Genomic DNA, 56,587 nt, shown 5'->3' on the forward strand with positions numbered 1-56,587 from the left:
TCGGCTTCGACTTCCGTCGTATTGGTCTCTGACTGGGCAAAGGCCGGCAGCGCCATGGACGTGCCGAAAGCCGCGGCGGTTCCAAGCACCGCGCGGCGGGTCATCTTACTGGTCGGATCGAAGCTCATCCTCATTTACCTTCGTATTGGCGCAAGCGCGCGCGAACCGGAATCGTCCCGACAATAAGCCGCTTCTTTGGCATTCTCAATTCACGCTCGTGTCACGAGGTGGTCCATGCGTTGCGTCGGCGTAACAGCGCCGGAAGCTGACAAGTTGGCGTTTGAACAGCGACGCCAGAGCCTGTAAAGGACGGCACTGCACCATTCTTGGGGTATGCCAGTCATGATACGTCTTTCCGGGTTCCTGTTCGCCGCCGCACTGACCCTTGCGGGTTGTGTTTCCCAATCGCCTCAGCTCGGGCCCGACGGGCGTCCGCTGCCGAAGGCTTACAAGATCAGTGCGTCGGATGAGGGTCGCGTCACCTATGCCATGGTCGATGGCATCAACGCCCTGCGCGCAGCCAAAGGCGTTCCGCCAATGACGCTCAACGCGCAACTGACCGCCGCCGCCGCAACGCATTCGCGTGACATGGCCGTTCAGAACCGGCCCTGGCATTTCGGCTCGGACGGGTCCTCGCCGATCCTGCGCGCACAGCGCACAGGCTATGCCGGCCGGATGCTGGGCGAAAACATCTCGGAGACCTATGAGACCGAGGTTGAAACCCTTTCGGCCTGGATGGAACTGCCCGATACGCGGGCCGTCATTCTTGATCCCACCGCGCGGGATGCCGGATTTTCCTGGTATCAGGAACCCAATGGCAAGATCTGGTGGACGCTGGTCACCGGCGGCTAACCTACTGATCTGAATAGAATTCAGGCGGCCATTGGCCGCCCTTTTTCATGGGTAGATGTAGATCGGCGTGCCGACCCGGACCATCGAATAGATCTCTTCCATTTCGCGGTCCTTCACGGCGATGCAGCCCGCCGTCCAGTCCTTACCGCGCCCCTTGTTCTTCTTCGCCCGCCCGTGGATGAAGATATCGCCGCCGGGCCGTTTGCCCTGCTCTTCGGCAAAGGCGACGTCGCGCCGATTGGGATAGGAAATCCCGATCGACAGATGATAGGCGCTTTTGGGGTTCTGCCGGTCGATCAGGTAGGCCCCTTCGGGCGTCTTCTGATCGCCCTCGAACTGCTTCGGCCCGACGGGATTGCCGCCAAGGCCGATCTTGTAGGTTTTGAGCGCCTTGGTGCCGTTCACCAGATGCATCTTGCGCTCACCCTTGAAGATGACGATGCGGGTGACTTCCGGCCCCCGATAGGTCCTGAATTTTGACCCGCCACAGCCAGCAAGCCCTGCAAGGGCGGCCAATGCCACGAAAGTTCTGCGGTTGAACATGCCTGCCGTCCCTGCCCGTTTCATCGGTTTTCCCCCTTCTACACCGAAGGCGGACGCACCGGAAGTAGGCAGATTTCCGCTCACATGAAGGTGAGTCAGCGGCTGAAGCGGGCCACCAGCTCCACATGCGGCGACCAGCGGAACTGGTCGACGACCTGCACCCAATCGATGCGATACCCGGAAGCGGTCAGAATGCGGGCGTCGCGGGCAAAGGTGACCGGATTGCAGGACACGGCGGCAATTACCGGAACCTGCCCCTCCGCCAGTTCCTGCGCCTGCGCCTCGGCCCCGGCGCGCGGCGGGTCAATGACGACGGCGTCAAACTTCTTCAGCTCATCCGGCATAAACGGGCGGCGGAAGAGGTCGCGCGCCTCGGTGGTCACCTTGTGCAGGCCCTGGCTCTGCCGCCACCCGGCATCAAGCGCGGCAAGCATTGCCGCCTCTCCCTCAACCGCCAGAACCTCGGCCCGTTCCGCCAATGGCAGCGTGAAGGTACCAGAACCCGCGAACAGATCGGCGATCCGGCGGGCATCACCAACCACCTCTCGGACGGCGGCGACAAGGGCCGCCTCGCCCTCTGCAGTTGCCTGAAGAAACGCCCCGGCGGGTGGAACGACAACGGCATGTCCGAACCTTTGCGCCGCCGGATTGCGGTTCGCGACCGGTTCGCCATCCCAGGTCAGGCGGGCGAGGTTCATGAGGTCCGCCAATTGCGCGAGATCAGAAAACAGGCTCTGCTCCAGCGGTTTTCCACCCGAAACGGCCAGATCTATGCCGCCCTCGGTCCGCGTCGCCGCCAATGCCAGCTCTCCCTTGCGAGATGATCCGATCATCGTGACCTCGGCCAAAGACGGCAGGACCGCCATCAAATCGGGATGCAGAAGCTGGCAGCCCGCCACTTCGACAATCGTGCCCGAGGCACGGCCGTGAAAGCCCACCAATGCGCCCTTCTTCGTCCGCCGACTGGCGAGCGTGGCGCGGCGGCGCGACTGCGGGCCAGAGGTGATCACCGGGCGGAACGAAGCCTCCAGCCCTTGCGCGGCAAGCGCGGTGCGTACCACATCGGCCTTCCATTCCGCAACGAACCCGTCCGAGGCATGCATCAGAGCGCAACCACCACAGGCCCGGTAATGCGGACAGGCGGGCTTAACCCGGTCGGGTGAGGGTTCGGCAATCTTCGGGCTGGCCATGCGGCCCTCGGCAACCTCGCCTTCCACCACCTCACCCGGCAGCGCCATCGGTACGAAGACCGGTCCGGGCGCGATGCCGTCGCCAAGATGGCCAAGTCGTTCGATGGTCAGTTTCACTCGGCCGCCTCATCCACGCAGATGAAACCACCCGATTGCCGGTCCCAGTAGCGCGCGTAAAGCCCGCCTTTGGACAGCAGTTCGGCATGGCTGCCTTCCTCGACGATCCGACCCTGATCGAGGACGATGATCCGGTCCATCTCGGCAATCGTCGACAATCGGTGGGCGATGGCCAGCACAGTCTTGCCCTCCATCACCCGATGTAACGCCGCCTGCACCTGGGCCTCAACCTCGCTATCCAATGCCGAAGTCGCCTCATCCAGCACCAGAATCGGCGCGTCTTTCAGGAAGGCGCGGGCCAGCGCGATCCGCTGACGCTGACCTCCCGAGAGTTTCACCCCGCGTTCGCCCAGATAAGCGTCGTAACCCTTGCGTTGCTTGTGATCCTGAAGTCCGTGAATGAATTCATCCGCCTCGGCGGCCTTGGCCGCCGCAACCATCTCATCCTCACTGGCATCGGGACGACCATAAAGGATGTTGTCGCGCGCGGTTCGGTTGAACATGGCGGTTTCCTGCGTGACCATGGCGACCTGACGGCGCAGGGATTCCTGCGTCACCGCGCGAACGTCGTGACCATCGACAAGAATGCGCCCCTCTTCGGCGTCGTAAAGCCTGAGAAGCAGCGCCACGAGTGTCGACTTGCCCGCACCCGAGGCCCCGACAATGCCGATCTTTTCGCCGGCACGAATGGTCAGGTCGACACCATCCAGCCCGCCCTTCTTGCGGCCATAGGCAAAGCTGACTTTGTCGAACCGCACCTCGCCCGCGATCCGCGTCAGACTGCCCGCATCCGGGGCGTCAGACAGCGTATGCGGCGGAGTCAGGGTGCGGATGCCGTCCTCCACCTCGCCGATCGAGGCATAGATCGACATGAGGGTAAAGCTGACCCAGCCGGTCATCTGCGCGATACGGATCGAGACGGACCCGGCGGCAGCAATATCGCCCGCCGAAGCCACGCCCAGCGACCAGAGCCAAAGCGTGCCGCCGATCAGCACCACCGGCAGAAGCCCGGCGATGGTCATGAGTGCTAACCGGAACCAGGCCGAAAGAATGCCGAAGTCCAAAGCGGTGTCGCGAAAACCCGACATGGCGCGGAGCGCCGCCTTATCCTCATGATCGGCATGGGCGAAAAGCTTGACCGTCTTGATATTGGTGATCGTGTCGACGACCTGCCCCGTCACCATCGCCCGCGCTCCGGCGCGCGCGGCGGATTTGCCGCGAACACGGGGCAAAAAAGCGCGGATCAGGGCAAGATAGACTATGATCCAGACGCCCAGCGCGCCTGCGATGCGGACATCTATGGTCAGAAGGAACAACACAGATCCGACCATTGATGCCAGCGCGAAACAAAGCGTGTTGATCGTCTCGCTGGCCACATCAGTGACCGCGCGGGCCGCCTGCATCTGCTTTTGCGCGATCCGCCCGGCAAAGTCGTTGTCAAAGAAGGTGACCGCCTGACCCAGCGTCCAGCGATGCAGCCGCGACAGCACTAAGGGCAGTACGTTCGGCTGCACAACGACCGAGTTCGACGCCGCCGTGAGCCCAAAGGCAATTGGCCGCGCGACGATGAGGAAAAGGACAAACCCCAGAAGCATCGGCCAGTGGTCAGCAAAGACCGTCGCGGGCGCGGCAGAGGTCGCCAGATCGACGACCGCCCCCAGATACCAGGCCGTCACCACCTCCATTGTTCCGGCCACGGCCGAGATGATCGCGGCGATGACCAGCGGTCCCCAGGCACCCGACAGGCACCACAAAAGAAACCGCCCGAGTGTCCTTGGCGGCGGGCCTTCGGCGGGGCGGAAGGCGTCGATCATGTCGCCCAGCTTCATTCCGCCGCCTCCTGCTCTTCTTCAGTCCCGATGAAGCCGCCAGATTGCCTGTCCCAGAAGCGGGCGTAAAGGCCACCTTTTTCCAGAAGTTCACTGTGGCTGCCCTCTTCGGCGATCTTGCCGTCATCCAGCACCACGATCCGGTCCATCCGGGCAATGGTCGACAGGCGGTGGGCGATGGCAATCACCGTCTTGCCCTCCATCACGCCGTAAAGCGTTTCCTGAATCGCCGCCTCAACCTCACTGTCGAGGGCCGATGTCGCCTCATCCAGCACCAGCACTGGCGCGTTCTTCAGGATCACCCGGGCAAGGGCCACCCGTTGCCGCTGTCCGCCCGAGAGCTTCACCCCGCGTTCGCCGACCTGCGCGTCATATCCCTTGCGACCCTCGGGGTCTGTCAGGTCCATGATAAAATCATGCGCCTCGGCCCGCTGCGCGGCCTCGATCATCTCGGCCTCGCTCGCATCAGGACGGCCATAAAGGATGTTGTCGCGCACCGATCTGTGCAGCAGCGACGTGTCCTGCTGCACCATGCCGATCTGCCGCCGAAGGCTGTCCTGCATGACGCGGGCGATGTCCTGACCGTCGATCAGGATGCGCCCGCCTTCGGCATCGTAAAAGCGCAGCATCAGCTTGACGAGCGTCGTCTTGCCCGAACCGGAGCGGCCCACGAGCCCGATCTTTTCGCCGGGGCGAACGGTCAGATCAACATGAGCCAGACCACCCGACCCACGTCCATAATGGTGGGACAGAGACTGAATTTCGATCTTGCCCGCATGGAACGCCAGCGGCTTCGCACCGCTGCTGTCCACCAGCGCAATCGGCTGGGCGATGGTTTCCATCCCCTCGCGCACAACCCCCAAAGCCTGCACCAGATTGGACGTCGCCCACATCACCCAATAGGTCATGTTGTTCAGCCGAAGCACCAAGGCCGTCGTCGCCGCAACCAGTCCGACCGTCGCCTGCCCATTGGACCAGAGCCAAAGCGCGATCCCGGTGACCGAGACGATCAGAAAGCCGTTCAGAACGGTCAGCGCGAAGTCCATCTTGGTGATGAGCCGCATCTCATGCTGAAACGTCTTTCGCGCCGTTTCGATCGCCTCGCCGGCATAGGACAGTTCCTGATCGTGATGGGCGAACATCTTGACCGAATGGATATTGGTATAGCTGTCCACGACCCGGCCCGTGACAGCCGACCGCGCATCAGATGCAGCCGTGGAAGCGGGACCAACCCGCCTGATCGTCCAGCGCAACAGACCGGCATAAAGCACGATCCAGATCACGAGCGGCAACGTCAGCCTCGGGTCGGCATTGGTCAGCAATGCGACCGAACCGATCAGGGTGGTGATCGCGAACGCAATCGCATCAAAGGTCTGAAAGACCGCATCGCCCGCAGCCGGTGGGGTCTGCATGATACGGTTGGCAATACGGCCGGCAAAGTCGTTTTCAAACCACCCCACAGGCTGGCGCAGAACATGCCGGTGCGACCGCCAGCGGATCAGCGTGCCAAAGTTCGGCAGGATGGTATTGTGCAATAGCGCGACGTCGATACCGGCAACGACGGGGCGTATCACCACCACGAACACTGCGGCGAGCAACAGCTCAAGACCGTATGACCGGATCACCTCGGCCGGGGCGCCCTCTGCCAGCAGATCGACAAGCCGTCCGACATACCAGATCAGGCCGATCTCGAACATCGCCACGATGGTGGTGAGCACGGCCGTGACTGCGAAAACCGTATGGAACGGCTTTGCGTATTCCATCAGGAAGGGCAACAACCGCTGCGGCGGCGTGTCCTTTTCTTCATAGGTCACATAGGGGTCGACGAGGTTTTCGAAGAAACGAAACATGGGAGGGTGTCCATCAGATGGCAATATGGGAAAGGGCGGTGCGTCGCGGGACCGCCACTACGGGGTTCGGTCCGGCTCAGCCGAGCTGTACGAAAATCCCGTATCTCATAGTGCACCCTCCATCTGGAACATCCCGGAAATAGCGCAAACGGCGCTGCTTGTCATCCCCGGGATTGTACCGGTCGCGACGTACCGCTGATCCATACAATTCAGTGGCGCAGGATTTCCACGATCGACAGCACGATCAGCCCGGCCATGATCAGGTTGAAAATCCTAAGCCGTTTCGCCGAGGTCAACCAGCGGGCGATGGCCTGCCCGGCATATGTCCAGGTCGCGGCCGAGCCAAGACCGAGCGTCAGGAACGTCGCCGTAACGACGATGGCAGTGGTGAAGGGGGCTGAGGGCAGAATGAACTGCGAGGTCGCCGCGACCGCCATCGACCAGGCCTTGGGATTGATCCACTGAAAGCCAACCGCCTCGACGAAGTGCATCGGCCTTGCATCGGCAGATTTCGACCCTATTCCGCCTGAATTTGCGATTTTCCAGGCGATCCACAACAACAGCAGCGCGCCACCCCAGCGCAGGGTTTCGCGCAGGATCGCGCTGGTCTGAAAAAGGCCGCCCAGCACCAATCCGACGATCAGCAACATCAGCGGAAATCCCGCCGCCACACCCAGAAGATGTGGGATGGTGCGGCGAAAACCGAAATTCGCGCCGGATGCGGCCAGCATGGCGTTGTTGGGGCCGGGCGTGAACAAAGTCGCGATGGCAAGTGCGGTGAGTGCCGGAAGGGTTTCCAGAGGCATTTTTCAGGTCCTGTGCGGATGACGGCCCATCCTGCCTTGCCGATGGGCCGGACTTCAAGCCAGCAATTGTTCCCGGGACAATTTGAACCCTGAGGCGATCCAGCGTGCCTCCAATTCTTTCATCCGCGTGCCCAAGGCCGGGCCGGAAAGATCCGGCATCAGGTCGGCTGCACGCAAAGGGAACGTAGCCCCGGCGCCCAGCGCAATCGCATCTTCCCATCCGGGCACCAGCGGCGTCTCAAAGATCGCGCCCCGCAGAAAGGTGATGTCACGGGCAAGGTCGGCCCCATGACGGTAGGCCAGTTCTGCCGCCCCGGCCGCATTGCCGATCCCGTCGCGCAGGATATCGAACCGCCGCGCCTCATCCCGCGACAGCCTCAGCGCTTCGGCGTAATCCTGTCCGCCGAGTGCCGCAAGGCGGCGCAGCCAGTCCGGCGCGTAGGGCGCCTCCAGATGCACAAGCGGCGCCAAAGGTTTGGCGTCGGCCCCGGGCAGGATGCGCGCAAGAACCCCGGTTGCCTGCATCGCAGCGACGGCGGGGGCCGGGTCGGGCGCGGCGAGAAGGCGGCGCATCTCATGGCCGATCCGTTCACGGGAAAGCGTCTCTATTCCAGAGGAATTCGTGGCTGATGCGGCCAATGCATCTGCGTCCATCCCCTCTGCCGCATTGCCGTACCAGGCGTGAAACCGGAAGAACCGCAGGATGCGCAGGTAATCCTCGCGGATACGGGCATCGGCATCGCCGACAAACCGCACGCGGCGGGCCTGAAGATCGGGCAGGCCGTTCAGCGGGTCAACGATCCGACCATCCGCATCGGCGTAAAGCGCGTTCATGGTGAAGTCGCGGCGGCCTGCATCCTCCTCGATCCCGTTGGCAAAGGCCACGGTCGCCCAGCGTCCGTCGGTCGAGACGTCGCGGCGAAAGGTCGTGACCTCATGCGGTTCACCATTCATGACAATGGTGACGGTGCCGTGGTCTATGCCCGTGGGCACCACCTTCAGGCCTACGGCTTTCGCCAGCCCCATCACCTGTTCCGGTCGCGCATCGGTGGCGATGTCGATATCGGCGACGGGCGCGCCGATCAGCGCGTTGCGGACGCAGCCCCCGACCAGCAGCCCCTGATGCCCGGCATCGGTCAGAAGGTGCAGGACGGTCTGCACCCCTTCTTCCCTGATCCAGTCATCGGTGATCTTCATTCCGCCATCCGGTTTGCCAATGCCCGCAGGATACGCGCGGTTGCGCCCCAGATGTAATAGGGTCCGTAGGGCACGACGTAGTAGCGCCGCCGCACCCCGCGCCACATCCGCCCCTCGACGCTGAATCGGGCGGGATCGGTGACGTGTGACAGGGGAACGGAAAAGACCTCATCCACCTCACCCGCTTCGGGGATTGGGATAAAATCGTCTCTGACTATGCCAAAAACTGGTGTAACCATAAAACCGGTCACGGTTTCATGCGCCGACCATGTGCCGAGGATATCGACGCTTTGGCGCGGCAATCCGATCTCTTCCTCGGCCTCACGCAGGGCTGCGTCCACTGGGCCGGCATCGGTGTCGTCGATCTTGCCGCCGGCAAAAGCGATCTGGCCCGGATGGTGCTTCAGGCGCGACGACCGTTTGGTGAGAATCACGGCGGGGCCGTCAGCCGTTTCGGTCAGCGCCACCAGAACCGCCGCCGGTTTCAGGATGCGGCCCTCGGTCAGGACGGTGCCGGGATTCAGGTCATAATCCGAGGTCTCGACCCCCGGTCGGGTCAGGGCGCGCCGGATCAAGTCGAAAGCATCAGCCTTCATCATCCGGCGCTTTCGTTGCCTCAAATCCCAAAGTCGCGGGATCGAATTCGTAATGCGCGCCGCAGAACTGGCAGTCGGCGGTGACGATACCCTCATCGGTCGTCATATGGCCGATATCCTTGGCCGAGTAGATCGACAGGCTGTCACGCACCTTGTCGGGCGAACAGGAACAGCCGAACTTTACCGCCTGTGCTTCGAAGACTCGTGGGGTTTCCTCATGGAACAGCCGCACCAGCAAATCGGTCGGCGCAACCGAGGGGCCGATCAGTTCCATTTCTTCAACTGTCGACAGAAGATGGTTGGCACGCGACCAATTTTCGCCCTCTTCCCCCTCAAGAATGTCTTCGGCGGCCAGAAGCCCGCCCTCTCCGCTGCCGCCTTCGGAGGTAGTCGGCACCGACGCTTTCGGCATCGCCTGCAGCATGACACCCCCCGCCCGCCAGCGTTCGGAAGTCCCCGGCAGGGTCGAACGGCCAAAGGACAGCGCGAAACTGGTCGGCAATTGTTCGGACTGGGCAAAATACGTCTCTGCACAGGCCGAAAGTGCGCCACCCGATAGGGGTGTGATGCCCTGATAGGGGACGTTTCCGGCCCCCTGATCCAGCAGGATCGCGAAGTAGCCCTGACCGATCTGCTCAAACCCTGAGCCATTCTGGTCCAACCGCTCTGCATCGTATGAGGCCCAGGCACGGATCTGCGCGGCGGCCCCTTCTTCAGCCGGGGCGTAATAGTCGGTCGCGATGATCCGCACCGGGCCGTCGCCGCGGATCTGCAACGACAGCTTCCAGCGCAGTTTGATCGTCTGACCGATGAGCGCGGTCAACAGGGCCGCCTCGGCCACCAGTGCCTCAATCACGGCCGGGTAGGTGTGCTGCGTCAGAATGCGGTCAAGCACCCCATCCAACCGCGCCACCCGGCCACGGATATCGGAACGGTCAAGCTGGAACGGCAGAACCGTATCGTCCCAGGCAATCTGCGAAAGGCTGGTCATTCATCATTCCTTCAAGGCTTGCGTCCTGCCATACCGCCTGAATATGGGGACGACAACCACATGGCAAAGGGGGCAGGCATGATCCGGCGATTCGGCGAGGCACCAATACGCGGCCAGCGATACGGCATCCGGCATGGAGTCTATGCGGTGCTGTTACGTGGGGCCGACGTTCTGGTCACCCATCAGGCAGAGCCTGAGCCAGAGTTTCAGCTGCCCGGCGGCGGAATCGATCCGGGCGAATCACCTTTGCACGCGCTTTACCGTGAGGTGCGCGAAGAAACCGGCTGGTCCATCGCCGCGCCCCGGCGTCTGGGTGCGTTCCGGCGGTTCGTCTACATGCCGGAATATGACAAATGGGCCGAAAAGCTTTGTGCTATCTACCTTGCTTTGCCGGTCCGTCGATTGGACGAACCAAGCGAACCGGGACATGAGGCTGTCTGGATGCCCGCAGGGGATGCGGTTCCGCTTCTAGGTAATGACGGCGACCGGCATTTTCTGGAACAGGTGCTGCTGCGCTTTTAGCCGTTGTTTTCCTTCGATCCGTGGAATTCGAAAAACACACCCGAAACATCGTCACCGAATTCCGCCCCGGCATAGTCACTGAGATGCCAGACGAGGGATTCGAGAAAGGCCGCGCCGGAAAGATCGCGGCATGTGGTCATCAATCGCGTCAGCCCCTCTTCGCCAAGCTGGGCACCATCGGCATCCTCCGCCTCGGTTATTCCGTCGGACATCAGAAACAGCCGGTCGCCGGGCTCCAACTGTGCCTCGAACGATTCCCATGAGGCGGGCTCAACCAGACCGATCGGCAGGCCACCGCAACCGAGATATTCCACCCTTCCGTCGGCGCGCTGAATGGCCGGATGCGGGTGGCCCGCCTGCACCATCACCACCCGGCCCGAGATCAGATCGACATCGGCATAGGCCATGGTGAAATAGCTTTCCGTCTGCATTTCCTGCACGACGACACGGTTGAATTGTTCGGCCAGTTCTTCGGGCGGGCGGGCGTCATAGATGCCGAATTCCGTCAGCTCCAGCGCGATGTTCTGTTCCGGCGAGTTGCCCGACAGATACCCGGCAAGGCGGGCAGTCATCAGCGCCGATGTGATGCCGTGGCCCGACACATCGATGGAAAAGAACCCAACCCGCCTGGCATTGATCGGGAAAAACCCGACCAGATCGCCGCCGACATGGCCCGAGGGACGCAGCAGAAGGCTGACCTCGGCCTTGCCGAAGTCGCGGTGGCGTTCGCGCACAAGGCTTTGCTGAAGCTTCTTGGCCTCCATCAGATCACGGTCGACCGAATCGTAAAGCGTCTGCAATTCTCCCAGAGTGGAAGACAGCAGACGGTTCTTGTCGGTCAGTTCCCGCTCCATCCCCAGAATGCGTTCTCCGGCGGCGATCCGAGCGCGCAATTCATCGCCGCTGACCGGCTTGGTCAGAAAGTCGTCAGCGCCGCCATCGAGACCCCGCGCGATTTCGGCGGATTCGGTCTTTGAGGTCAGCAGGATGAAATAGACATAGTTTTCCTTCACCAGCGCGCGCAGGGCCTGACAGAACTCAATCCCGGACATGCCGGGCATCATCCAGTCCGAGATGACCAGATCGGGCGGATCGGCTTCTGCAAGCACAAGCGCCTCTTCCGCGCTGCCGGCCTCGGTCACAGAATATCCCGCACGGGCAAGCTGGGAGCTGAGGATCTTGCGCTGCATGCGGCTGTCATCGACCACCATGACACGCTGCATCACCGCAGTGGTTTCCCCCAAAGCGGCGCCATCCTGAACTATGGAAGTGGCAACTTGCACAACGATACCCTCGCCCGGTCCGATCCGGGTTCGCGCTACAGCTAACGGGTGGCCGGTTAAGATGCGCTGAAGAGCGATGCAAAGGCCGGGCGCGTTTAACCGTGCGGAAATGATTCAGGACTAGGGTTCATTTGAAGGCAAGCAAGGGGCCGCTACTGAGATGATCGACTGGGGGCGCATCGACGAATTGCAACAGGAAATCGGCTTGGATGGATTTGCTGAGGTTGTGGAGCTGTTTCTGGACGAAGTTGAAAGCGTCGTGATGCGCCTCAAGACCGCCCCGGACCCCGCAACCTATGAATCCGACCTGCATTTTCTGAAAGGTGGTGCCTGGAACCTCGGGTTCAAGGAGTTTGGTGGGCTGTGCCAGGATGGTGAGCGACGGGCAGCGACGGGCAAGACGGCAGAAATCGATATTGGCCGTGTCATTGACAGCTACTTTGCCTCAAAGGATGTGTTTCTGGACGGTCTTGCCGAAAGGGCCGAATCCGCCGCCTGATACCACTCAGATCAGAAACTCGGCCAAAGCCTCGTCTTCGGTGATGTCACGAAAGGCGAAGGCCGCGTCATCAAGTTTCCGCGTCAGGACCGCGAAATTCTCTGCATCTTTCGTTTCGATCCCGATCAGGACCGACCCGAAATTGCGGGCGGATTTTTTGAGGTATTCGAACCGCGCGATGTCGTCATCAGGGCCAAGCATCGACAGGAATTCGCGCAGGGCACCCGGCCGCTGCGGCATCCGCAGGATGAAATACTTCTTCAGACCGGCAAAGCGCTGTGCGCGTTCCTTGACCTCGGGCAGGCGTTCGAAATCGAAATTGCCGCCAGAGGTAACACAGACCACGGTTTTTCCGCGAATCTCATCAACAAGGCCCGGCAGTGCGTCGACCGAGAGGGCACCTGCGGGTTCCAGAACGATGCCTTCGACATTCAGCATCTCAAGCATGGTGATACAGATGCGGTCCTCAGGCGCCGCCAGTACGTGATCGGCGACGACGCCTTTCAACCGCGCGAATGGCTCCGCCCCGATCCGTGCGACGGCCGCGCCATCAACAAAGCTGTTCAGTTTTTTCAGGGTCACCGGTTCTCCGGCCGCGATCGCCGCAGTGAGGCTGGTGCCACCGGCCGGTTCGACATAGCGGAACCGGGTTTCGGGTGCGGCCTCGGCGAGGTAGGTCGTCACGCCCGAAGCAAGACCCCCGCCACCGACCGGCAATACGACCAGATCGGGCGCGCATTCAAGCTGTTCGAGGATCTCGACACCAACACTCGCCTGACCCTCGATCACATCGGGATCGTCGAAAGGCGATAGAAAATGCGCGCCCGCCTCGGCACAGAAACCTTGTGCTGCGGCCAGAGTCTGATCGAAGTAGTCCCCGGTCAGGCGGATTTCGATCGTGTCACCGCCAAAGATGCGCGTTTTGTCGATCTTCTGCTGAGGCGTCGTCACCGGCATGAAGACCGTGCCCCGCACCCCGAAATGCCGGCAGGCATAGGCCACGCCTTGCGCGTGATTGCCAGCACTGGCGCAAACGAATTGGCTCTGCTCCGGGTCGGCGGCCAGAACCTTGCGCATCGCGGTGAAGGCACCGCGCAGCTTGTAGCTGCGCACCGGCGTCAGATCCTCACGCTTCAGCCAGATATCAGCGCCATAACGTGCCGAAAGATGGTCATTGCGCTGCAAAGGCGTCGGCGGAAAAAGATCCCGCAGGGCCTGCGTGGTCTCAAGGACCTGTCTGGAAAACCTGCTCATATCCGGTTCCTTGCGCGGGATCTATTCGATTGTTCGGCCTTCGATGCAAATACCGTAGATCGTGGTCAATATGGACAGGCCCAGCATTGTGCTGATCCACTGGGCAATCCCGTTGATCACGCCGCCAAGCACCAATGAGACCCCGAAAAGCGGTAGTGCCGCCTGTCCGACAAGGGCGCTGAACAGTGCGAACATGAGCGCGACGGCCAGAATCGTCCCCGAAATGGGACGCGTGGCCTCCCAAGATTGCCGCAAGGACTTGCCTTCGTTTATCGCACTTGCAGGTAGCACCAGCGATAGACGCTGTATGAACCACAAAAGCACCCCGAACCACCCAAACCAGAGAAGCCCGGCAAGTGCCGCAGACTGGGTGATTGCGGCAAGCCCGCCGATGATCGTGCCAGCCACGAGAGAGACAAGGATGGCGACAAGCATGATCAGGATCGACCAGCCGAAATAGCCGAGAATGCGATCAAGGTGAAATGCCGGAACTATGGCGCCGGGATATTCCTCGCGCAGACAATAGCGGTGCCAGGCGACCGCAACCCAGAGCGTTGCCACCAGATAGGCCAGCAACCACATCAGAAGCGGTCCGGTAAAGAAATTCGAAAACTGTTCAGCCGGCGTTCCCGTACTGGACGTCTCATCAGGCATCAGGATGAAAGCGCCGAGAAGACTCATGACAATCATCGGTGTGCTGATCCTGAGAGCCGCGCCGAAGTTTCCGAACACCATCCGGAACGCATGAATGAAGATACGGAATGCCATGTTGTCCTCTGCCCGTCTTGGTTGTCCCGTCGTTATCCCAACCAGGGGGGGTGGTCAAAGGGGATCGCCCGTCGCCTTGCCCTACGCCCGAAAACCCGCTATCGCGCGCGGGCTTGCCTCTCGTGAAGGAATGCCCATGTCCGCGCCCAAGAAAGTCGTCCTCGCCTATTCCGGCGGTCTCGATACCTCGATCATCCTGAAATGGCTGCAAACCGAATATGGCTGTGAGGTTGTGACCTTCACCGCCGATCTCGGTCAGGGCGAGGAACTGGACCCGGCGCGCAAGAAGGCTGAACTTCTCGGGATCAAACCCGAGAACATCTATATTGAGGATTTGCGCGAGGAATTCGTGCGCGACTTCGTCTTCCCGATGTTCCGGGCAAATGCGCTCTACGAAGGGCTCTACCTTCTTGGCACCTCCATCGCCCGGCCACTGATTTCCAAGCGTCTGGTCGAAATCGCGGCAGAGACCGGGGCCGATGCCGTTGCCCATGGCGCGACCGGCAAGGGCAACGATCAGGTGCGGTTCGAACTTTCCGCCTATGCGCTCAACCCCCATATCAAGGTGATCGCGCCCTGGCGGGAATGGGACCTGTCCAGCCGCACCCGCCTGCTGGAATTCGCCGAACAGAACCAGATCCCGATCGCCAAGGACAAACGCGGCGAGGCACCGTTCTCGGTCGATGCGAACCTTCTGCACACCTCGTCCGAGGGCAAGGTGCTGGAAAACCCCGGCGATGAGGCGCCCGACTATGTCTATCAGCGCACCGTCAACCCCGAGGATGCGCCCGATACGCCGGAGATGGTCGAGATCACATTTGAAAAGGGTGACGCCGTCGCGATCAATGGCGAGGCGATGAGCCCGGCAACGATCCTGACCAAGCTGAACGAACTGGGCGGCAAGCATGGCGTGGGCCGCCTCGACCTGGTCGAAAACCGCTTCGTCGGGATGAAATCCCGCGGCGTCTATGAAACGCCGGGCGGCACGGTCCTTCTGGAGGCGCATCGGGGGATCGAACAGATCACACTCGACAGCGGCGCGGGGCATCTGAAGGATTCGATCATGCCGCGTTACGCGGAACTGATCTATAACGGCTTCTGGTTCAGCCCCGAACGCGAGATGTTGCAGGCGCTGATCGACAAGTCACAGGACCATGTCTCGGGCACCGTTCGGCTGAAGCTCTACAAGGGTTCGGTCCGCACCGTCGCCCGCTGGTCGGATCATTCGCTTTATTCAGAAAAGCACGTCACCTTTGAAGAAGACGCCGGCGCCTACGATCAGAAGGATGCCGAAGGCTTCATCCGCCTGAACGCCCTGCGCCTGAAGCTAATCGCCACGCGGAACGCGCGGGTAAAGTAGGCTCCACGCATTAACTGGCCGTCAAACGCAGCCGATCACATCGGTCGCAATGCCGTGCGATACAGCTTCGTTGGCTGACAGCAGACGGTGCCCGAGCTTCATTTGACGGACCTCGTCCTTGGTCAGCTTGGTGCGGCTGGAAAGAATGCTGACCGAACGTTCTTCGGTCTTTTCCCAACGTTGGGGGAAGCTGTCGAGTTCAGTGCGATCATTCGAACTGGCCACCACCCGAAGCGTCACCGGATGGATCAGCACCGTACTGCTGCAACTGATCTTGCGCGTCGCACCTGCAAGGAACACGTAAACAGCCGCTGAATGGCTGTTGCCAAAGACCGTCGTGGTCAACCGGTTGCCGGTATCGGCAAGACGAAGCGCCTCATAGATGCCATGGGCCGTTGTCGGGCTGCCGCCGGGCGAATTGATGATGATTTCCTGCGGATACCCGGCCTCCAGACAGGGAATGACCGTGTCGAAGATATCGCCGGTAAGTCCCCAGTCGATCTTGTTATCAAGAATGAAACGTCGGTTCTTCCCGGTGCATTTGAGCTTTTCGCCATCCTCTTCAGGGATCGCTTCCACGGCCACCGCGGCCATGGCCACTTTCCCCTCGGTCGAGTTTCCGAAAAGCCAGGTTGTGGCAAACAGTGCAGCAAGCACCAATGCAGGCGCAATGACAAAAGTTTTCATCTCTTTCCCCTCGGATCCGGACAGATGCTTACAAACTGCAGTCAGAGGGCGCGGTCGAGGTAAGTCTTCCGGCTCAGCTAATTTTTTACGGTGATTCCAGAATACCAAAGAAAGCTAACAAAATATGGCTGAGAATGCGGCCATATTGCGGTTCGGGCGATTGTGACGGGCGGGATCATGGTTTTGCCGTGAGGTCACATGGGCGAACAGTCCGGATTTGCTTGCAGCCAGCAATGACCCCCGGCTATGGCGAAATCTCCATATGCGACAGGAGGGACCATGCCGCTTGACACCATCGCTGCCGATATCAGCAAGACGCTTGAGACAAAAAGCTTCACCGGCTCGCTCAAGTTCGATTGCGGTGAGGCGGGGGTGATCGTGTTGGCGGATGGTACCGTTTCGACCGCTGATCGCGATACGGACTGCACGCTGAAGATCAGCGAAGAGAACCTCGTGAAGCTTCTGACCGGCAAGCTCAATCCGATGACCGGCGTGATGATGGGCAAGCTCAAGGTCTCGGGCGATCTGACCGTCGCGATGGGGCTTGCGAAGCTGCTCGGCTGACATATTGCCCACGATCGCGTGACCTCACGGGAAGATGAGTTGCCCTGTAGGGCGCATCACCGTTTGCTCCGTCAAAACGGAGTGAAATGATGTTGCGATTGATCCTTGCCTTCTTCCTGCTGACCGGCCCCGCACTGGCCGCGACCGAAACCGCCATCGTGGCGGGCGGGTGCTTCTGGTGCGTCGAGAGCGATTTCGAAAGTGTACCGGGAGTGAAATCCGTGGTGTCGGGCTATACCGGCGGCACGACAAAGAACCCGACCTATAAACAGGTGACAAAGGGCGGCACCGGCCATTACGAGGCGGTGGAGATCAAATTCGATCCCGCGAAGATCAGCTATTCGAAAATCATCGACCTCTTCTTCCGCTCGGTCGACCCGACCGATGCGGGCGGTCAGTTCTGTGACCGGGGCGACAGCTACCGCACCGCGATCTTCGCGAAAGACGCTGCCCAGCGCGCGGCGGCGGAAGAGGCAAAGGCAGCAGCAGGGGCAGCGCTTGGCAAGAAAATCGCGACGCCCGTCGTCGATGCCGGGCCGTTTTACAAGGCCGAGGATTATCATCAGGACTATTACAAGGGTACGGACCTTGTCCTGACCCGACGTGGTCCGAAGAAGCAGTCAGAGGCCTACAAATTCTACCGCAATGCCTGTGGCCGCGACAAACGGGTCAAGCAGCTTTGGGGCAATGCTGCGGCCTTCACGCATTGACGACGTGACCCTGTCCCGGGCCTGACCCGGGACCTCTGCCTCACTGCCCCAGCCTACAGGCGGCAATCACCGCCATGTTGAGGATGTCGTTCACGGTCGAGCCCATCGAACAGATCTGAATCGGCTTGTCGACGCCGGTCAGGATCGGGCCGATCACGGTAGCACCCGCCATTTCCTGCAAGAGTTTCACCGAGATCGAGGCCGAATGCCGGGCGGGCACCACGAGCACGTTGGCCGGACCCGTCAGGCGGCAGAACGGATAATGCGCCATCTGCTCCATATTCAGCGCCACATCGACCGTCATTTCGCCTTCGTATTCGAAATCGACCCGCCGCGCGTCCAGCACTTTCGGCGCCTGATGCATCTTGGTCGCGCGTTCACTGACCGGGTAGCCGAAGGTCGAGAAGGACAGAAACGCCACGCGCGGTTCGATCCCCAGACCGCGGGCCACCGCCGCGCCACGTTCGGCGATATCGGCCAGATCGTTCTCATCGGGCCATTCATGCACCAGCGTATCGCCGATAAAGATGATCCGGCCACGATGCAGAACAGCGGTGATGCCGACCGCCCCATCCTCGGCCCGCACATCGAAGGCGTGGTTGATAAGGCCCAGAACATGCGCCGATTTCCGTGTCGCCCCCGTCACCAGACCGTCACCATGGCCGTGGGCCAGCATCAGCGCCGAAAACACATGCCGATCCCGTGCAGCAAGCCGGTGCACATCATGCCGGTCAAAGCCTTTCCGTTGCAGCCGGTCGTAAAGGAAATCCCGGTAGGTATTGAGGTGTTCGGTATTCGCCGCATTCACCACTTCCAGCTCCGACACCGCATCGGCCAGACCCTCTGCCGTCAGCTTTTCCTTCACATCGGCCTCGCGCCCGACGACCAGCGCCTTGCCAAGCCCGGCGCGCTGATATGAGACGGCGGCATGCAGAACCCGCGGATCGTCGCCTTCGGCAAAGATCATCCGCGCCTGCGCCTGACGCGCGCGGGCATGGATGCCTTGCAGGATCGACGCGGTGGGGTCCATCCGCGTCTTGAGGTTCAGCTCATAGGCCTCCATGTCGATGATCGGGCGGCGGGCCACGCCGGTATCCATCCCGGCCTTGGCCACGGCGGGCGGGATGACATGGATCAGGCGCGGGTCAAAGGGCGTCGGGATGATGTAGTCGCGCCCGAAGGTCAGCTTGCGGCCATAGGCCATCGCCACCTCTTCCGGGACCGGTTGACGGGCGAGGCTCGCCAGGGCCTCGGCGCAGGCGATCTTCATTTCGTCATTGATCGCGCGGGCGTGGATGTCCAGGGCGCCGCGGAAGAGGTAGGGAAAGCCGAGGACGTTGTTTACCTGATTGGGATAATCCGAGCGACCGGTGGCGACGATGGCGTCCTCGCGCACCGCATGCGCCTCTTCCGGCGTGATCTCCGGGTCCGGATTGGCCATGGCGAAGATGACCGGGTTCGGCGCCATGCTTTCGACCATCTCGGGCGTCACCGCCCCTTTGGCCGAAACGCCCAGGAACACGTCCGCCCCCTTCATCGCGTCATCCAGCGTTCGCGCTTCGGTTTTCACCGCATGCGCCGATTTCCACTGGTTCATGCCTTCCTGGCGGCCCTGATAAATGACCCCCTTGGTGTCGCACATGATGCAATTGTCATGCTTGGCACCCATCGCCTTGATCAGTTCCAGACAGGCGATGCCCGCCGCCCCGGCCCCGTTCAGCACGATCTTGCAATCGGCAAGGCTCTTGCCCGAAATCTCAAGCGCGTTGATCAGCCCCGCCGCACAGATCACCGCCGTTCCATGCTGGTCATCATGGAAGACCGGGATATCCATGATTTCCTTAAGCCGACTTTCGATGATGAAACATTCCGGTGCCTTGATGTCTTCAAGGTTGATACCGCCAAAGGTCGGGCCCATCAGCTTGACGGCCTGAATGATTTCGTCCGGGTCCTCGGTATCGAGTTCGATATCGATGGCATTCACATCGGCGAAACGCTTGAAGAGAACCGCCTTGCCCTCCATCACCGGCTTGGAGGCCAACGCGCCGAGATTGCCAAGGCCGAGGATTGCCGTGCCGTTTGACACAACGGCAACCATGTTGCCCTTGACCGTATAGTCATAGGCCGTGCCCGGATCGGCGGCGATGGCCTCCACCGGGACCGCGACGCCCGGCGAATAGGCCAGCGACAGATCACGCTGCGTCGCCATGGGTTTTGACGCATTAATCTCATACTTCCCGGGCGTCGGGTTCAGGTGATAGGCAAGCGCCTCTTCCGGGGTGACGCGGTTCTTCGGGGCCATTTGCGACGGTTCCTTCAGCGTTTCCGCCGTCATAACGTCCCCGCCGCATGGCCACAATGCAAAGGATTTGCCGCTTTTCCCCGGGGGCGCGGTTTTGTAGGGTCGCGCGGAAGTGCGAGGGGGGCAACGTGAACGCTCAGGACGGCAATGTGACGCCGATGATGGCGCAGTATCTGGAGATCAAGGGGCGTTACTCCGACGCGCTCCTGTTCTACCGGATGGGCGACTTTTACGAGATGTTCTTTGAGGATGCCGAAGCGGCAGCTGCGGCCCTGGACATCGCACTGACAAAGCGCGGCCAGCATCTGGGCAAGGACATTCCGATGTGCGGCGTGCCCGTCCATTCCGCCGAGGGTTATCTTCTGGCGCTGATCCGCAAAGGGTTCCGCGTTGCCATTGCCGAACAGATGGAGGACCCAGCCGAGGCGAAAAAGCGTGGGTCGAAGTCTGTCGTGGCGCGGGATGTGGTGCGGCTGGTCACCCCCGGCACTCTGACCGAGGAAAGCCTGCTTGAGGCCCGGCGGCACAACTTCCTTGCCGCCTGGGCTGAGGTCCGGGATGCGGCGGCTTTGGCTTGGGTCGATATCTCTACCGGTGAGTTCCGGGTCATCCCCTGCCCCCTGTCGCGGCTTTCGCCCGAGCTTGCCCGCCTTGCCCCGCGCGAAGTGGTCGTAAGCGAGACTAAAGAGGCAGATCTGGACGGAATAGTCTCTGATTCCGGGGCGGCGATGACGCCCCTGTCGCGCGGGTCTTTCGACAGTACGGGCGCAGAGAAGCGGCTTTGCGACCTTTATGACGTCGCCACTCTGGATGCGTTCGGCAATTTCGACCGGGCCGAAACCTCGGCAATGGGGGCCATCGTCGAATATCTCGACCTGACCCAGCGCGGCAAGCTGCCGCTGTTGCGCCCACCGGTAAAGGAAGCGCCGGGCGGATCGGTACAGATCGACGCGGCGACCCGGCGCAATCTGGAAATCACGCAAGCGCTGTCGGGCGGGCGCGACGGGTCACTGATCGCCGCTATCGACCGGACGGTGACGGCAGGTGGCGCGCGTCTGCTGGAGCGGCGGCTGTCGGCACCGTCACGCGAACTTGGGGAAATTCACACTCGGCTTGAAGCGGTGCGGTGTTTTGTGAGCGAGGCGCGGCTGGCCGAAAGCCTGCGCGCCGATCTGCGCAAGGCACCCGACATGGACCGGGCGCTGTCTCGCCTCGCGCTCGACCGGGGTGGCCCGCGCGATCTGACAGCGATCCGATCGGGGCTGGCCGAAGCCGGGCGGATTGCCGGGCGGTTGACTGGCGATATCCCTGCAAGGCTGACCGATGAAGCAAAAAACCTCGTCGGGTTCGATGACCTCGTTCGCTTTCTCGACTCAGCCCTTGTTGCCGAACCTCCGCTTCTGACCCGTGACGGCGGCTTCATCGCGGCTGGCCACAATGCCGAGCTGGACGAAGCCCGCCAATTGCGCGACGAAGGCCGCGGCGTCATTGCAAAGATGCAAGCGGACTATGCGACGCAGACCGGCATCCAGAGCCTGAAGATCAAACATAACAATGTGCTGGGCTACTTCATCGAGACGACGGCGACCCATGCCGAAAAGATGCTCTCGGCGCCGCTCAATGAAACCTTCATCCACCGCCAGACGACCGCCAATCAGGTCCGCTTCACAACTGTGCCGCTCTCTGAGATGGAGACCAAGATCCTCAATGCCGGAAATTTGGCGCTTGAGATCGAAAAACGGCTCTATGACGGCCTGAAAGCGATGGTTTTGGACGCGTCCGCCCTGATCTCACAGGCCGCGCGGGCACTGGCCGAGATCGACCTGACCGCAGCTTTCGCCGACCTCGCGCGGGGCGAGGATTGGTGCGAACCTCAGATGGACGAGAGCCGGGCCTTTGAAATCGAAGGTGGCCGCCATCCGGTTGTGGAACGCGCCCTGAAACGATCGGGCGAGCCTTTCATCGCCAATGATTGCCTGCTGACCGGCGACAACACCCCGGCAATCTGGCTGTTGACCGGTCCGAACATGGCCGGTAAGTCGACCTTCCTGCGCCAGAACGCCCTGATTGCCCTGCTGGCGCAGGCGGGCAGCTTCGTACCTGCGCGGCGCGCGCATATCGGCCTTGTCAGCCAGTTGTTCAGCCGGGTCGGGGCCGCCGATGATCTGGCGCGTGGCCGATCCACCTTCATGGTCGAAATGGTCGAAACCGCCGCGATCCTCAATCAGGCCGATGACCGGGCGCTGGTGATCCTTGACGAAATCGGACGCGGCACCGCGACCTATGACGGGCTGTCGATCGCCTGGGCGACGCTGGAACATCTGCATGACGCCAACAAAGCCCGCGCGCTTTTCGCGACGCATTATCATGAGATGACGGCCCTTGCCGCGAAACTCGACGGGGTGGAAAACGCCACGGTCGCAGTCAAGGAATGGGAAGGTGAGGTGATCTTCCTGCACGAAGTCCGCAAAGGTGCCGCCGACCGCAGCTATGGCGTTCAGGTCGCGCGCCTCGCTGGGTTGCCGTCGGCGGTGGTTGAACGGGCAAAGGTTGTGCTGGAGGCGCTGGAAAAAGGCGAGCGTGAGGGCGGCACCCGCAAACACACGCTGATCGACGATCTGCCGCTCTTCAGCGCCGCACCCGTCGTGCCACCCCGCCCTGCCAAAGGTCCATCGGAACTGGAGGAACGACTTGCTGCGCTGCATCCTGACGAGATGACGCCGCTGAACGCATTGTCAGCCTTGTACGAATTGAGGGGGTTTTTGGAAAAGTAAGGTGGGTTCAAACCCACCTTAACGGAGGAAATTCACGACTTCGGCGTCGAAGAAACACCCACCTGAGCAGGGCGCAGAAGGCGATCGTGCAGCATGAATCCTTCGGTCATCACCTGAATGATATCGCCCGCCTGGGTGCCCGGAACGGGTGCTTCGAACATCGCCTGATGCAGCAGCGGGTCGAAACGGTCGCCGACCTCGGGCACGACGGGTTCCACCCCATGCTTGCCCAGAACCGAGATGAGTTCCTTCATCGTCAGCTCAATGCCTTCGATCAGGCCCTTGGCGACTTCGCGCGTTTCGTCACCGGCCGCGTCCAAGGCACGCTTGAGGTTGTCGAAAACCGGCAGCAAATCACGGGCAAGTTTCGATCCGCCATATTGCTCGGCCTCGCGCCGGTCGCGTTCGCCGCGTTTGCGGATATTTTCGGCGTCGGCCAGCGCCCGCATGAACCGGTCGCGCATATCGTCGCGTTCGGCGCGCAACGCTTCCATCTCATCGACCATCACTTCGGCCTCAAGCCCTTCATCACCCATCAGCGCCTGATCCTCGGCAATCTCGTCTTTCTTCATCTCACTCATGGTCTATCCCTTTCGCTCGCCGGACAGGAGCCGCCCGACAAGCTGCGCCGTGTAGTCGACAATCGGAACGATGCGCCCGTAATTGAGCCGCGTCGGACCGATCACGCCCACGGCGCCGATGATCTTACGGTCAGCGTTCATATAGGGAGACACCACCAGAGAGGAACCCGAAAGTGAGAATAACTTGTTCTCAGAACCGATAAAAATGCGCACACCGTCGCCGGTATCTGTCAGTTCAAGGAATTCGGCGATGTCTCGCTTGCGCTCGAGGTCGTCAAAGAGGGTGCGAATACGCTCCAGATCCGCCTCATCGGCCTGATCGATCAGGTTTGCACGGCCGCGAACGATCAGCCGTTCATGGGATTCGCCGGGATTTTCCCAGACAGCAAGACCGCTTTCGACCAAGGCGCGGGCGGCGGTGTCGAGTTCCTGCCTGCGACGGGAAATCTCGCTTGTCATATGGGCGCGAAGTTCCGACAGGGTTCGGCCCTCAGCCAGAGCGTTCAGGAAATTCGCCGCTTCGCGCATTGAAGACGGGGTTTGACCGGGCGGCGGCGCGAAAACGCGGTTTTCGACATGACCGTCGGCGAAGACCAGCACCACCAGCGCCCGGTCGTGGCCAAGGCTGACGAATTCAATATGGCGGATCGGCGCTTCGTGTTTCGGGGTCAGAACCAGGCTTGCGCCATGGGTGATGCCCGAAAGCGCCTGCCCGACCCGGTCCAGCAGAGAGGCGACACCAGGTTCGTTACCGCCTGTCGTCGCATCGATCGCCTCGCGATCTTGCAGCGACAGGGTCGAGACCTCCATCAGCCCGTCAACGAACATGCGCAAGCCAAGCTGGGTCGGGATGCGGCCCGCTGACGTATGCGGACTGTCCAAGAGGCCGAGAAATTCGAGATCCTGCATCACATTACGGATTGTCGCGGCCGAGACCTTTTCGCTCATCGTCCGCGTCAGGGTACGCGATCCGACCGGATCGCCGCTGTCCAGATATCCCTCGACCACGCGGCGAAACACTTCGCGCGAGCGGTCGTTCATCTCGGACAGGATTTTCGCTTTGTCGTCCATCACATCATATATAGGCCAGCCGACAGTTAATGAGCCAGAGCCGCTGCCGTCAATCGGGCTTGCATCGCTGGGTGCCGCGCCTGTAACTGACGCCAACAGCGACGAAAGGACATGCGATGCGACCTTCAGGACGGAAACTCGATGATATGCGCAGCGTCTCCATCGAGACGGGCGTGACGAAACATGCCGAAGGGTCGTGCCTGATAAAATGCGGCGACACGCATGTTCTGTGCACTGCAACGATCGAGGATAAGGCGCCGTCCTTCCTAAAGGGCACCGGGCTCGGTTGGGTCACGGCGGAATACGGAATGCTGCCGAGGGCCACGAATACGCGCAACCGGCGCGAGGCGGCGGCAGGCAAACAATCCGGGCGGACACAGGAAATTCAACGGCTTATCGGGCGCTCGCTGCGCGCCGGTGTTGACCGGGTGGCCTTGGGCGAACGCCAGATTGTCGTTGATTGCGATGTGATCCAGGCAGATGGCGGTACCCGCTGTGCGTCGATCACTGGCGGCTGGGTTGCCTTGCGGCTTGCGATGAACAAGCTGATCAAGGCCGGCGCTGTCACCAGCGACCCGGTTGTCGATCACGTCGCCGCGGTATCTTGTGGCATCTATGCCGGCCAGCCGGTGCTGGACCTTGATTATGCCGAGGACAGCGAGGCCGGAACGGACGGTAATTTCATCCTGACCGGGCGCGGGCGGCTGATCGAGGTGCAGATGTCGGCCGAGGGCGCGACCTTTTCCCGCGATGAAATGTCAAAACTGCTCGATCACGCCGAAGCGGGCATCGCAGCCTTGGTCGAGGCGCAAAAGGCAGCAATCTGATGCGCAAATTCTCGGGCAAACAGCTATTGGTGGCGACCCACAACAAGGGCAAGCTGGAGGAAATCGCGGCCCTGCTGACACCCTTTGGCATCGCCTACGTCAGTGCGGGAGAAATGGGTTTGCCGGAGCCTGAGGAAACCGAAACGACCTTTATCGGCAATGCAAGGATCAAGGCCCATGCGGCGACAAGCGCCACCGGCCTGCCCGCTTTGGCCGATGACAGCGGCATAGAGGTCGATGGTCTGAACGGTGCGCCCGGCGTTTACACCGCCGACTGGGCGGAAACCCCGAATGGGCGCGATTTCGTCAAGGCGATGACCCGGACCTGGGATGAACTTGAGGCCGTGAACGCCCCCCACCCGCGCAACGCGCGTTTTCGGGCGACCATGGTTCTGGCCTGGCCCGACGGGCATGATGAGGTGTTCGAGGGCAAAGTCGAGGGTCAGCTGGTCTGGCCGATGCGTGGCGCTCAGGGACATGGCTATGATCCGATGTTCCAACCAGATGGGTATCATATTACCTTTGCCGAAATGGACCCGGCTGAGAAAAACCGGATCAGCCACCGGGCGGACGCGTTCGGCAAACTGGTCGCCTGCTTTGAGGGGATTAAAGCATGAAACGCATTTCCACTGGCTCTCCGTTCGAAAAAACAATGGGTTACAGTCGGGCTGTTGTAAAAGGCGGTTGGTGCTTTGTCTCGGGCGTTACCGGCTATGACTATGCGACGATGACCATGCCCGACGGTATCGCTGATCAGGCACGAAATTGTTTTACCACGATCCGGGGCGTTCTGGCTGAAGCCGGTTTCACGATGGAGGATGTCGTACGGGTTCAGTACACGGTGACCGATACCGGGCTGGTCGACGCTCTGATCCCTGCCCTCGGAGAAGCGTTCGGTGAGATCCGCCCCGCCGCGACGATGGTGATCGCGGGACTGATCAAACCAGAGATGCTGGTAGAGATTGAAGTCACGGCCTTTAAGGGCTGAGTGGTGGAAGACTGGCGGCAAGGTGGGTTCGGACTATATCTGCACTGGCCCTTCTGTGCCTCCAAATGCCCCTATTGCGATTTCAACTCTCATGTCGCGGCCGAGATTGATCAGGACCGCTGGGCGCGTGCCTATCTGAGCGAGATAGAAAGGGTCAGCGCCGAAACCTCGGGTCGGGTGTTGAACACGGTCTTTTTCGGCGGTGGCACTCCGTCGCTTATGAACCCGACGCTTGTCGCGGCGATCCTCGACAAGATCCGGACGAGTTGGCCCACAGCCAATGATATGGAGATCACGCTGGAGGCCAATCCCGGTTCGGTCGAGGCAACGCGGTTCCGCGCCTACGCAGACGCCGGGGTCAATCGGGTGTCGATGGGGATACAAGCGCTGAACGATGCCGATCTGAAGCGCCTGGGGCGGCTGCATTCTGTGGCCGAGGCCCGGGCGGCTTTCGATGTGGCACGGAATGCCTTTGCCCGGGTCAGCTTCGATCTGATTTACGCACGGCAGGATCAGGATCTGGCGGGCTGGCGGCGGGAATTGAAGGAAGCGGCCGCGATGGCCGTTGATCATATCTCGCTCTATCAGCTGACCATCGAAGATGGCACCGCTTTCGGCGCACGCCATGCCGCGGGCGGGTTACGAGGCCTGCCGGACGACGATCTGTCTGCCGATATGTATCTGGAAACACAGGATATTCTTTCTGATCTCGGCATGCCTGCCTATGAGGTGTCGAACCATGCACGGGAGGGCTGTGAAAGCCGTCACAACATGATCTACTGGCGCTATGGTGATTATGCCGGGATCGGTCCGGGCGCGCATGGGCGGTTGACCTTGGGCGGGCAGAGATGGGCAACGGAAACACCACTCTCCCCTGCCCGCTGGCTGGATCAGGTTGAGCAGTCCGGTCACGGGGAAGTGCCGAGGCAGGTGGTGCCGCTGGCCGATCAGGCCGGTGAATACCTGATGATGTCACTGCGACTGGCCGAGGGTACGGATACCGCCAGGTTCGCGGCACTTGCAGGACAAAAGATTGACGCTGCCACCCTTGTCAGACTGGCTGATCTTGGGATGATCGAACAGTCGGGGCATCGCATCCGGGCCACACCAGCGGGCCGCGCCGTTCTGAATTCTGTAATCAGAGAGCTTCTGCCATGATCCGGTCGTTCTGGCTGATCGGGGGCGGGCTTGCCCTGGCGTTCGGTGCGATAGGAATATTCCTGCCGCTGCTGCCGACGGTTCCCTTCCTCCTGCTCGCCGCGTTCTGTTTCGCGCGCGGGTCGGAACGACTTCACGATTGGCTGTTGTCACATCCGGTATTCGGACCGCCCATTGAAAACTGGCGCGACCGTGGGGCAATCGGGCGGAGGGCGAAATGGGCGGCGACGATTTCGATTCTGGCGGCCTTTATGTTGGCGGCTCTGTTCGGCGCGCCCCTGCCCGCCCTGATCATTCAGGTTATCGTTCTGGGCTGCGTCAGCATTTTCATCTGGACCCGTCCGGATGGCTAAACTTGGGCACTAGCGAGTCGTGCTCAGTACCTGACAAAGCTCATCAAGTTCATCCAGGGTTTTGTAGGTAATGACAAGGTGACCGCCATCATGGCCCTTGTGGTCTATGACAACCTTCATCTTCAAATGGGCTGACAGGTCCTGCTCCAGCACGCGGGTATCAGCGTCCTTTTCCGGACGGGTCGTGCGAGGCGCGGGTTTTTTCGCGGGGGCTTTTGTCAGCCGCTCGGTTTCGCGAACCGACAACCCCTTGGCGATGACTTGCCGCGCCAGTTCCACCGGGTTTTCGGTTGTCACCAGAGCCCGGGCGTGACCCGCAGTCAGCTTACCTTCACGCAGCCAGCTTTGCACCTCGGCGGGCAGAGTCAAAAGACGCAATAGGTTGGCGATATGGCTGCGGCTTTTCGACAGGCCCTCGGCGATCTTTTCCTGCGTATGGCCAAAACGATCCATCAACTGACGGTAACCCAGCGCCTCTTCGATAGCATTGAGATCAGCGCGCTGGATGTTTTCGATGATCGCGACTTCAAGAACCTCTGTATCGCTGAATTCGCGGATCAGGACGGGGACGTCGTGAAGCTGTGCCATCTGCGCTGCACGCCAGCGGCGTTCGCCCGCGACAATCTCATAACTATTTGATTTTCTTGGGTTAATTCTGACAATCAGTGGCTGGATAATACCCTTGGCCTTGATCGAGGCGGCCAATTCCTCCAGCGCTTCCGGGGCAAAATCGCGGCGCGGCTGGTCCGGGTTCGGTTCCAGCTTTTCAACCGGCACACGCGTATCTGCGCGGCGCGTAGCTGCATCGCCGCGCTCTTCCGCCTGATCCAGATGAACATCTGCCATCAAGGCCGACAGGCCGCGCCCAAGACCCCGACGTTCCGATTTCTTGTCAGCCATTTCTGCCCCCTGTCAGGTCTTTTTTCCGTGTTGCTCAAGCATTTCCAGCGCCAATGCCCGGTACGCCATGCTGCCCTTGGACATCGTATCATAGGTCAGAACCGGAACCGCGTAGGACGGCGCTTCGCTCAAACGGACATTGCGCGGCACAACCGTCTTATAGACCAGATCGCCCAGATTGGCCCTGGCATCCGCCTCAACCTGAGTCGAAAGGTTGTTGCGACTGTCATACATGGTCAGCAGAACGCCTTCGATCCGCAGATCGCGGTTCGCCGATTGCCGGACCTGACGTATTGTCAGCATCAACTGCGACAACCCTTCCAGCGCATAGAATTCCGCCTGAAGCGGCACCAGAACGGAATGCGCGGCCACCATAGCGTTGACGGTCAGAAGGCTGAGGGATGGCGGGCAGTCGATCAGTATGTAGTCGAAGTCAAAGAAATCAACCGCCGGCTGCCGCAATGCGTCATGCAGAAGAAAGCTGCGCTTTTCGTTGGCGACAAGCTCAATATCCGCTGACGAAAGGTCGGTCGTCGCTGGGCAGATCCACAGCCCTTCGACCTTGGTCGCCCGGATCACGTCCATAAGTTCTGCCTCTTCCAGAAGCAGGTCGTAGGTTGTCAGTTCGCGGCTGGCCGGTTCAACCCCAAGCCCCGTCGATGCATTGCCCTGAGGGTCAAGATCGACGAGCAGAACGCTCATGCCATCCTCTGCAAGGGCGGCCGCCAGGTTGATGGTGGTGGTGGTTTTACCCACGCCCCCCTTCTGGTTGGCGACGGCGATGATTCTTGGCCCCGGCGGACGGGTCGGATCAGACACGCGAGATACCTCCGATGGTCAGAACAGTAGCGCCGGGTTCCGTCACGCTATCGTTGTTCTGATAGGAAAATCGCCATGATTCAAGTGCTTGACTAACTTCTTCGCGCCATGCCGTGCCCTTCGGGAATATGGCCATTCCCTCTGGTGCAAGATGGCGCTCGGCGAAGCCCAACAGCCGGTCCAGCGGGGCCAGTGCCCGCGCGGTCAGGACATCGGCGTGAAGCGGGGCAACTGCTTCAATTCGTTCGGAAAGTACCGTGACATCTATACCGGTTTCGCGGGCGACGGTTGACAGAAATGTCGCTTTCCTCTGATCACTTTCCACAAGGGTAACTTTGGTCGCCGGACGCTCATCAGCCCCAACGATCGCAACAACGAGGCCGGGAAAACCACCGCCGCTGCCCAAATCCGCCCAAATCCGCGCCGTATCCGGAGCCAGATCGAAAACCTGCACCGAATCGCGAAAATGGCGGTCCCAAAGCGAATCGAGCGTCGATCGCGCCACGAGGTTGATGGCAGGATTCCATTTTCGCAACAGGCCTTCATAAAGCGCCAGTCTTTCGGATGTTTCACGTGAAACACTCCGCCCACCCAATAGCGACATGGCGTCCATCATCCCGTGTCGCGAAACCGCGCGGCACGACGAAGCGCGGCCAGAATGAGTGTCAGCGCCGCCGGCGTCATTCCATCCACCCGCCCCGCGTGTGCGAGAGTTTCGGGCCGGGCGCGCATCAGCTTGTCACGCAGTTCGTTCGAAAGCCCGGATAGTTCGGAATAGTCGAATTCCCAAGGAATTTCATGGGCTTCATCACGCTTCATCGCAGCTACATCCGCCTGTTGCCGCTCGATATAGGTGGCATAGGTCGCGTCACGCTTAAGCTGTTCCTTGATGTCAGAAGACAGACCCACCAGATCTGGCTGCGCCAGTTCAAGCTGCTCAAACCCCACATCCGCAAAGCTCAGAAGGGTGAAGCCGGACCGCCTTTGTCCGTCCTGACCGACCGTAATGCCATGCTTTGCCGCCTCTCGCGGTGTGAGGGTCAGCTGATCAAGCGCTTCGCGACCAGCGATCAGAGCGTCCATCTTCTGCGAAAAGGCTGCCCGGCGTTGTTCGCCAGCACAGCCGATCTCCATCGCGAGAGGCGTCAGGCGTTGATCGGCATTGTCCGCCCGCAGGGAAAGCCGAAACTCTGCCCGCGATGTGAACATGCGATAGGGCTCGGTAACGCCGCGCGTAACGAGATCGTCGATCATGACGCCAATATAGCTTTGGGACCGGGCAAAGGTCACGACCTCTTGCCCCGTTACCGCCCTGGCCGCATTCAGCCCTGCCACCAGACCTTGCGCCGCGGCTTCCTCATATCCTGTGGTGCCGTTGATCTGGCCCGCAAGATATAGACCGCTTACCCCCTTTACTTCTAAAGTCTGGGACAGTGCGCGGGGGTCGACATAGTCGTATTCGATCGCGTAGCCCGGTTGCACGATCCGGACATTCTCCAGCCCGGCGATGGACCTGACATAGGCATCCTGTACGTCCTCTGGCAGAGAGGTGGAGATGCCGTTCGGATAGACCGTAGTGTCATCCAGTCCTTCCGGCTCCAGAAATACCTGATGGGATGTCTTGTCAGAAAACCGGACGATCTTGTCTTCGATCGATGGACAGTAGCGGGGGCCGACACCTTCGATATAACCACCATACATCGCCGAACGGCTCAGATTATCCCGAATAATTTCATGTGTTTGCTCATTCGTATGGGTGATGCCGCAACTGATCTGCCGCGCGAACGGACGGGTGTTGAGAAAGGAAAACAGGGTCGGGTCATCATCACCCGCCTGCGCATCCAGCGCGTCCCAATTGATCGTACGACCGTCAAGCCGTGGCGGTGTTCCGGTTTTCAGCCGCCCGAGTGGCAAACCAAGATCATCAATTCGTTCTGCAAGCCTGACCGAAGGCCTGTCGCCCATACGACCGCCCGGGCGACTTACATCGCCGATGTGAATCACACCTCTCAGAAATGTCCCCGAGGTCAGAACCACCGCAGGTGCCGAAACCTCGTGGCTCGCATCAAGGACCACACCGGTGATTCGATTTCCATCGATGCGCAGATCGGTGACCTCGCCTTCAATGATCGTCAGGTTCTGCTGTCGTTCGGTTTCCGCCAGCATGGTTTCACGATAGATTTTCCGATCTGCTTGTGCTCGTGGGCCTTGTACCGCCGGGCCCTTGCGTCTGTTCAGAAGCCGAAACTGGATACCGGCCTGATCCGCAACGCGGCCCATGACGCCGTCCATTGCATCAATTTCGCGAACAAGGTGCCCCTTGCCAAGCCCACCAATCGCTGGATTGCAGGACATCACACCAATCGTATCCCGACGCAGCGTTACCAGCGCGGTGTTCGCGCCAAGACGGGCCGCGGCATGCGCAGCCTCCGTCCCGGCATGCCCGCCGCCGACGACAATAACATCAAAATGTTTCACGTGAAACACTCCTTACTTACCGATACAGAAACTCGCGAAAATCTCATCGAGAAGATGTTCAACATCAACCCGACCAACGAGAGAATCCAGTGCCCGGATACCACGCCGCAGTTCTTCGGCCGCAAGCTCATACCGATCCGGCCCCTGCTCTACCTCATTCCTCGCTGATTCCATAGCGCTGATCGCAGCCCGGATGGCGGCCTTGTGCCGGTCCCGCGTAATCACCCCTGCACGCGTCGCCCTGCGCGACAACCGGTCCTCGACGGCGGAGATCAAATCCCTCAGCCCCTCACCTGTCTTGCCTGATACCGACAGTATCCGCCCGCTATGATCAGAACCAAGATCCGCCTTTCCCCGCACCACGATGTCGTCCGGATCAGGTTCCAGCATCGGGATGTCATCGCCATCCAGCAGGAAGATCCGCAGATCCGCATCACGCGCCCGCGTCACCGCACGATCCACGCCGATACTCTCGACGCTATCCTGCGTTTCGCGCAGCCCCGCCGTATCCAGAAGCGTTACGGCCAGGCCTGCGATATCCATCCGGACCTCGATCACATCGCGCGTGGTTCCCGCCACTTCGGATGTAATCGCTGCGTCCCGCCCCGCAAGCGCGTTCAGAAGCGTCGACTTTCCAGCGTTAGGCCGACCGACTATTGCAACCTCAAACCCGTCGCGAATGCGTTCAGCAACGCCGAAACCATCGAGCTGAAGCACAAGATCTTGTGTGGATTTATCAATTAACCCCAACACCTCGGGCGTTACATCAACCGGCACATCCTCATCAGCAAAATCGATCACCGCTTCAATCAAGGCCGCCGCACGGATCAGATTGCGGCGCCAAAGCTCAGCACTTTCCCCCACCGCGCCAGAGAGAACCCGCAAAGCCTGTTTGCGCTGCGCTTCGGTTTCCGCCTCGATCAGGTCGGCAAGACCTTCGACCTGCGCTAGGTCCAGCCGTCCGTTTTCCAACGCACGCCGGGTGAATTCACCGGGCTCTGCCGGTCGCAACCCCGCCTGAACTGACAAAGCGCCGAGGACAGCGCTTACCGTCGCCGTGGCACCATGGACATGAAGCTCAGCCGATTCCTCTCCGGTAAAGCTCGCGCCAGCCGTGAAGACAAGAACGATCGCCTCGTCCAGCACGTCACCCTTGCAGGTCAATCGCCGCAATCCTGCCCGGCGCGGTTCCGGCAGATCACCCGCCAGATCGCGGACCGAGGCCCAGGCGCGCGGCCCCGAAATCCGGATGACAGAAACGCCAGCCTTACCCCGCGCAGACGCCAGGGCATAGATCGTGTCCATAGCGGTAGCCTATTGTTTCAGAACAATATGTCAGGCGTTCATAGAATCGAAGAACTCCGAGTTGCTCTTCGTCTGTTTGAGCTTGGAGATCAGGAATTCGATCGCATCCGTCGTGCCCATCGGGTTCAGGATACGGCGCAGGACATAGGTCTTCTGCAGGTCGTTCTTGTCGACCAGCAGGTCTTCCTTCCGGGTGCCGGACTTTAGGATATCCATCGCCGGATAAACCCGCTTGTCCGCAACCTTGCGATCCAGCACGATCTCCGAGTTACCCGTGCCCTTGAATTCTTCAAAGATCACTTCGTCCATGCGGCTGCCCGTATCGATCAGCGCCGTAGCGATAATGGTCAGCGACCCGCCCTCTTCAATATTCCGCGCGGCACCGAAGAACCTCTTTGGCCGCTGAAGCGCATTGGCGTCAACACCACCGGTCAGGACCTTGCCCGATGACGGCACGACCGTATTGAAGGCCCGGCCCAGGCGGGTGATCGAATCGAGCAGGATCACCACGTCGCGCTTATGCTCCACCAGTCGCTTGGCCTTTTCGATGACCATATCACTGACGGCAACGTGACGGGTCGCCGGTTCATCGAAGGTTGAGGAGATGACCTCACCCTTCACGCTTCGCTGCATGTCGGTCACTTCTTCCGGCCGTTCATCGATCAGCAGAACGATCAGATAGCATTCCGGATGGTTCTTCTCGATCGAATGGGCAATGTTCTGCAACAGCACCGTCTTACCCGTACGCGGCGGCGCCACGATCAGGCCCCGTTGCCCTTTCCCGATCGGTGCGACAAGGTCGATGATCCGGGCCGAGCGGTCCTTGATCGTCGGATCCTCGACTTCCATTTTCAGCCGTTCATCCGGGTAAAGCGGCGTCAGGTTGTCAAAAGCAACCTTGTGACGTGCCTTTTCCGGATCTTCGAAATTGATCTGCCGTACTTTGGTCAGGGCGAAGTAACGCTCACTCTCACCCGGCGCCCGGATCACACCTTCGATCGTATCGCCTGTCCTCAGCGAAAATTGCCGGATCATATCCGGGCTGACATAGATATCGTCGGGACCCGGCAGATAGTTTGCCTCGGGCGAGCGCAGAAACCCGAACCCGTCCTGAAGCACTTCCAACACACCGTCACCGCCGACTTCCCAGCCTTCCTCGGCATGCTCCTTCAGGATCGAGAACATCATCTCGCCCTTGCGCATGGTCGAAGCGTTCTCAATCTCCAGCTCTTCAGCCATCGAAAGCAGGTCTGCGGGGCTTTTTGCCTTCAGGTCGGCAAGGTTCAGGCGTTCAAGGGTCATAGGAAAACCGATCAATTGGGCGCGGCCTGTCAGGCGGCGCGTAAGATCATCATGGGAAATTCCCCAATCCGGACGGCGGGGTTTGTTTGCACATAGCCCCGCGAACGTCTTGAGTCAATCTTTGCTCAGAATTTCAGAATGACCGAGAAAACGATGACCACCATCAAAACCGTCGGTACTTCGTTCATAAGCCGATAGGTGCGCCCGGTCCGGGTGTTGGTTCCGGCGAGAAAGTCCTTACGCCGGTGCCCCAGCCAGTGGTGAAACCACGTCATTCCCACAACTGCCGCTGCCTTCGTCCAGGGCCAGATCTCGGACCAGACGACAATCCCCGGCGTGAAGACGAGCGCCAACCCAAAGACCCAGACGCCGATCATCGCCGGGTTCATGATCACCCGCAGAAGTTTGCGCTCCATCTCATGAAACAGGCGATCTGTTTCACTGCCTGCTTCAACCTTCTCGACGTGATAGACGAAAAGGCGGGGTAGATAAAAAATGCCGGCCATCCAGGCAATCACGGATATGATGTGCAGTGCCTTGGTCCATGGGTATATCGTCGCCAGAAAATCCGTCATCATTCCTCACCTGTCGTCATGGTCCTTTCTAAATAAAGTAAAGATAAAGAAAAGAGATGTGGTTGATGTAAGCCCTGTGGATGATGGGGATTACAGTGTTTCCGGGCAACTTTCCCACATCGGGATGGACCTGTGCAAAAACCTGTGAAAAACCGGAAGTTCTGAAAAAAGCGGATAATTAATTATATTTTTCAATATCTTATAGGACTTAAGGGCAGACAGGACATGTATAGTTCTGTCCCCGGAGCGGTCTCAGACCAGTCAGTCCACATGGACAGACCTCCCACATCCACAATGGGAGAATTCGCCTGGCACCTTGACAGAAACCCCGGTTTTCCCCCAGCAACATTGCAAGCCCCGCTTTCAACAAATTCGGCCACACCATTGCACCACCGCTTATCCACAGACCCGTCCCCATGACACTTTCAACACCCCGGCGCTTCATCCTTGCATCCGGTTCTACGATCCGGGCGCAGCTTCTGCGCAATGCCGGTCTTGGGGTTGAGGTGATACCGGCAAAGATTGACGAAGAAGCGATCCGCGCAGCCCTTGCGGCCGAGGATGCCAGCCCCCGTGATCTTGCCGACACTCTGGCCGAGATGAAAGCCCGCAAGATTTCAGACAAGCAACCCGATGCGCTGGTGCTTGGGTGCGATCAGATCCTTGAATGCCATCGCCAGGTGTTTTCAAAGCCCGCTGATCCCTCCGATGCCCGTGACCAGCTCAGCGCGCTGAAGGGACGGACCCACCGGCTGCTTTCTGCTGCGGTCATCTGCCAGGCGGGTAAACCGATATGGCGACATGTGGGTGAGGTCCGCCTGACAATGCGTGATCTCTCAGAGGCATATCTTGATGATTATGTCGCCCGTAACTGGGACAGCATTCGTGAAACCGTCGGCTGCTACAAGCTGGAGGAGGAAGGGGTGCGGCTTTTTTCCCGCATCGAGGGCGATTACTTCAACGTTCTTGGCTTGCCGCTGATCGAACTCTTGACCTGGCTCGGTATTCGGGGCGACATCGCCACATGATCGACCATCCTCGTATTCCGCTTGCCGGTGTCATCGGCTCCCCCATCGCGCATTCCAAATCGCCGCGGCTGCACAGCCACTGGCTGAAGACCTACGATATTCGTGGCTTCTACATCCCGATGGATGTTGCCCAATCCGATCTGAAAGAGGTCATCGCGACCCTTCCCAAGGCGGGCTTTGTCGGCATCAATGTCACGATCCCGCACAAGGAAACCGTGCTGGCTTTGGCCGATGTCGTGACCGACCGCGCGGCCTTGATCGGGGCGGCAAATACGCTGATCTTCCGCAAGGACGGCAGGATTCATGCTGACAATACTGATGGTTATGGCTTTATCGCCAATCTGAAGCAAAACGCGCCCGGTTGGACCGCATCCGCCGGACCCGCTGCTGTCATTGGCGCAGGTGGTGGCGCCCGTGCGGTCATCGCCTCACTGATCGAGGTTGGCGTGCCTGAAATCCGCCTTGCCAACCGCACCCGCAATCGTGCCGAGGCTTTGCGTTCGGAATTCGGGGCCAAGGTCATTGTGCATGACTGGGTGCAGGCCGGGAACATGATGGAAGACGCGACCACGGTCGTGAACACGTCCTCGCTCGGAATGGAGGGGAAACCGGAATTCCGCATCCCCCTTGATGCTTTGTCGCCAAAAGCCGTCGTAACGGACCTCGTCTACACGCCACTGCGCACCACGCTTTTGGAAGAGGCGGCTGCGATTGGCTGTGTGACAGTCGACGGCCTTGGTATGCTTCTGCATCAGGCAGCCCCCGCTTTTGAACGCTGGTTCGGAACCCGACCCGAGGTCGATCAGGCCACGAGGGACGTGGTCCTCGGCGCATGAGCCGCCCGTTCCTGCTTGGTCTGACGGGCTCGATCGGCATTGGCAAATCCACCACTGCCGCAATGTTCGCCGATGAAGGTGTACCGGTCTGGGATGCAGATGCTGCCGTCCACCGGCTTTACGCAAAGGGCGGCGCGGCGGTTCCGGAAATCGCAGCCCTTTGCCCAGAAGCGATCGTTGATGGCGCGGTGGACCGCGCTGGTCTGAAAAGCTGGATTGCCCGCGACCCGGCGGCCCTTTCCAGGATCGAAGCCGTTGTCCATCCGCTCGTCGCCGCAGATCGTGCGGCCTTTATCGCCAACAGTACCGCGCCGCTCGTCGTGCTCGACATGCCGCTGCTTTTTGAAACTCGGGCGGACGCGATGATGGACGCGACCCTAGTCGTCACCGTTCCGGCCGACATCCAGCGCGACAGGGTTCTGGCGCGCCCAGGAATGACCGAAGCCCAGCTTGATACCATCCTCGCCCGCCAGATGCCTGACGCTGAAAAGCGCGCCCGCGCCACTAATGTGATTGAAACGCTCACCCTTGATGCGACCCGCGCCGCCGTGCGAAACCTGATCGCGAAGATCGGAGCAGGCCATGCGTGAAATCGTCCTCGATACCGAAACCACCGGCTTTGAACCGGCCGAAGGCCATCGAATCGTCGAGATTGGCGCGATTGAGCTGTTGAACCACATGCCGACGGGCCGTACCTATCACCAATACATCAACCCCGAACGCGGCATGCCGAAAGAGGCGTTCGATGTGCACGGTCTTGGCGATGATTTCCTGCGCGACAAACCGCTATTTGCGCAGGTGGGACAGGCTTTTCTGGATTTCATCGGCGGGGATTCCCGGCTGGTGATCCACAATGCCAGCTTCGATATAAAATTCCTGAATGCAGAGCTTGGCTGGGCCAATCTGCCGGTCCTGCCAATGGACCGCGCCCTTGACACCGTCGCGGTGGCGCGGCGCAAATTCCCCGGTTCGCCCGCATCGCTTGACGCGCTTTGCCGTCGTTTCGGCATCGACAATTCCGCCCGCGAAAAACACGGCGCTCTGCTGGACAGTGAGCTTCTGGCCGAGGTCTATCTTGAGCTGATCGGCGGGCGGCAGCCGGATTTTGGTCTGTCCTCGAATTCCTCAACGCAGGAAAATACCACGACGACGACATGGCGCCCCTCACCGCGTCCCGCCCAGCTTCCCCCAAGGATGACCGAGGCCGAACAATCGGCGCATGGGGCCTTTGTCGACAGCCTTGGCGATGCGGCGATCTGGAAGCGGTTCGGTTAGATACCCGTCGCCCGCAAGACGACGCCGACGGTCCTGAACAGGATCGACAGGTCGGTGAAAAGGCTGATCTGGCCAGAGTAATCCTCGTCAAAGAGCGCACGTTCGCTGAAAGACCCCCGGTTGCGACGCCCGACCTGCCATAACCCGGTGATACCCGGACGCATCAGGTAATAGCTCGCCCCGCAGAGCCTGCTTTCATATTGCGCCCGCTGTTCGGGCAGAAAGGGACGGGGGCCGACAAGGCTCATCTCGCCCATAAGAACATTCCAAAACTGGGGAAGCTCATCAAGACTGGTCTTGCGCAGGATCGCGCCGAACCGCGTCACGCGCGGATCGCGGGCCAGTTTCTGCGTTTGCCGCCATTCCTGTTCCAGCAGCGGGTTGTCGCGCAGGATCGATTCCAATGCCCTGTCGGCGTCCGGCACCATCGTGCGGACCTTCCAGCACCGAAAGACCTGTCCGTCCCGGCCAATCCGAAGCTGGGAATAGATCGGATTTCCGCCGAACAGGGCGGTCAGCCCCAGAATGACACCAAGGATCGGCACCACGATCGGCGCCATCAGAAGAACAAGAAGAACATCGAGAACCCGTTTCCCATGCGTGGCATAGATACCCGGACGGGGGCAGACGACCGCGTCGTCACGAAACTCAAATAGTGGGGCGGCCATCAGGCAAACTCCCTTCCCTGGTTGCGCCGGGCCACCCCAAGCCCGGTCTTTCCGCCAAGGTAGAGAGCGAATGGTTACGGATCTGTTAAGCTTAAATCCGAAGCATTGCACAGCCGTATCTGTAAAATAATATATTTAATATCAATAACTTAGTGATACAAAATAGTTAACGTCCGATGGTCTTTGCCATCTCAGACAAACCGGCTCCACAGATTCTCCAGCCGTTCCTGGCGGCCGGATTGCGGCTTTGGATCGATTCCCTTCGACAGAACGAGATCCGAAATTTCGGCCAGCCCGTTCTCCAGCATCGCCTTACTATCGGCCCGGTCCCAACCGGAATAACGTGCCTCGCGGGCACGTTCGAGCGCGCCGTCCTCCAGAAGCGCCGCCGCCGCCTTCAAGGACCGCGCGCAGACATCCATTGCGCCCACATGGGCGAGGATCAGATCCTCGGGATCAAGGCTCTGACGCCGCAATTTCGCATCGAAATTCGTGCCACCGGTCGTGAAGCCGCCCGTTCGCAGGATCTCATAGTAAGCCCGCGCGGTTTCCGGCACGCTGTCGGGGAACTGGTCGGTGTCCCAGCCGGATTGATAATCATTGCGGTTCATGTCGATCGACCCGAAGAGGTCAAGCGACGCGGCCAGTGCAATCTCATGTTCGAACGAATGCCCGGCAAGGATCGCATGGCCCTGTTCGATGTTGACCTTCACTTCATCCTCAAGCCCGAACCGCTTGAGGAACCCATAGACGGTCGCAACATCGTAGTCGTATTGATGCTTCGATGGTTCTTGCGGCTTCGGTTCGATCAGGATCGCGCCCTTGAAGCCGATCTTGTGTTTGTATTCGACAACCATCTGCAGGAACCGACCGGCCTGCTCGACCTCACGCTTCAGATCGGTATTGAGCAAGGTCTCATAACCTTCGCGCCCACCCCACAACACATAGTTCTGCCCGCCCAGCCTGTGGGTTGCATCCATGCAGGATTTCACCGTCGCGGCGGAATAGGCGAAAACCTCAGGGTCCGGATTGGTCGCGGCACCTGACATGAACCGGCGATGGGAAAAGAGGTTCGCCGTGCCCCAGAGCAGACGGGTGCGATGCGTTTCCATCTTTTCGGCGAAATAATCGACGATCTCTTCGAGGTTGCGCAGGCTTTCGGCGAAGGTCGCGCCTTCGGGGCGCACATCGGCATCATGGAAACAGAAGAAGGGCGCGCCGAGGATGTCGAACATCTCGAACGCCACATCGGCCTTCAGCCGAGCCAGATCCATTCCGTCACCGAACCAGGGCCGTTCAAATGTCTGCCCACCAAAGGGATCACCGCCGGGCCATGCGAAGCTGTGCCAATAGGCGACAGCAAAGCGCAGATGATCCTCCATCCGTTTGCCCATGACCATCTCATCGGGGTTGTAGTGGTGGAAGGCGAATTCGGTGTCGCTGTCCGGACCCTCATAGCGAATGTGCGGGATATCTTTGAAGAAGTCTGTCATGTCAGTCCCTTGATGGCAGATGCGGCGGCGCGGTAGCGGGCATGGCCTTCGTCAAAGGCCCCCGTCAGCACGGCCACCGGGTCGATGGTTTTGGCAATTGCCGGAGGCGTTGCGACCTCTGCGCCCGCCCCCGTCGCCGCCATGATGGCAAGGCGGGCTGCGCCGAAGGCCCCGCCATAGTCACCCGCGACCGGGACCGATACGGGTGTGCCGAGCGCTGTGGCGATGGCGGACAGCCAGTAGTCGGACTTCGACCCCCCGCCGACCGCCATCAGCCGGTCAATCTTCGTGCCGGTCGCGGCCAGCGCATCGCGGCAGTCGCGGATCGCGAAAGTGACACCTTCCAGCACAGCCCGCGTCGCGGCAACCCGGTCAGTATCATGTTCCAGCCCGATGAAAGCGCCGCGGATCGCGGCATCGTTCAGCGGCGTGCGTTCGCCGCCAAGATAGGGCAGGAATCGCGCTTTGCCCGGCGCTTTCAATCCCCCTAGACCTTCGGTCAGATCCCGGGCTTCGGCCTCGGCGATCCCGGCAAACCAGTTCAGCGCATCGGTGGCGGCAAGAATGACGCCCATCTGATGCCATTTGCCGGGAAGCGCGTGGCAGAACGTATGTACGGCCGTTGCGGGATCAGGCCGATAGCCGTCATTCGCGGCAAAAAGCACGCCCGAAGTTCCAAGCGAAACGAAGGCCTGCCCGGCCTTCACGACGCCAACCCCGATCCCGGCGGCAGCATTGTCCCCCGCCCCGCCCGCGATGATGACACCTTTCGGCAGGCCGAAGCGGTCCGCCAGTTCCGGGCGCAGTGTACCCGACTGCGCGGAACCTTCGACCAGCCGGGGCATGGCGCTGCGGTCCAGTCCGGTCGCGGTCAGCAGATCGTCAGACCAGTCGCGCTTACCGGTATCCAGCCAGCTTGTCCCGGCCGCATCCGACATTTCGGCGACATGATCGCCGGTCAGCCACAGCCGCAGATAATCCTTGGGCAGCAGCACCTTCGCCACCTTGGTGAACAGCGCGGGCTCATGGTGCCTGACCCAAAGCAGCTTTGGCGCGGTGAAGCCGGGAAAAATGATATTGCCGGTCAAAGCGCGGAACTTCGGATCGGCATCCAGCTCTGCGGCCTCGGCGTGCGCACGTGTATCGTTCCAAAGAATGCAGGGGCGCAGTACATCATCGGCACCGTTCAGCAACACCGCGCCATGCATCTGGCCTGAAAGGCCGACGCCCCGGATCGCCCTTCGAAGCTCTGACGGAATAGCGTTCAACACCGCTTCGGCGGCCACGATCCAGTAGGCGGGCGATTGTTCCGACCAACCCTCATGCGGCCGCGATACTGTCAGCGGTGCGGTGGCTTCGGCCACGATCCCTTGGGCATCGTCGATGACAACGCCCTTCAGGCCCGACGTTCCCAGATCGAGCCCGAGATACATCAGGCGGCCTTTTCCGGCTCTTTGCCAAGAATGATCATGCCGAGGATATCCTCATCCGTGACCTCGTTCACATTGACCGTGCCCACCAATTGACCGTTCTTCATCACGCTCGCCCGGTCGCAAAGCTTCATCACGTTGTGGATGTCATGCTCGATCAGGAAAATGCCGAGGCCCTGCGCCTTCAGCTCTTCGATCAGTTCCGCCACCATCTGGGTTTCATGCGGGCCAAGTGCGGCGGTCGGTTCGTCCATAATCAGGATGCGGGCATTGAAATAGACCGCGCGGGCGATGGCAACCGACTGGCGCTGACCGCCCGAAAGCGCCGAAACCGGCACGTTGAACTTGCGGAAGTTCGGGTTGAGCCGCGCCATGATCTTGCGTGTCTCGGCCTCCATCCGCACATCGTCGACAAGGCCGCGGGGCGATACAAGCTCACGGCCAAGGAACAGGTTCGAGGCGGCGTCGAGGTTGTCGGCCAAAGCCAGCGTCTGATAGATCGTCTCGATATTGTAAGACCGCGCATCGCGGGGGTTTTCGATCAGGGCCTTTTCGCCGTTGATGTAAACCTCACCGCTATCGGCCTGATAGGCACCCGACAGGCATTTGATCAGCGTCGACTTGCCCGCGCCATTGTGGCCAAGAAGGCCGACAACTTCACCGGGATAAAGATCGACGGTGACATGATCGACAGCCTTGATGCCGCCGAACGAGATAGAGATGTCGCGAAGCTCAACAAGGGGTGTTCCACGATCGGTCATAACTGTTCCCCTCACTTCGATTTGCTGCGGTAAAGTTTGTCGAGATAGACAGCGAAGACGAGCACCGAGCCGACGACCACCTGCTGGATTGCCGCATCGAACCCGATCAACACCATGCCGGTCTGAAGGCTCTGCATCACCAGCGCGCCGATGATCGCGCCATAGATCGTTCCGATCCCGCCGCCGAGCGATGTGCCGCCGATGACGGCAGAAGCGATAACGTAAAGCTCGTCCAGAGTACCGAGCGCGTTGGTCGCCGAATTGAGACGCGCCGAGGCGACGACCGAGGAGAGCCCGGCAAGGAACCCCATCAGCGCGAAGATCTTCACGGTCATCCAGCGGGTATTGATACCCGCGAGTTCCGCCGCCTCCGGGTTGCCGCCAATGGCAAAGACATAGCGGCCAAAGCGGGTGCGGGTCATCAGGAAGGTCATCACGATGCCGACCGCGATCAGGATCAGGACCGGGATTGCGAAACCATGGCTGATGAACAGCCCGCCCTCGGGCACTTCAATGGCGTTGCGTTCGGCATATTGCTTCACGATGCCTTTTGGCCAGGGATAGGAATTGACCAGCAGCACCGCGCCCAGAACGATGCCGCAACCTATGAGGCCCAGAAAGGCCTCGGCCCAGACGGGCCGCAGCGGAAATTCGAACTTACGGCGCTGGGAGCGGCCATGCAGGATCAGATAGACGATGCCGACACAGGCCAGCAGGCCGACAATCCAGCTTCCGACCGCGCCAACCGCGCCGTAAGGACCGCCGCCCAGCAGGGCAAAGGTGGAATCGACCGGCGAAATCGTCTCACCCCGCGCGACGAGGAAGGCAGCACCCCGCCAGACCAGAAGCCCGCCAAGAGTTACGATGAAGGCCGGGATGCCTCGATAGGCGATCAGCCAGCCATGAAAGGCGCCGACCGCCGTACCAAGTGCGAGCCCGCAGAGGATCGCGATGATCCAGATCAGCGGATGACCGAGGCCTAGGAATTGCGGCAGGATCTGAACCTGCATCACCCCCATGACGATAGCGCAAAAGCCAAGGATCGAGCCGACCGACAGGTCGATATGCCGGGTCACGATCACCAGAACCATGCCCGTCGCCATGATCCCGATGGAAGCGGTCTGCACCGACAGGTTCCACAGGTTCCTGGGCGTCAGGAACGCGCCGAAGCCGCTCTTGAAATAGCCGTAGAAATGAAAGCCGATCCAGATCAGCAGCAGCGCGCCAACCATGCCAAGAAGGCGGGTATCAAGCTCGGTCGCGCGAAGGAAACGGGCAATCGGCCCTTCCTGAGCGGCCTGCGCTCCGGCGTTCGGGGTGGTGGAGGATGTCTGGGTCATGTCCTTATCCAGCTATGGCGAAAGGATGCGGGTAAAGAACCCGCTTGTTGAGACTGACAATGGTCGTCGGGACGAGATGCGCGAAAGCTCTGCGGCTTTGTTCGCGCTGGTAGTGCCCGGCGCGTGAACGCCGGGCACGAAAGTCAGGATCAGCAGCCTGCGACGCCGTCCATCGCACCTTCGCAAGCCTGCTCTTTCGAGATGTGGCCAGCATCAATGGCGACGTTCAGGTTGTCCTTGGTGACCGGGGTCGGTGCAAGGAAGATGGCGTTCATTTCAACACCCTTCTCACCACCCGACCACTTCACCGCACCGTCGATGGCGCTCATCTCGGCACCACCTGCAAGCGCCACGGCGATATCGGCCGCTGCCTTGCCAAGTTGACGCGAATCTTTCCAGACCGACACGGTCTGGGTGCCACGTGCCACGCGGTTCAATGCGGCAAGATCACCGTCCTGCCCGCCGACCGGGATGTTCAGACCCTGCGCCGAAAGCGCGGCAATGACGCCACCGGCCATGCCGTCGTTTTCGGACAGAACCGCGTCGACCTCGTTGTTCGCGGCGGTCAGGATCTGCTCCATGTTCTTCTGGGCATTGTCCGGCTTCCAGCCATCGGTAAAGCTTTCACCGACGATCTTGATCGTGCCTGCGTCAACATCGGCACCGATGACTTCCATCATGCCTTCCAGAAGGAACAGCGCGTTCGGGTCGCCCTTGTCACCTTTGATGATGGCGTAGTTGCCTTCGGGCTGCGCGGCCTTGACGGTTTCGGCGATGATGCGGCCGACGCCCTTGTTGTCGAAGGTCAGATAGAAGGCGCGGTCATCCTCGATCAGGCGGTCATAACCAACGACCGGAATGCCTTCGGCCGCGGCTTTGTCGAGCGCGGGGCCGATCGCGTCCTTGTCGACTGACAGGATCACCAGCGCTTCGGCGCCTTGCGTGATCAGCGCCTCGATATCGGTCAACTGCTTGGCGGCCGAGTTCTGCGCATCGGATGAGATATAGGTGGCACCGGCGGCTTCCAGCGCGGCTTTCATCGCCGCTTCGTCGGTCTTCCAGCGCTCTTCCTGGAAGTTGGACCAGCTGACGCCCACGGTCTGGGCAAGCGCGGATGTGGCGAAACCGGCCGTCAGGGCGACGGCCGCGAGAATGGCTTTATGCATTTTTTCCTCCCGTTGACGGGCCATGACGCCCGGATCGGCGGATTCGCCGAACTTTCCCTAGGCTGCCGCTATTAAATTCGCTTGTCAAATTAAAAACACTGGTCCAAACTGTGATATGGGAAGAAATCTACCAAAATTGCCCTTGGATGTCCATTGATTGGCTGAATCCACATGAGTTCAGGTAGATTTAAGTTAAGTGAGCTAATTAATGTCGGATCACGACTCTCGGAATGGTCATCGCATGGGTCCGGACATGTACGGATGCGGCCCGCTGATTCCCGCCTTGTCGGAAACCGCCCGCCCTCTCCGCCAGCAGATCTTTGAACGGGTGCGTGCCGCTGGATTCATTCCGAGGGTACAGGTCGCGAAAGAGCTTGCCATCAGCCCGGCCACGGTAACGACGCTGACGTCAGAGCTTATGGAAATGGGGCTGGTCGAGGAGATTGCCACGCCACGTGACGGGGAAAGTGGCCGTGGCCGTCCGGCCGTGGCTTTGGGCGTCAGGCCCGATGCGCATCTGGTTGCTGGGATTAAACTCTCGGACCGGGAAAACACCGCTGTTATCGTCGATTTCGCCGGGAACCTTGTTGCTGATCTTGCGATCCCGCATCAACCGGGGGCGATGGAGCTTACTGACCTTGTGTCCCTGACCGCCGATTTGGTCGATCAGATCTGTCTCAGGGCCGGGATCGGTCGATCGCAACTCAGCGCTATCGGCCTTGGCGTGCCGGGCTTTGTCGATGCTGCTGCGGGTATCGCGCATTGGTCGCCACTTTTGTCCGGGCGTCATGTTCCCCTCGCGCAAGCACTGTCCGCCCAACTGGGCCTTCCGGTTCATATCGACAACGACGCTAATCTGGTGACGCTGGCCGAGCTGTGGTTCGGTGCCGGACGGTACCTGTCCGACTTCGCCGTTGTCACCATCGAACATGGCGTCGGCATGGGCTTTGTCCTGAACCACCGTATCTATCGCGGGGCGCAAGGTCTTGGGATGGAGTTAGGCCATACCAAGGTCCAGCTCGACGGGGCACTCTGCCGGTGCGGTCAGCGTGGCTGTCTTGAGGCCTATGTCGCCGATTATGCCCTCGCGCGTGAGGCGACCACGGCGCTCAACTGGACCAATCGCGAAAACCGCTCAATCAACATCCTTCTGGAAAGCCTCTATGACCATGCGAAGGCGGGAAATCAGGCGGCACGGTCGATCTTCCACCGGGCCGGGCGGTTCCTGGCCTTGGGCCTTGCAAATGTGGTGAACCTGTTCGATCCGGAACTGATCATCTTGTCGGGCGAACGGATGCGATACGATTACCTCTATGCCAATGAGACGCTGGCTGAGATCAAGGCGCTGGCTCTGAATACCGGCCGTCCGGCGCCAAAGATCGAAATCCACGCCTGGGGCGACCTGCTTTGGGCGCATGGCGCGGCGGCCCTTGCGCTTTCGGCAGTGACCGAAGGGCTGCTCGCCCCGGCGCGCGAGATTGCTGCGCGATGAAGTCACTCATTCCCGCGCTGGTTTTCGCATTTTCGGCCTGTGCAGAGCCTGTTTTTGTCGACCGGGCGGCGGGCCTTTCCATGCGCCATGTTTATGACGGCGGATGGGAACACTTTGTCGGTGGGGGTGTTGCGGTATTGGATTGCAACGGCGATGACCGGCCCGACCTCTTTGCCGCAGGCGGCGAAAATCCTGCCCGGCTGTTCGTTAACATAACGGTCGGACCCGGCGCGCCGATTACATTCACCGAAGGTACACCATCGGACATCCGTGGAACGACGGGCACCTATCCGTTGGATATCGACGGCGACGGCTTCCTCGATATTGCGGTACTCAGGGTCGGCCCGGACATGCTACTGCGCGGCGGCCCGGACTGCAGCTTTACCGATGCCTCCTCCGAATGGGGTTTTCATCCGCGCGACGCCTGGACCACGGCCTTTTCCGCGATATGGGAACAGGGGCAGTCCCTGCCCACCCTCGCCTTCGGCCATTACGTCGATCGCGCCAATCCCGATGGGCCGTTCGAGGCTTGTGACACCTCCGATCTCTATCGCCCCGATGGCAATGTGTATGGAACACCCGAAATCATCGCGCCCGGTTTTTGCGCGCTGTCGATGCTGATATCCGACTGGCAACGCAAGGGCGATCCGGAACTGCGCATCTCCAACGACCGGCACTACTACGTGCGCGGCGGCTATGAGCAGATGTTCCGGCTGAACCCGCTGACCGAACACACCAAGGATTGGCCGCATGTCTCGCTCTGGGGTATGGGGATCGCCAGCCAGGACATCACCGGAGACGGGCTGCCCGAGGTGATGATGACCTCGATGGGCGACCAGCTGTTGCAGATCAACACCGGCACCGGCTTCGTCAACGCACCCTATGAGATCGGCACCTATGCCCATGTGCCATTCATCGGCGACGATGGTCGCCCCTCGACCGGCTGGCATGCGGAGTTTGGCGATATCGATAATGATGGACGGATGGATCTGTTTATCGCCAAGGGCAATGTCGACCAGATGCCGTCGAACGCGATCCACGACCCCAACAATCTGCTGATGCAGAGCGCGGACGGGAAGTTCGTCGAAAAAGCCGAAATGGCAGGCATCGCGACGACCGAGCGGTCGCGCGGCGCGGCGCTGGCTGATCTCGATGGCGACGGGCGTCTCGATATCGTGGTGATGAACCGCCGCGCGCCGATGGAGATCTGGCAGAACGCAACCACGAATACTGGCCATTGGGCCGGAATAGAGCCTGTTTCTGTTGTAAACACCCGGGCTATCGGCGCCTGGGTGGAGCTGCGCTTCGGTGATAAGGCGGAAGTACGCGAAGTGACTGTGGGCGGCGGTCACGCCGGGGGGCAGGCAGGGCCGTTGCATTTCGGATTGGGCTCAGAAACCGCAGCAGAAGTCAGAGTGATCTGGCCCGAAGGCGTTGCATCGGACTGGGTCCCGGTGCCGGTGGATCGGGTGATACGGGTTTCGCGGAACGGGACCGGGCTGACGCTCGGCCATTAACGATCAACCGGCAGTCCGCTCGGCACGGTATCCGGCACGCCCAGCCGCCCTACAATCGCACTATCATCGGTCAGCGCCTGCAAGAAAGCGACGAGGGCGTCGATCTCCTTGTCCGTCAGCGGCTTTCCGGGAAGAGCCGCGTTCTGAATGGCGGCGACCTCATCCGCGGCATCGAGGATCACCCAATCCGGTTTGGTACCATCAAGCTGCGGCAAGACAGCCTGCTTGCGGTCATAACCGCCAAGGCCCACGCCGGGATTGGCATGATGGGCGAGAAACGCACGGATATCCGTCCAGGCGCCGGCATGGCCCCATGGCCCGGTCCGCATGACATTCCTGAGCGACGGCGTGCGGAACGCATAGGCATCCTCGGCCCGGTTCGTCACCCGCATCCGCCCGATATCGCGCGAATGGCTTTCGAACCGCTCGGCCTTGCCGGGGCCGATCTGCGGCTCGCCTATGGCGTGGAAACCCTGATCGGTCTGGAACTTACCCGAATGGCAGGCGCTGCAACCGGCTTCGCCATAGAACAGCGCCAATCCGGCATCTTGTTCATCTGAAAGCTTACCCTCGCCCCTCAGCATCCGGTCAAACGCGGAATTGTCAGCCCGCCATTCGAATTCCACGAAGGCCGCAATGGCGTTTGAAATGTCGGTGAAGGCGATATCCTTCCCGGCCGCAATTTCGGGATAGGCGTCACTGAACATGTCCCGATAGGCCGGAATCGCTGCGATACGTTGCGAAATGATGTCCCACGCCCCACCCTCGCCAGTGATCCGGCCGCTGCGCACCGCCTTGGCGACATCGTTTTCTTGATAATGCCCGGCCATTTCATCGGGCGAGAGAACCGGGAACATCGTCTGGGCCGACAGGATCGAGGCAAAGCCTGCGACCATCTCATCCTCAAGCGGCGTTCTCAGACCGGTAGGCCGCGACGGATCGGCCTCAATCCGGCCGTCATGGAACATCACCGTGAATTCGCGCGCGCCCAGATTGAACAAAGCGGGCGCGTTGCGGGGGATGCGCTGTTCGGGCAGGTTATCCGGATCGACGTGGCGGTCGGGGCCAAGCCCGATCCCGCCTTCACCCAGCCCCAGAGACAACCCGTCAGAGGTGGCGAAACGCGGATGGTGACAGGTCGCACAGGAAATATTGCGGTTCCCCGACAGGATCGGATCATAGAACAGAAGCTGACCCAGCCGCGCTTCGGCCTCAATCACCGGCAGGTAATCGCCATCGGTGATAGCGGCGGGTATTTCCGCCAAAGCGGGTCCGGCAATGACGGCAAGGATCAGGGAAATGCGCATGGTTTACCTCCGACTGGGCAAGCTTTAACCCGCAAAAAGGCTTCTGCCCAGATGGTAGCCGATGGATCGACCATTGCGGGCTGTCGGGCAACGCGCGAACATGGGCTGAGTGAGTGGAGTTGCCATGCGACGGATGTTGGACCCGAAATTCATGGTCAGCCTTGCCCGTTCGGTCTGGCACGCATCCGACGACCGGCATCTGGGGCTGATCGCGGCGGGGGTCGCGTTTTATACGATGCTCGCGATCTTTCCCGGCATGGCCGCGACAATCGCAATCTGGGGGTTCTTCGCCGATCCGGTGGTGATGCGCGATTACCTTGCCCAGATCCATGACCTGATGCCGGATGCAGCTTACGGCATCATCGAAGCCCAGTTGAATGCGCTGCTGGCGGCAAATACCTCGACTTTGGGCTGGACCACTGCGGTATCCCTCGCGGTGGCCCTTTATTCAGTGCATTCCGGGGTGTCGGCCCTGATCGCCGGGCTGAACGCAATCCATGCCAGCCGCCGGCGCAGCGGGATCATGCGGCTTGTCGGGTCCGTTATGTTGACGCTTGCGCTGATGGGGCTCTTCCTGACGGCGCTGGCCACCGTCGTCATTTTGCCGATCGCGCTCAATTTCCTGCCGCTTGGACCGGTGGCGGGGTACATCCTCGGCATTCTGCCATGGGCGGTGATGTTCGTGGTCGTGCTGATCGTCCTTGGTCTCTTTTATCGCTGGGGGCCGAACATGGATGCGCGCCATGCGTGGATTACGCCTGGTGCAGTGCTGGCCGCCCTTCTTTGGGCCGGGGCATCCATGGCGTTCTCTGTCTACCTGGCGAATTTCGGCGCCTATAACCGGGTCTATGGCTCCATCGGTGCGGTGATCGCGCTTTTGATGTGGCTCTATATCTCGGCTTACATCGTGCTGCTGGGGGCGGCGATCAATGCCGAACGCGCCCGGCTGATCCGCGATCAGTAATCCTTTTCGTAGAACAGCCCGACCCCTGTCCCGCCATCGGATTCGAGTTTACCGCGCAGCGTCACGCCGGGCCGAACATCGAGGTTGAGGTTCAGCTCGGTCTTGCCCTCACCGCCGATGGTGACATCGGTATAGACCTTTTCCGAGATGTATTTGCCGGCCCGCAATGCCGCTGTTCCATTCTCATCCGTCGTCACATCGAGGTCGTCGAGCCCGAAGGAGTTCCGCAACTTTGACACGATGCCTTCGCCGCCCTTCCCGGCCAGAGTGGCCACAGCCGAGGCGAGTTGCGCCGCCTGGAAAGGCGATAGGCTGGTCAGGCTACGGCCGAACAGCAAATGCGCGATGACCTCTTCTTCCGGCAATTCGGGTGACGACAGGAACCGGATCTCGGGCTCGGATGCTTCGCCTTCGATCACGATCGTCGCGGTGATCGTGTCGCTTTGCGATGAGGCCGAAAACCGGACATAGGGCGTCAACGCGCCCTGCAACTGCACCAGACCCTCATCCATGGTGAACCGCTTTCCAAGGATATCGAGCCGTCCGCGAATAAGCGTGAATTGGCCTGAGGGCACGATATTCGCGGTGGTGCCACCGACCTTCAATGACCCGCCCATTTCGGCATCGAGCCCGCGGCCGCGAACGAAGATCCGCTCCGGGGCCGAGATTGTCAGATCGAGCCCGTAGACCGGCCCACCCTTCTTCCCGGCGTCATCATCCTTGATCAGCCCGGCGCGTGCGCGTGTCCGGCGAACGCCCGCCGGTTCATTGACATGCGCGATCCCGTCAACCACCGAGGTTGTCCCGAACCCGGTCGAGGGAATACTAATCTCTGTCCGGCCAAGTGCCACCGCACCTTCGATCCGCGCGCCACCCCGGAAGGCACCGCGAATGGCGACCGACCCATCGACGGTGGTGTCATAAAGATCGGGATCGCGCAGCTTGACCGCATTCAGGCGCAGCGCCAGATCGCCCTCAAAGGGCGGCGTCAGCGCCACCGGGCCGGATACTTCAATCCGTCCCCCGCCCCGGACATTGGCCCCGCCCGATACCGTCGCGCGGGAATTTGCAAGGTCGGCGCTGACAATCAGATCCTGCAGCTCGATCCCGAAGGTCGGCGCAACCAGCCGCCCGCCATTGATGCCAACCCTGCCGGATAGTGAGGCAAGGCGCGGTGGACCGGACAGGCGCAGGTCGAATGAAACCGGACCTTCGACGTTGCGGGGGGCGATGAACGGGTTCAGGATCGCCGATTGCGCCCCGCCATCAATCGCCAGATCGGCGGTCTTGAAATCCTGCGCGATACTGCCATCGATCCTTGCGGTGGTTGCACCGGGGCCGGTTACACCCAAATCTACAAGGTAACGCGTGCCCTCTTCGGTAATCCGACCCTCGGCCGTCAGCGGCCCGGGAAAGCCGGGGGCGAGCAGGGCCATATTGTTCAGGCGGGCGGATAGATCGATGTGGCGGATTTCCCCTTCGCTGACCCCCTCGGCATCCAGCGACAGTTGCGGGTTCGCGATGCGCAGTGCCTCCAGCCTTACACGGTCGCCGGTCTGTTCGGCGGCAAGGCTGATCTCGGACGATCCGGCCAAAAGCTGATCAACGCTCGCCTGACCGATACCAAGATTGCCGCCGCGCCCCTCCAGCGTGATGCGGCGGGTGTCACCGGTTTCCGTCAGCCGCGCCTCGGCGGCGAGCGACCCCCGGTATTTCGGGCCAAGAACTGCCAGGTCGGAAAAATCGAGCGTCGCGGTCAGATCGCTCGCGCCGGTGCGCAACACGCCCTGCGCCTGCGCGGAGAGGGTGGAGGCGACAAGATCAAGCGTGCGAATCTCGATCCCTTCCGTATCACGCCGGACCGAGGCGAGGATGCGCGACGTACCCGACAGCAGCCGGTCAAGTTCGGCCTGACCGATGCTCAGATCCTGTCCTTCAATGCTGCCTTCGGCGTCGAAGATGCCGGACAGAAGACCCGCCGATCCCGACAGGTCCAGTCTTGCAGCACCGCCAACAGGTCGCTTGGCCAGGGCCGAGAACCGCGCCATATCCTCGATCTCGGCCAGAACGCGGCCAGAAAGATCGGGCCCGGTTTCCGTGCTGGCGATGTTCAAGCCGCCCGACGCGCCATATCCATCGCCGGTCACCTCAAGAACCGGAATGCGCAAAGGCGTGCCCTTCAGCCAGTGAAACACCGCGCGCCCCGAAAGGGTCTGGCCCAGCGCCTCGGCCAAAGCCGGGTCGGTCGGGGTCAGCCCCTCGGCGGCAAAGCGGACATTGCCGCCGATGCGCGCGGCCACGACCCCGTCGTGACTGGGCCGCCCGATCCGCCCCGATCCGTCAAGCGAAAGCCAGGCAATAGAGATATCGGGGCGGTGCAGGTTTTTGACCGTGCCTTCCAGCTTCCAGCCGTCACCTCGTGCCGCCGCATAGCGGAACATCAGATCGGCACGGGTCAGCAAGGTCTGTTCGCCGGGTATCGGCAGCAGCACCTCTGACCCATCGGCCAGTCCCACCCGGATCGTCAGCGCCGTGCGGATCGGCAATCCATCGGGCGCGAGGCTGAGGCTGCCGGTCAGATCCAGCCCGCGCGATCCCAGCACCAGCCGGGTCAGGTCAAGCTGGCCCGAGGGCAGTTTGCTCCCCTCGGCCTCAAGCGTGATGTCGGGCCCAAAAAACTCCTGATATTCCGGCAATAGCAGTGGCGCGATATCGCCGCCGATATTGGCGGCAAAGCTGCGTTCAACCTTGCCATTGTCATCTTCGACGGAAAGCAGTGTGACCGCGCCCGAAAGCCGTGCCACCCCATCGGTTGTCAGCGATATGTCGGTCTTGAAATCGTCGATGACACCCGATCCGTGAACCGCAAGTTCGATGGACGGCGTGCCGGGCAGGCCGATCAGGTTCGCGGCGATCCCGTCCTTGCCCTCGGCCACCAACAGGTCGAGCGTGGCCTTGCGCGATGCGTTGGCATAGCTGCCGGTCAGGGACAGCGTTCCCTTGCGCCCATCGATGCGTTCGATGGAAAAGTCGGCCGATCCTTCGCCGCCGGAAAGTTGGGCGGTGCCGGTCAGCGACACTTCCGCTGCCGCTCCGAACAAAGCCTCGCCAAGCACCACGCGGTCCGCGCGCAATGTTCCGATTTTGACCGCCACCGGCAGATCCGGAAGGCTGAAGCCTTTCGCCTCGGCCGCTGGTCCTTCGGTTGCAGGCTTGCGCGGCAGCAGGATCTCGCCCGCCGTCATCTCCTCAATCTCGATACTGCCCGAAATCAGCGCTCGGCGGTTCCAGCTGATCGTTCCGTCGCGGAGGGTCAGCCAGATGCCCTCGCTGTCGGCGATGGTCATTTCGGCAAATGTCGCACGCGATGATAGCGCGCCGACAAAGCCGGTGATGCGTACATCCCGCCCGGCGCCTGAAAGGTTGTCCTCCAGCAGGCCGGTCAGGAAGTCACGGTCCTCGTTCGAGGTTTCCTGTGCAAGTGCCAGAACCGGCAGGAGGCAAAGACAAAGGGCAAACCAAAACCGCCGCATCAGAACGCCTGCCCTATGCCGACATAGATCTGCACACCGTCACCGGTTCCACCGGAAACCGGCAGGCCGACATCCAGCCGGATCGGCCCGATCCCGGTATCGTAGCGCAGGCCCAGCCCCGCGCCCGAATGCCATTCGCCAGTGCCGCCCCACAGCCCTTCATCGCTGACAAACCCGGCATCATAGAAGGCCACCGCACCGATCTTTTCGGTGATACCCGCCCGTATCTCACCCGAAAACCCGACAAAGCTCATCCCGCCCGACTGGATGGTGAGTGTGGGCGATTTCATCACCGGCACGCCCAGAGATTGAAAAGGTTGTCCGCGCACCGAGCCGCCACCGCCCGAGAAGAACAGGAAATCGGGCGGCGTATCGGCAAGGTCAGGCCCGACAACCGTGCCAAGCTGGAACCGCCCCGCCAGGACAACACGGCCAGAGCCGCCAAGGCTGCGATAGGCCCGCGCATCGGCTTTGATCTGGCCGCCCGATCCGGTGGTGTTCAGCCCCAGAAACGGGGTTGCGTCCAGATCAAGGTAATAACCCTTTCGCGCATCGGTCGGATTGTCGCGATCATCCCATGTCAGCGACAGCGGCAGGGCGAACAGGTCGAAGTCGGTGCTGCCCGCCGCATCCTTGGCGGTCGAATGGATATAGGCGATCCCGGCCTCGGCCGTCAGTCGGTCACTGAGAACGCGGGTCAGGCCGAAGCTGAGTTTCAGGCTGTCGACGGTCTGGTCGACAACCTCGGTCCGCTCTGCCCGCGCCTCGATGAAAGCCGTGGCATCGGTCACCGGCGTCGCTGGCCGGTCGATCCGGACGCCAAGGCTATAGCCAAGATCGGTATCCTGCGCGCCGATCCGGTCGATGGCGGCATCCACCCGCAACCTTTCGGCCCCGCCCAGAAGGTTGCGGTGCAGCCAGTAGCCCGACAGGTTCATCCCGTCCGAGGTCGACGCCTCGATCCCGAAACCGAACCGGCGCAACGCCTCTTCGGCAAGCGCCAGATCGACGTCCAGGGTATCGCCGGGGCCGAGCGTTTCAGCCTCGGTCAGCGCGACCGAGCGGAAGACCCCGGTGCGGCGCAGCCGTTTCGCGACGGTTTCCATCTCGGACGGGTCAAAGACCTCACCGGTGGGAAAGCCCGCAATTTTCCGTATCCGCTCCAGTCGCATCCGCTCATTGCCGGTCACGTTCAGATCGCCGAACCGCACGCGCGGGCCAGGGGACAACAGAATTTCGGAACTAAGGGTCGCGCTCCGATGATCGGCGACGATCTTCTGCCCCGAAACCTGCGCCTTGGCATGGCCGACATTGCGCCAGCCTTCCACCCCTGCTTCGGCCGCCTCGACAATGGCGGTGGAATAGGCGGGTTTGGTGTCACCGTAAGCGGGCGGCAGTTTGGTGCCCTTTGCATAGGGTTTCATCCGCGCCTTGCCGAAGGTGAAACGCGGCCCCGGCTTGACCGTGACTTTGATTGTGCTGATCGTGCGGGGCGCGTCGAGGGGTGCAATGTTCGCGGCTTCCTGCCCATCGATCCTGATGCGGATCACGCCGGAATAGTAGCCCTCGGCATAAAGCGCGCCGAGCAGCCGGGCATAATCGGCCCGCGCGGCAGCAAAGAGCGATTGCGAATCCGTCGTCCCTTCGCGCTCTGCCTGTTTCAGCAAGGATGCCGCAGTCAGTGCATCGGTCAGATCATCGCGGGCGCCTTGGACGTTGATTGACAGTGAGTTCAGCGCGCGTCCGGGCGAGGCGAGGAAAGCGACCACAGCACAGGACAGGGCCAGTACTGACGATTTAACGATGCCTGTCCGCCCACTCTGCAACGTCACCCCCCGGCCAATCACACGGGTTCATACCTTGCAGCATTCGGCGGCGAATTCCAGCGCCCTGCGGCCCACCGGGCGTGTTTTGGCGCATGACCCGCGAAATTGTGAACTCAGTCGCGGTTGAGCGCCGAGGACCATTCCTCCAGAAACCCCCGCCGCTTGATCGCGTCGAGAAAGACAAGAAGGCCGGGGTCGAGCCGCATGGGCCTGAGATGCGGTCCGCTGGCGAGGGCTGTTTCGTCGATGGGCGGTAGCCCGGCCTTGTCGCGAAGCAGGCCACGGCCTTCTGCGCCAAGCAGAAAATCGAGAAATGCACCACCAAGAACCGGGTTTCGCGCATGTGTCGGCACCAGACCGGTGCGCAACAAAGTCAGCGTGTGATCCTCAAGTTCGATCACCGTCGCGTCCGCATCCCCGTTCAATCGCGGCCCCGCATAGGAGCCCAGCACATTATAGGCAATGACCAGCCGCCCTTGTTTCAGATCGGTAATCATCTCATTCGATGAGGTGTAAAGCCGGGGGGTCAGACCGCCCATCACCTCTGCCAGCCGCCAGAAACTGTCCGATTGCCGGGCATCCTGTGTCGCGAACAGATAGCCCGCGCCGGAAAGCTCCGGGTCATAGGTGCCGATCCGCCCCTCGAACCGGTCCGGATGGTCGCGCAACATTTCGATCAGGTCGCGGCGGGTCTGGGGCAGCGGCAGGTCGGCGAGCCCCCGGCGCGAGGCGATAAGCACGACGTTTTCCTGCGCAAAGGCGAAAAGCCGGTCCTGCCAATGCGCCCAGCCGGGCAGGACGGCGGTCGGGCCGGAGCGGTAGGCGGCGGCAAACCCGTCATTGGCCAGTTTCATCTGCAGGTCCATCGCCGATGAGATAACCAGATCGAATTCCAGGCCT

Annotated in this window: 52 protein-coding genes (1 of these 52 cut by a window edge); 20 read left to right on the plus strand and 32 right to left on the minus strand. The window is 61.0% G+C overall.

Annotated elements, in window-relative coordinates; all coding sequences use genetic code 11:
• Positions 1-342 precede the first annotated feature (342 nt).
• Positions 343-852, plus strand: coding sequence for a CAP domain-containing protein (locus tag WBB85_RS06785; protein ID WP_432637863.1), 510 nt, complete (start codon positions 343-345; stop codon positions 850-852).
• 45 nt (positions 853-897) lie between these two features.
• On the opposite strand, the gene WBB85_RS06790 is transcribed toward WBB85_RS06785, so the two are convergent.
• The 8 genes from WBB85_RS06790 to WBB85_RS06825 form a co-directional block, all read right to left on the minus strand.
• Positions 898-1,419, minus strand: coding sequence for a L,D-transpeptidase family protein (locus WBB85_RS06790; RefSeq protein ID WP_432637864.1), 522 nt, complete (start codon positions 1,417-1,419; stop codon positions 898-900).
• A gap of 71 nt (positions 1,420-1,490) precedes the next feature.
• Complete coding sequence (locus WBB85_RS06795) at positions 1,491-2,702, minus strand: class I SAM-dependent RNA methyltransferase (protein WP_432637865.1); 1,212 nt, start codon at positions 2,700-2,702, stop codon at positions 1,491-1,493.
• Positions 2,699-4,531 (minus strand): ABC transporter ATP-binding protein, encoded by a 1,833-nt coding sequence (locus WBB85_RS06800; protein WP_432637866.1) that lies wholly within the window; start codon positions 4,529-4,531, stop codon positions 2,699-2,701. The genes WBB85_RS06795 and WBB85_RS06800 overlap by 4 nt, the downstream gene beginning before the upstream one ends.
• The gene (locus tag WBB85_RS06805; protein ID WP_432637867.1) at positions 4,528-6,381 is read right to left on the minus strand and encodes an ABC transporter ATP-binding protein; all 1,854 of its coding nucleotides are present in this window, start codon (positions 6,379-6,381) and stop codon (positions 4,528-4,530) included. Before WBB85_RS06805 ends, WBB85_RS06800 begins: the two co-directional genes overlap by 4 nt.
• Before the next feature lie 209 nt (positions 6,382-6,590).
• The gene (locus WBB85_RS06810) at positions 6,591-7,187 is read right to left on the minus strand and encodes a LysE family translocator (RefSeq protein WP_432637868.1); all 597 of its coding nucleotides are present in this window, start codon (positions 7,185-7,187) and stop codon (positions 6,591-6,593) included.
• Positions 7,188-7,241: 54 nt separating this feature from the next.
• Positions 7,242-8,384: a CCA tRNA nucleotidyltransferase gene (locus WBB85_RS06815; protein ID WP_432637869.1), complete on the minus strand. Its 1,143-nt coding sequence runs from the start codon at positions 8,382-8,384 to the stop codon at positions 7,242-7,244.
• Positions 8,381-8,983: a CoA pyrophosphatase gene (locus WBB85_RS06820; protein ID WP_432637870.1), complete on the minus strand. Its 603-nt coding sequence runs from the start codon at positions 8,981-8,983 to the stop codon at positions 8,381-8,383. The genes WBB85_RS06815 and WBB85_RS06820 overlap by 4 nt, the downstream gene beginning before the upstream one ends.
• On the minus strand, positions 8,970-9,971 hold the full coding sequence (locus WBB85_RS06825) for an Hsp33 family molecular chaperone HslO (protein ID WP_432637871.1): 1,002 nt from the start codon (positions 9,969-9,971) through the stop codon (positions 8,970-8,972). The genes WBB85_RS06820 and WBB85_RS06825 overlap by 14 nt, the downstream gene beginning before the upstream one ends.
• 78 nt (positions 9,972-10,049) lie before the next feature.
• Between WBB85_RS06825 and WBB85_RS06830 the strand changes: the two genes are divergently transcribed.
• On the plus strand, positions 10,050-10,493 hold the full coding sequence (locus WBB85_RS06830) for an NUDIX hydrolase (protein ID WP_432637872.1): 444 nt from the start codon (positions 10,050-10,052) through the stop codon (positions 10,491-10,493).
• On the opposite strand, the gene WBB85_RS06835 is transcribed toward WBB85_RS06830, so the two are convergent.
• Positions 10,490-11,716, minus strand: coding sequence for a PP2C family protein-serine/threonine phosphatase (locus WBB85_RS06835; protein ID WP_432637932.1), 1,227 nt, complete (start codon positions 11,714-11,716; stop codon positions 10,490-10,492). The two genes, WBB85_RS06830 and WBB85_RS06835, sit on opposite strands and share 4 nt — an antisense overlap.
• Positions 11,717-11,936: 220 nt before the next feature.
• On the opposite strand from WBB85_RS06835, the gene WBB85_RS06840 reads away from it, so the two are divergent.
• The gene (locus tag WBB85_RS06840; RefSeq protein ID WP_432637873.1) at positions 11,937-12,275 is read left to right on the plus strand and encodes an Hpt domain-containing protein; all 339 of its coding nucleotides are present in this window, start codon (positions 11,937-11,939) and stop codon (positions 12,273-12,275) included.
• A 6-nt stretch (positions 12,276-12,281) separates the two neighbouring features.
• Here the strand turns inward: WBB85_RS06840 and ilvA are convergent, their stop codons facing one another.
• Together ilvA and WBB85_RS06850 are read right to left on the minus strand one after the other, a co-directional pair.
• Positions 12,282-13,529: a threonine ammonia-lyase IlvA gene (gene ilvA / locus WBB85_RS06845; RefSeq protein ID WP_432637874.1), complete on the minus strand. Its 1,248-nt coding sequence runs from the start codon at positions 13,527-13,529 to the stop codon at positions 12,282-12,284.
• A gap of 21 nt (positions 13,530-13,550) precedes the next feature.
• Positions 13,551-14,297, minus strand: a complete 747-nt coding sequence (locus WBB85_RS06850) for a hypothetical protein (protein WP_432637875.1) — start codon at positions 14,295-14,297, stop codon at positions 13,551-13,553.
• Between the two features lie 136 nt (positions 14,298-14,433).
• On the opposite strand from WBB85_RS06850, the gene WBB85_RS06855 reads away from it, so the two are divergent.
• Positions 14,434-15,657 carry an argininosuccinate synthase gene (locus tag WBB85_RS06855; RefSeq protein WP_432637876.1) on the plus strand — a complete coding sequence of 408 codons (1,224 nt, stop codon included), beginning with the start codon at positions 14,434-14,436 and terminating at the stop codon, positions 15,655-15,657.
• A gap of 21 nt (positions 15,658-15,678) precedes the next feature.
• Here WBB85_RS06855 and WBB85_RS06860 read toward each other — a convergent pair whose 3' ends face one another.
• Positions 15,679-16,344: an ATP-dependent Clp protease proteolytic subunit gene (locus WBB85_RS06860; RefSeq protein ID WP_432637877.1), complete on the minus strand. Its 666-nt coding sequence runs from the start codon at positions 16,342-16,344 to the stop codon at positions 15,679-15,681.
• A 279-nt stretch (positions 16,345-16,623) separates the two neighbouring features.
• Here WBB85_RS06860 and WBB85_RS06865 point away from each other — a divergent pair, with 279 nt between their 5' ends.
• Together WBB85_RS06865 and msrA are read left to right on the plus strand one after the other, a co-directional pair.
• A complete protein-coding gene (locus WBB85_RS06865) occupies positions 16,624-16,908 on the plus strand; it encodes an SCP2 sterol-binding domain-containing protein (RefSeq protein WP_432637878.1) in 285 nt (94 codons plus the stop codon).
• Between the two features lie 86 nt (positions 16,909-16,994).
• Positions 16,995-17,618, plus strand: a complete 624-nt coding sequence (msrA, locus tag WBB85_RS06870; protein WP_432637879.1) for a peptide-methionine (S)-S-oxide reductase MsrA — start codon at positions 16,995-16,997, stop codon at positions 17,616-17,618.
• Positions 17,619-17,658: 40 nt separating this feature from the next.
• Here the strand turns inward: msrA and WBB85_RS06875 are convergent, their stop codons facing one another.
• Positions 17,659-19,920, minus strand: coding sequence for an NADP-dependent malic enzyme (locus WBB85_RS06875; protein WP_432637933.1), 2,262 nt, complete (start codon positions 19,918-19,920; stop codon positions 17,659-17,661).
• Between the two features lie 158 nt (positions 19,921-20,078).
• Here WBB85_RS06875 and mutS point away from each other — a divergent pair, with 158 nt between their 5' ends.
• On the plus strand, positions 20,079-22,694 hold the full coding sequence (gene mutS, locus WBB85_RS06880; protein ID WP_432637934.1) for a DNA mismatch repair protein MutS: 2,616 nt from the start codon (positions 20,079-20,081) through the stop codon (positions 22,692-22,694).
• Positions 22,695-22,726: 32 nt separating this feature from the next.
• On the opposite strand, the gene WBB85_RS06885 is transcribed toward mutS, so the two are convergent.
• Both WBB85_RS06885 and hrcA read right to left on the minus strand, forming a co-directional pair.
• Positions 22,727-23,275, minus strand: coding sequence for a nucleotide exchange factor GrpE (locus WBB85_RS06885; protein ID WP_432637880.1), 549 nt, complete (start codon positions 23,273-23,275; stop codon positions 22,727-22,729).
• Positions 23,276-23,278: 3 nt separating this feature from the next.
• Positions 23,279-24,346 carry a heat-inducible transcriptional repressor HrcA gene (gene hrcA, locus WBB85_RS06890; RefSeq protein ID WP_432637881.1) on the minus strand — a complete coding sequence of 356 codons (1,068 nt, stop codon included), beginning with the start codon at positions 24,344-24,346 and terminating at the stop codon, positions 23,279-23,281.
• Between the two features lie 116 nt (positions 24,347-24,462).
• On the opposite strand from hrcA, the gene rph reads away from it, so the two are divergent.
• The 5 genes from rph to WBB85_RS06915 are packed head-to-tail and all read left to right on the plus strand — an operon-like array spanning position 24,463 to position 27,672.
• Positions 24,463-25,173 (plus strand): ribonuclease PH, encoded by a 711-nt coding sequence (gene rph, locus WBB85_RS06895; RefSeq protein ID WP_432637882.1) that lies wholly within the window; start codon positions 24,463-24,465, stop codon positions 25,171-25,173.
• Positions 25,173-25,790 (plus strand): RdgB/HAM1 family non-canonical purine NTP pyrophosphatase, encoded by a 618-nt coding sequence (gene rdgB / locus WBB85_RS06900; RefSeq protein WP_432637883.1) that lies wholly within the window; start codon positions 25,173-25,175, stop codon positions 25,788-25,790. Before rph ends, rdgB begins: the two co-directional genes overlap by 1 nt.
• Positions 25,787-26,161, plus strand: a complete 375-nt coding sequence (locus WBB85_RS06905) for a RidA family protein (RefSeq protein WP_432637884.1) — start codon at positions 25,787-25,789, stop codon at positions 26,159-26,161. Before rdgB ends, WBB85_RS06905 begins: the two co-directional genes overlap by 4 nt.
• A gap of 3 nt (positions 26,162-26,164) precedes the next feature.
• Positions 26,165-27,319, plus strand: coding sequence for a radical SAM family heme chaperone HemW (gene hemW / locus WBB85_RS06910; protein ID WP_432637885.1), 1,155 nt, complete (start codon positions 26,165-26,167; stop codon positions 27,317-27,319).
• Positions 27,316-27,672, plus strand: a complete 357-nt coding sequence (locus tag WBB85_RS06915; RefSeq protein ID WP_432637886.1) for a YbaN family protein — start codon at positions 27,316-27,318, stop codon at positions 27,670-27,672. Before hemW ends, WBB85_RS06915 begins: the two co-directional genes overlap by 4 nt.
• Before the next feature lie 9 nt (positions 27,673-27,681).
• Here WBB85_RS06915 and WBB85_RS06920 read toward each other — a convergent pair whose 3' ends face one another.
• The 7 genes from WBB85_RS06920 to WBB85_RS06950 all read right to left on the minus strand — a co-directional run bounded on the left by WBB85_RS06920 (position 27,682) and on the right by WBB85_RS06950 (position 35,051).
• Entirely contained in the window at positions 27,682-28,572 is an 891-nt protein-coding gene (locus WBB85_RS06920) for a ParB/RepB/Spo0J family partition protein (protein WP_432637887.1), read from the minus strand.
• Between the two features lie 12 nt (positions 28,573-28,584).
• Positions 28,585-29,391 (minus strand): ParA family protein, encoded by an 807-nt coding sequence (locus tag WBB85_RS06925; protein ID WP_432637888.1) that lies wholly within the window; start codon positions 29,389-29,391, stop codon positions 28,585-28,587.
• Positions 29,384-30,004, minus strand: coding sequence for a 16S rRNA (guanine(527)-N(7))-methyltransferase RsmG (rsmG, locus tag WBB85_RS06930; protein WP_432637935.1), 621 nt, complete (start codon positions 30,002-30,004; stop codon positions 29,384-29,386). Before rsmG ends, WBB85_RS06925 begins: the two co-directional genes overlap by 8 nt.
• A complete protein-coding gene (gene mnmG, locus WBB85_RS06935; protein ID WP_432637889.1) occupies positions 30,004-31,869 on the minus strand; it encodes a tRNA uridine-5-carboxymethylaminomethyl(34) synthesis enzyme MnmG in 1,866 nt (621 codons plus the stop codon). The genes rsmG and mnmG overlap by 1 nt, the downstream gene beginning before the upstream one ends.
• 12 nt (positions 31,870-31,881) lie before the next feature.
• Positions 31,882-33,174 (minus strand): tRNA uridine-5-carboxymethylaminomethyl(34) synthesis GTPase MnmE, encoded by a 1,293-nt coding sequence (gene mnmE, locus WBB85_RS06940; RefSeq protein ID WP_432637890.1) that lies wholly within the window; start codon positions 33,172-33,174, stop codon positions 31,882-31,884.
• Positions 33,175-33,204: 30 nt separating this feature from the next.
• Positions 33,205-34,476 (minus strand): transcription termination factor Rho, encoded by a 1,272-nt coding sequence (rho, locus tag WBB85_RS06945; protein ID WP_432637891.1) that lies wholly within the window; start codon positions 34,474-34,476, stop codon positions 33,205-33,207.
• A 125-nt stretch (positions 34,477-34,601) separates the two neighbouring features.
• Positions 34,602-35,051, minus strand: coding sequence for a CopD family protein (locus tag WBB85_RS06950; RefSeq protein WP_432637892.1), 450 nt, complete (start codon positions 35,049-35,051; stop codon positions 34,602-34,604).
• Between the two features lie 416 nt (positions 35,052-35,467).
• On the opposite strand from WBB85_RS06950, the gene WBB85_RS06955 reads away from it, so the two are divergent.
• From WBB85_RS06955 to dnaQ, 4 genes are read left to right on the plus strand one after another with little or no spacing between them, the layout of a single operon-like run.
• Complete coding sequence (locus tag WBB85_RS06955; RefSeq protein WP_432637893.1) at positions 35,468-36,079, plus strand: Maf family protein; 612 nt, start codon at positions 35,468-35,470, stop codon at positions 36,077-36,079.
• Entirely contained in the window at positions 36,076-36,915 is an 840-nt protein-coding gene (locus WBB85_RS06960; protein ID WP_432637894.1) for a shikimate dehydrogenase, read from the plus strand. The genes WBB85_RS06955 and WBB85_RS06960 overlap by 4 nt, the downstream gene beginning before the upstream one ends.
• On the plus strand, positions 36,912-37,505 hold the full coding sequence (coaE, locus tag WBB85_RS06965) for a dephospho-CoA kinase (protein ID WP_432637895.1): 594 nt from the start codon (positions 36,912-36,914) through the stop codon (positions 37,503-37,505). Before WBB85_RS06960 ends, coaE begins: the two co-directional genes overlap by 4 nt.
• A complete protein-coding gene (gene dnaQ / locus WBB85_RS06970) occupies positions 37,498-38,190 on the plus strand; it encodes a DNA polymerase III subunit epsilon (RefSeq protein ID WP_432637896.1) in 693 nt (230 codons plus the stop codon). The genes coaE and dnaQ overlap by 8 nt, the downstream gene beginning before the upstream one ends.
• Here dnaQ and WBB85_RS06975 read toward each other — a convergent pair.
• The 5 genes from WBB85_RS06975 to WBB85_RS06995 form a co-directional block, all read right to left on the minus strand.
• Entirely contained in the window at positions 38,187-38,858 is a 672-nt protein-coding gene (locus WBB85_RS06975) for a sugar transferase (protein ID WP_432637897.1), read from the minus strand. The two genes, dnaQ and WBB85_RS06975, sit on opposite strands and share 4 nt — an antisense overlap.
• 191 nt (positions 38,859-39,049) lie before the next feature.
• On the minus strand, positions 39,050-40,351 hold the full coding sequence (gene xylA / locus WBB85_RS06980) for a xylose isomerase (RefSeq protein WP_432637898.1): 1,302 nt from the start codon (positions 40,349-40,351) through the stop codon (positions 39,050-39,052).
• On the minus strand, positions 40,348-41,784 hold the full coding sequence (gene xylB / locus WBB85_RS06985; RefSeq protein ID WP_432637899.1) for a xylulokinase: 1,437 nt from the start codon (positions 41,782-41,784) through the stop codon (positions 40,348-40,350). The genes xylA and xylB overlap by 4 nt, the downstream gene beginning before the upstream one ends.
• A complete protein-coding gene (locus WBB85_RS06990; protein ID WP_432637900.1) occupies positions 41,784-42,542 on the minus strand; it encodes an ATP-binding cassette domain-containing protein in 759 nt (252 codons plus the stop codon). The genes xylB and WBB85_RS06990 overlap by 1 nt, the downstream gene beginning before the upstream one ends.
• 11 nt (positions 42,543-42,553) lie before the next feature.
• The gene (locus WBB85_RS06995; RefSeq protein ID WP_432637901.1) at positions 42,554-43,882 is read right to left on the minus strand and encodes a sugar ABC transporter permease; all 1,329 of its coding nucleotides are present in this window, start codon (positions 43,880-43,882) and stop codon (positions 42,554-42,556) included.
• Here WBB85_RS06995 and WBB85_RS07000 point away from each other — a divergent pair.
• Positions 43,881-44,009 carry a hypothetical protein gene (locus tag WBB85_RS07000; RefSeq protein ID WP_432637902.1) on the plus strand — a complete coding sequence of 43 codons (129 nt, stop codon included), beginning with the start codon at positions 43,881-43,883 and terminating at the stop codon, positions 44,007-44,009. The genes WBB85_RS06995 and WBB85_RS07000 overlap by 2 nt on opposite strands.
• 22 nt (positions 44,010-44,031) lie before the next feature.
• On the opposite strand, the gene WBB85_RS07005 is transcribed toward WBB85_RS07000, so the two are convergent.
• A complete protein-coding gene (locus WBB85_RS07005) occupies positions 44,032-45,048 on the minus strand; it encodes a substrate-binding domain-containing protein (protein ID WP_432637903.1) in 1,017 nt (338 codons plus the stop codon).
• A gap of 241 nt (positions 45,049-45,289) precedes the next feature.
• On the opposite strand from WBB85_RS07005, the gene WBB85_RS07010 reads away from it, so the two are divergent.
• On the plus strand, positions 45,290-46,540 hold the full coding sequence (locus WBB85_RS07010) for an ROK family protein (protein ID WP_432637904.1): 1,251 nt from the start codon (positions 45,290-45,292) through the stop codon (positions 46,538-46,540).
• Entirely contained in the window at positions 46,537-48,057 is a 1,521-nt protein-coding gene (locus WBB85_RS07015) for a CRTAC1 family protein (RefSeq protein ID WP_432637905.1), read from the plus strand. Before WBB85_RS07010 ends, WBB85_RS07015 begins: the two co-directional genes overlap by 4 nt.
• On the opposite strand, the gene WBB85_RS07020 is transcribed toward WBB85_RS07015, so the two are convergent.
• Entirely contained in the window at positions 48,054-49,364 is a 1,311-nt protein-coding gene (locus tag WBB85_RS07020; RefSeq protein WP_432637906.1) for a cytochrome-c peroxidase, read from the minus strand. The genes WBB85_RS07015 and WBB85_RS07020 overlap by 4 nt on opposite strands.
• A 124-nt stretch (positions 49,365-49,488) precedes the next feature.
• Here WBB85_RS07020 and WBB85_RS07025 point away from each other — a divergent pair, with 124 nt between their 5' ends.
• Complete coding sequence (locus WBB85_RS07025) at positions 49,489-50,328, plus strand: YihY/virulence factor BrkB family protein (protein ID WP_432637907.1); 840 nt, start codon at positions 49,489-49,491, stop codon at positions 50,326-50,328.
• Here the strand turns inward: WBB85_RS07025 and WBB85_RS07030 are convergent.
• The 3 genes from WBB85_RS07030 to WBB85_RS07040 form a co-directional block, all read right to left on the minus strand.
• A complete protein-coding gene (locus tag WBB85_RS07030) occupies positions 50,322-53,861 on the minus strand; it encodes a translocation/assembly module TamB domain-containing protein (RefSeq protein WP_432637908.1) in 3,540 nt (1,179 codons plus the stop codon). The genes WBB85_RS07025 and WBB85_RS07030 overlap by 7 nt on opposite strands.
• The gene (locus WBB85_RS07035) at positions 53,861-55,693 is read right to left on the minus strand and encodes an autotransporter assembly complex protein TamA (protein WP_432637909.1); all 1,833 of its coding nucleotides are present in this window, start codon (positions 55,691-55,693) and stop codon (positions 53,861-53,863) included. The genes WBB85_RS07030 and WBB85_RS07035 overlap by 1 nt, the downstream gene beginning before the upstream one ends.
• A gap of 107 nt (positions 55,694-55,800) precedes the next feature.
• On the minus strand, positions 55,801-56,587 hold the 3' portion of the coding sequence (locus WBB85_RS07040; RefSeq protein ID WP_432637910.1) for an ABC transporter substrate-binding protein. Its footprint extends 248 nt past the window's final position; only the last 787 of its 1,035 coding nucleotides appear in the window; its start codon lies beyond the right edge, outside the window; it ends in the stop codon at positions 55,801-55,803.

This window comes from Albidovulum sp., assembly GCF_049646345.1.
Taxonomy (GTDB): Bacteria; Pseudomonadota; Alphaproteobacteria; order Rhodobacterales; family Rhodobacteraceae; genus Albidovulum.

What these genes read in the sequence shown, in the direction of transcription:
- WBB85_RS06785 (WP_432637863.1), top strand. Translation starts at nt 343, where the DNA reads ATGATACGTCTTTCCGGGTTCCTGTTCGCCGCCGCACTGACCCTTGCG.
- WBB85_RS06790 (WP_432637864.1), bottom strand. Translation starts at nt 1,419, where the DNA reads ATGAAACGGGCAGGGACGGCAGGCATGTTCAACCGCAGAACTTTCGTG.
- WBB85_RS06800 (WP_432637866.1), bottom strand. Translation starts at nt 4,531, where the DNA reads ATGAAGCTGGGCGACATGATCGACGCCTTCCGCCCCGCCGAAGGCCCG.
- WBB85_RS06805 (WP_432637867.1), bottom strand. Translation starts at nt 6,381, where the DNA reads ATGTTTCGTTTCTTCGAAAACCTCGTCGACCCCTATGTGACCTATGAA.
- WBB85_RS06810 (WP_432637868.1), bottom strand. Translation starts at nt 7,187, where the DNA reads ATGCCTCTGGAAACCCTTCCGGCACTCACCGCACTTGCCATCGCGACT.
- WBB85_RS06815 (WP_432637869.1), bottom strand. Translation starts at nt 8,384, where the DNA reads ATGAAGATCACCGATGACTGGATCAGGGAAGAAGGGGTGCAGACCGTC.
- WBB85_RS06820 (WP_432637870.1), bottom strand. Translation starts at nt 8,983, where the DNA reads ATGATGAAGGCTGATGCTTTCGACTTGATCCGGCGCGCCCTGACCCGA.
- WBB85_RS06825 (WP_432637871.1), bottom strand. Translation starts at nt 9,971, where the DNA reads ATGACCAGCCTTTCGCAGATTGCCTGGGACGATACGGTTCTGCCGTTC.
- WBB85_RS06830 (WP_432637872.1), top strand. Translation starts at nt 10,050, where the DNA reads ATGATCCGGCGATTCGGCGAGGCACCAATACGCGGCCAGCGATACGGC.
- WBB85_RS06835 (WP_432637932.1), bottom strand. Translation starts at nt 11,716, where the DNA reads ATGCAGCGTGTCATGGTGGTCGATGACAGCCGCATGCAGCGCAAGATC.
- WBB85_RS06840 (WP_432637873.1), top strand. Translation starts at nt 11,937, where the DNA reads ATGATCGACTGGGGGCGCATCGACGAATTGCAACAGGAAATCGGCTTG.
- ilvA (WP_432637874.1), bottom strand. Translation starts at nt 13,529, where the DNA reads ATGAGCAGGTTTTCCAGACAGGTCCTTGAGACCACGCAGGCCCTGCGG.
- WBB85_RS06850 (WP_432637875.1), bottom strand. Translation starts at nt 14,297, where the DNA reads ATGGCATTCCGTATCTTCATTCATGCGTTCCGGATGGTGTTCGGAAAC.
- WBB85_RS06855 (WP_432637876.1), top strand. Translation starts at nt 14,434, where the DNA reads ATGTCCGCGCCCAAGAAAGTCGTCCTCGCCTATTCCGGCGGTCTCGAT.
- WBB85_RS06860 (WP_432637877.1), bottom strand. Translation starts at nt 16,344, where the DNA reads ATGAAAACTTTTGTCATTGCGCCTGCATTGGTGCTTGCTGCACTGTTT.
- WBB85_RS06865 (WP_432637878.1), top strand. Translation starts at nt 16,624, where the DNA reads ATGCCGCTTGACACCATCGCTGCCGATATCAGCAAGACGCTTGAGACA.
- msrA (WP_432637879.1), top strand. Translation starts at nt 16,995, where the DNA reads ATGATGTTGCGATTGATCCTTGCCTTCTTCCTGCTGACCGGCCCCGCA.
- WBB85_RS06875 (WP_432637933.1), bottom strand. Translation starts at nt 19,920, where the DNA reads ATGGCCCCGAAGAACCGCGTCACCCCGGAAGAGGCGCTTGCCTATCAC.
- mutS (WP_432637934.1), top strand. Translation starts at nt 20,079, where the DNA reads ATGATGGCGCAGTATCTGGAGATCAAGGGGCGTTACTCCGACGCGCTC.
- WBB85_RS06885 (WP_432637880.1), bottom strand. Translation starts at nt 23,275, where the DNA reads ATGAGTGAGATGAAGAAAGACGAGATTGCCGAGGATCAGGCGCTGATG.
- hrcA (WP_432637881.1), bottom strand. Translation starts at nt 24,346, where the DNA reads ATGGACGACAAAGCGAAAATCCTGTCCGAGATGAACGACCGCTCGCGC.
- rph (WP_432637882.1), top strand. Translation starts at nt 24,463, where the DNA reads ATGCGACCTTCAGGACGGAAACTCGATGATATGCGCAGCGTCTCCATC.
- rdgB (WP_432637883.1), top strand. Translation starts at nt 25,173, where the DNA reads ATGCGCAAATTCTCGGGCAAACAGCTATTGGTGGCGACCCACAACAAG.
- WBB85_RS06905 (WP_432637884.1), top strand. Translation starts at nt 25,787, where the DNA reads ATGAAACGCATTTCCACTGGCTCTCCGTTCGAAAAAACAATGGGTTAC.
- WBB85_RS06915 (WP_432637886.1), top strand. Translation starts at nt 27,316, where the DNA reads ATGATCCGGTCGTTCTGGCTGATCGGGGGCGGGCTTGCCCTGGCGTTC.
- WBB85_RS06920 (WP_432637887.1), bottom strand. Translation starts at nt 28,572, where the DNA reads ATGGCTGACAAGAAATCGGAACGTCGGGGTCTTGGGCGCGGCCTGTCG.
- rsmG (WP_432637935.1), bottom strand. Translation starts at nt 30,004, where the DNA reads ATGGACGCCATGTCGCTATTGGGTGGGCGGAGTGTTTCACGTGAAACA.
- mnmE (WP_432637890.1), bottom strand. Translation starts at nt 33,174, where the DNA reads ATGGACACGATCTATGCCCTGGCGTCTGCGCGGGGTAAGGCTGGCGTT.
- rho (WP_432637891.1), bottom strand. Translation starts at nt 34,476, where the DNA reads ATGACCCTTGAACGCCTGAACCTTGCCGACCTGAAGGCAAAAAGCCCC.
- WBB85_RS06950 (WP_432637892.1), bottom strand. Translation starts at nt 35,051, where the DNA reads ATGACGGATTTTCTGGCGACGATATACCCATGGACCAAGGCACTGCAC.
- WBB85_RS06955 (WP_432637893.1), top strand. Translation starts at nt 35,468, where the DNA reads ATGACACTTTCAACACCCCGGCGCTTCATCCTTGCATCCGGTTCTACG.
- WBB85_RS06960 (WP_432637894.1), top strand. Translation starts at nt 36,076, where the DNA reads ATGATCGACCATCCTCGTATTCCGCTTGCCGGTGTCATCGGCTCCCCC.
- coaE (WP_432637895.1), top strand. Translation starts at nt 36,912, where the DNA reads ATGAGCCGCCCGTTCCTGCTTGGTCTGACGGGCTCGATCGGCATTGGC.
- dnaQ (WP_432637896.1), top strand. Translation starts at nt 37,498, where the DNA reads ATGCGTGAAATCGTCCTCGATACCGAAACCACCGGCTTTGAACCGGCC.
- WBB85_RS06975 (WP_432637897.1), bottom strand. Translation starts at nt 38,858, where the DNA reads ATGGCCGCCCCACTATTTGAGTTTCGTGACGACGCGGTCGTCTGCCCC.
- xylA (WP_432637898.1), bottom strand. Translation starts at nt 40,351, where the DNA reads ATGACAGACTTCTTCAAAGATATCCCGCACATTCGCTATGAGGGTCCG.
- xylB (WP_432637899.1), bottom strand. Translation starts at nt 41,784, where the DNA reads ATGTATCTCGGGCTCGATCTGGGAACGTCGGGCCTGAAGGGCGTTGTC.
- WBB85_RS06990 (WP_432637900.1), bottom strand. Translation starts at nt 42,542, where the DNA reads ATGACCGATCGTGGAACACCCCTTGTTGAGCTTCGCGACATCTCTATC.
- WBB85_RS07000 (WP_432637902.1), top strand. Translation starts at nt 43,881, where the DNA reads ATGTCCTTATCCAGCTATGGCGAAAGGATGCGGGTAAAGAACCCGCTT.
- WBB85_RS06995 (WP_432637901.1), bottom strand. Translation starts at nt 43,882, where the DNA reads ATGACCCAGACATCCTCCACCACCCCGAACGCCGGAGCGCAGGCCGCT.
- WBB85_RS07005 (WP_432637903.1), bottom strand. Translation starts at nt 45,048, where the DNA reads ATGCATAAAGCCATTCTCGCGGCCGTCGCCCTGACGGCCGGTTTCGCC.
- WBB85_RS07010 (WP_432637904.1), top strand. Translation starts at nt 45,290, where the DNA reads ATGGGTCCGGACATGTACGGATGCGGCCCGCTGATTCCCGCCTTGTCG.
- WBB85_RS07015 (WP_432637905.1), top strand. Translation starts at nt 46,537, where the DNA reads ATGAAGTCACTCATTCCCGCGCTGGTTTTCGCATTTTCGGCCTGTGCA.
- WBB85_RS07020 (WP_432637906.1), bottom strand. Translation starts at nt 49,364, where the DNA reads ATGCGCATTTCCCTGATCCTTGCCGTCATTGCCGGACCCGCTTTGGCG.
- WBB85_RS07025 (WP_432637907.1), top strand. Translation starts at nt 49,489, where the DNA reads ATGCGACGGATGTTGGACCCGAAATTCATGGTCAGCCTTGCCCGTTCG.
- WBB85_RS07030 (WP_432637908.1), bottom strand. Translation starts at nt 53,861, where the DNA reads ATGCGGCGGTTTTGGTTTGCCCTTTGTCTTTGCCTCCTGCCGGTTCTG.